Origin of the sequence: Roseateles toxinivorans, from assembly GCF_004362525.1 — a bacterium.
Taxonomy (GTDB): Bacteria; Pseudomonadota; Gammaproteobacteria; order Burkholderiales; family Burkholderiaceae_C; genus Paucibacter; species Paucibacter toxinivorans.
Map to the genome: position 1 here is coordinate 620073 of NZ_SNXS01000004.1, position 56867 is coordinate 676939.

Consider the following 56867-nt stretch of genomic DNA (forward strand, 5'->3'; position numbering starts at 1 on the left):
ACCAGATTGGCGCGCACCATGGCCTTCAGATCGGTGGAGTCGTCGTAGTCGGCGTGGCTGCGGGCCAGCAGACCCTCGGGCGAGAAGTCCGGCGAGCCGCCGAGCTGCACGATGCGTTCGGCCAGACGGTCGGCATGACCCGATTCGGCGATGGCGTGGACCATGAACTCCTCGGCAATGCGGGGTGCTGACATGCCATGGGCGGTGAAGTGGTGGCGCTTGTAGCGCAGCACGCAGACCAACTCGGTGGCCAGCGCGCCATTGAGCAGCTTGACGATGGGCTGGGCCCACTGCCCTGAGCTCGGGGTCACCGCGCCGTCGCTCAGGTCCGATCGGGCCTGCTTCAGGGCGCCCTCGTCAAGTTCCATCCGCTGATCTTGAGCAGCGTCTGTGGGGAAGGGCACGGCTGACACCGGTGAGTGGCTTTGTTTGTGGCTCATGGGGACCTCGGAATGTTCAGGAAGGCAGGCACGGCTGTCGCCGCACGGAGAAGAAACTGCGCGGCGTCACTTTCGGGCGGCGGCAATACCCAGCAGGGCCAGGGACAGCAGCACGATGACGACGGCCACGCAGATGAAGAACAGCAGCTTGGCCACGCTGGCCGCGCCAGCGGCAATGCCGGTGAAGCCCAGCAGGCCGGCAAACACGGAAACGATGGCAAGAATCAGGGCCCACTTCAGCATGGTGTCGTCGCTCCGGGGTGATGGGCAAGTCCTGACCCTTTTGGTCCGCGGTGCCAGCCCTTGGTGATTGATTCCAGTCTAGACAGGGGCTCCATCGGCAGCCATCGGCGCAACCCGCCTGGGCGTGTAGGACGGCGCCGCATGCCGGGCCTGGCTTGCGGTCGCCCCCCGGGGCGGCACACCGATTGCCCGCTAAGGGCAGCTGTGACTTCAATTCCGAAGCCCAAGCCGGGCTGGCGCCTTGCCGGCCATCAGGAGAAACACATGAAGTCCCTCAGAACTGTCTCCACCGCCGCTTTGATGCTGCTGCTGGCCTCCGGGCTCGGCGCTTGCTCAAACATGTCTGCGCGCGAACGCGCCACCGCCACCGGCGCGGCGGTCGGCGGTGTTGCGGGTGCCGTTGTCACCGGCGGCAGCACGGCCGGCGTCGTGGGCGGTGCGGTGGTGGGTGGAGTGATCGCCAATGAGCTGGACAAGAAGAACAAGTGACCTGGGCGCGGGCACACCGCTTGCCACAACCCAGCGCGGCGCCTTGCCGCAAGCAAGACCGCGTTCCCACCCGCTCTTGTCCAGAAATGATTGAAGAAAACCCGGAGTTCACTATGAACCTGAAGAAACTAGCCCTGGTCGCTGCCCTGACCATCGCTTCCACCGCGTCGTTTGCCGAAAACATCAACCTGAATCTGCCGGTGGTGCCGAATGCGGCGATCCCGGGCGCGTTCTCGGGCGGCTTCGGTATCACCCACATCGAAGCAGGCGCATTCACCGATGTTCTGACCTTCACCGGCGGCATCGACGGCATGTTCTCGTCGGCACTGATCACCACCGGCTTCTTCACCAACTCCAACATCGATCTGTCGAGCGTCTGGGTCAACGGCCTGCCCTATGCGCTGTCGCCCACCGGCACCCTCGAATGGGCCTCGATCGGCCCGGTCAGTCTCAATCAGCCCTTCGTGATCACGATCATGGGCATGGCCGCTCCCGACCTGGCGCCGGGTTCTGCCATCTCGGCCAGCTATGCCGGCACTGTCAACATCACCCCGGTGCCGGAACCCGAATCGTATGCACTGATGCTGGCCGGACTGGCCGCTCTGGGCTTCATGGTCAAGCGCCGCACCAACAGCTGAATCGTCCCCTCCCTGCGCTGAGTCGAGCCTCAGCCGGGATTTGCGCCGCAGGTCTTCACGACTGCGGCGTTTTTTCGTCGGGCGCGGCGGTGCTGCCGTAGTCCTTGAGCCGGTTGTACAGGGTCTTCAGGCTGATGCCCAGGGCAGCGGCCGTGCGCTCGCGCTGATGCTCGAAATGGGCCAGGGTGGCCAGTATCAGCAGGCGCTCAGCCTCGGCCAGCGAACTGCCCAGCGGTATCACCAATGACGCGGCCTGCGGTTTCTCCAATCGGGATGTAGACGAGGCCTGGCCGGTCTGCGGCAGCCATTCGTCGCTGATGGTCGGGCCGTCGGCCATCACATAGGCACGCTGCACCACATTGCGCAGCTCGCGCACATTGCCGGGCCAGCGGTAGCCGCTCAGCAGCGCCAGCGCCGCCGGAGAAAAGGCCTTCAGCGAACCCTCGCGCTGGCAGACCTCGGCCAGAAAGTGCTCGGCCAGCAGAGGCACATCCTCGCTGCGCTCGCGCAGCGGTGGCAGTTCGATCGGGAACACATTCAAGCGGTAGAGCAGATCCTCGCGCAAACGGCCCGAGGCCACGGCCTGGTCGGGCGAGCGGTTGGTGGCGGCTATCACCCGCACATCGGTGGCCTGGGGCTGGGTCGAGCCCACCCGCATGAAGGTGCCGGTGCCCAGCACGCGCAGCAGCTTGACCTGCAGCTCCATCGGCATCTCGGTGATCTCGTCGAGGAACAGGGTGCCGCCATGGGCGCGCTCGAAAAAGCCCTGATGCTGGCGATCGGCGCCGGTAAAGCTGCCCTTCTCGTGACCGAAGATCTCGCTCTCGATCAGATTGGGCGAGATCGCGCCGCAATTGACCGCCAGGAAGGGCTGCTTGCGGCGCCGGCTGAGGTCGTGCACGGCCTGCGCCACCACCTCCTTGCCGGTACCGCTTTCGCCGGTGATGAACACCGTCACCGCCGTGCCGGCCACCCGAGAAATCTGCTCGTAGATGCGCTTCATGGCCGGTGCGCGGCCCCATAGCGGGCCGAAGTGGCCGCTTTGCTGCCACTTCGTGTTCAGCGAGGCCAGCTCGGCCTGCAGGGTCGAGGGCTGCATCACCCGCGACAGAATGCCCTGCAGCTGCTTCAGATTGACCGGCTTGATCAGGTAGTCGGCCGCACCCATGCGCAGCGCCTGGATCGAGGTGTCGAGGCTGGCGTGGCCGGTGATCAACACGATCTCGGACTGCGCGGTCAGCTGAGGGTCGGCGAACAGGTCCATGCCGCTGCCGTCCGGCAGCTGCAGGTCCAGCAGCACAATGTCGGGGGTCTGCAGCGCCATCTGGCGGCGCGCATCGCGCAGGCTGTGCGCGGTGGCGACGCTGAAATTCTGTGTGGCGATCAAGGCGGCCATCAGCTCGGCCGAGTCGGCGTCGTCTTCGACGATCAGTGCGTGGCCCATATCGAGTTCTCCGTGGACAGCGGGCTTGCCGCGCCGACAGGCGCGGTCAAGGGTGCAGAACTCTGCGGCGGTGTCGTCGCACTGAGGCTTCGGTCGTGCGCATCGGTAATGTTTACGCAGCATACCTGAGTGCCTTGCCGGTGCCGGCAAAGGGCCCATCGGGCAGGTAAGCGCCTGTTGCCGAATCGGCGTGCCCGCTGCGGCGGGCATGCCGATTGCCAACTACGGTGTTCCGGGGCCATACGGCCTTGTCAACCCACTCAGGAGCGCCACATGGCCATCGTCAATGCCAACACCTCATCCAACAACGCCACCGGCACCGCCGATGCCGCTGCCGGCCTGGACCGCCTGCTCGACGGCGCGCATACCGACGAGTTGATCAACCGCGTCGCCAAGGGCGCCCACGAGGCCGTGGACCGCCTTGCCGCCACCGCCGGCCCGGCGGTGGACCGCATCCGCCGCGGCGTCGATCAGGCCTCGGACTCGGTGCATGCCGGTGCCGATCGACTCAGCGAGACCCAGCAAGAGTGGACGGAAAGCCTGCGCTGCACCGTGCGCGAACATCCGCTGGCGGCCCTGGCCACCGCGGTGGCCCTGGGGGTGCTCGTGAGCCGTCTGGCGCGCTGAGCCGATGTCGGCGCCCAACACCACCGCTGCGCCGCCAGCGGCCGAGCCCACGCTGCCTCAGCTGTTGAGCGGTGTGCTCCAGCAGCTGCCCGGCCTGGTCAGCGACCGGGTCCATCTGCTGGCGCTTGAGTTGCGGCGGGCCGGTATCGCGCTGAGCCGCCTGCTGATGCTGGGCGCGGCCGCGCTGGTGCTGGCGGCCACCGCCTGGCTGGCGCTGTGGGTCGGGCTCACGGCTGCGATGCTGGCCGCCGGGCTGGGCTGGGGCTGGGCCCTGCTGGTCGTGCTCGGGCTCAACAGTCTCGCCGCGGCGCTGGCCTTCGGCAAGGCCTGCGCCTGGGCCAGGCAACTGGGCGTGCCCGCCACGTTGCGCCACCTCACCGCCGCGCCTTCAACCGCAACAGGTACTTCTCATGAGCCGCACTGAATCACCGGCCAGTGGCCTGCAGGCGCTGGACGCACAGATCCGGCTGGCCGAGGCCCGGCTGATCGCGCGCGAGCTGCAGCTGCGCAAGCAAGGCCGGGTGCTGGTGACACGCGTCAACGACAGCCTGCTGCGCCGACTGGGCCAGGGTGCGCTGACCGTTGCCGGTGCATGGCTGCTGGGCCGCGTCTTCAGGCCTCGTGCTGCGGCGCCCCCGGTGTCCACGGCCGCCGTGCCCGGCGCCCTCGGGCTCGGGGCGCTGCTGCTGCAGACCCTGTGGCCCCTCGTGCCGAAGCTGCTGCGCACCCATATCAGTCCGGCGCTGGCGCTGAGCCTGCTGGGCCGGCTGTCCAGCCTCTGGACGCGTCGGCGCCGAGCGTCCAACCACCCAACCCAGGATCCCATATGAAACCCGAAAAGCTTGTTTTTGTCGTCGCACTGTCAGCGCTGGTCACCAGCAGCCTGATGGCCTGCCGCCGCGTCCACCGCCATCGCCTGCAAGCCGTCGTGCCAAGGCCGAAGTCCGAGGCCATGCAGACCTGGGAGGGCGAGGGCGGCAATCTGAGGCCGGCGCCGCAGCAGCCGTGATCACCCCGGCGGGGTCTTCCCCGCCCTCCGGCTCCGATGCTTCTGATAGTGCCCCATCAGCGGCGTCGCCGACACACCGTGCAGCACGATGGAGCCGGCGATGCTGAGCAGGCAGACCGAGGTCAGCACGCTGGCCTGCTGGCCCTTCAGGCCATGCTCCAGCGCAAATGCCAGGTAGAACAGCGAGCCGACGCCGCGTATGCCGAACCAGGCCAGCAGGCGGCGCTGGGTGGCGGGCAGGCCGCTGCCCAGCAGCGAGGCATAGACGCTGACCGGCCGAACGATGAAGATCAGCAGCAGGGCGAAGCCGACCTGCGGCCAGCTCCAGTCCACCCAGGGCATGGCCACGCCCAGGCACAGCACCATGCTGACCTCGACCAGGCGCTCGCAGCGCTGCCCGAAGGCCAGCAGGCGGCGTGACAGATGGGTGCTGTCGGCCTTGGCCTCAGCCATGGCGGCGGCGGCCCGGGTACCCTCGTGGAACAGCGCGACGCCGGCCACGAACACGACCAGAAAGGCCGAGGTGGCCGTGGCGCGGGCCAGCCCATAGCTGAGGGCGATGGCGCCCAGATACAGCAGCTCGTCCCAGCCCAGCTCGTGCTGGCGGCGCAGGCGCATGCGTATCGCCCAGCCCAGGCCATGGCCGCAGGCCCAGCCCAGCAGCGCGCCGCCGACGATGGGCCATAAGAGGTCGGCCCACACCCACTTCAGCCAGGGCAGGTCACCGGTGCCGAGGCTGTGCAGACCCAGCAGGCCGAGGGCCAGCATCACCGCCGGCAGCGCCGTGCCATCGTTGAGCCCGCCCTCGGCGGTGAGCGACAGGCGCACCGCGTCGCGGTCATTTTCGGAGCGTATCTGCACCTCCGAGGCCAGCACCGGGTCGGTAGGCGCGAGCACGGCGCCCAGCAGCAGGGCCAGCGGCCAGCCCATGCCCAGCAGCCAATGGGCGGCGGCGGCCGACAGCGCAATCGTGATCACCATGCCCACCGTGGCCAGCAGGGCGGCCACGCGCCAGGCCCGCCAGAGCGGCGGCACGCGCAGGCGCAGGCCGACGGCAAACAGCGAGATCAGCACCGCCACCTCGGTGACCACCACCATCACCGGCGCGTAGCCCTGAGCCGTGGCCTCGTGCCAGGGCTTGACCAGGGCACCGACACCCCAGCCGACCATCAGATAGACGACCGCCGGTGACAGCGGCAGGCGCCGCATCGGGTGCTCGGCCAGGCCCATGGCGATCAGTACGACGCCCAGCAGCAGCAGCGAGGCGGTCAGCATTGCGGGGCGGTCAGGGAGTTTGAGTGCATGGGCTTGTGGCGTGGGTTGATTGGAGCCAGGGTACTCCGCTTACCTCGGGATACGTTTGCAGCCGGCGGAGTGTCTGTCTGCAAACCTTGCCGCAAGCCGCGACGGCATATCGGTAAGCGGCAGCCACCCACGGTGCGGCCACCCTGGGTGGCAATCGGGCACGGCACTTGCGTCATTCGGCTGACACGACACCGGAGGACTTTCCCAAGATGAGTTCCATGGCCCTGCACGCGGATCACAGACAGCAGCAGACGCTGTCGCCCAGGCTGCAGCATGCGGTGAAGCTGCTGCAGCTGTCGTCCCTGGAATTTGCCCAGGAGCTGAACCAGCTGATGGGCAGCAATCCCTTTCTCGAAAGCGAGGAGGCGGAGGCTGAGGTGGAGGCGCAGGCCGACAGCGACTCGGAGGTCGAGCCGCAGGATGAGACCGAAGACGAACGCGACCTCTGGCAGGCCGAGGGTGTGGCCTCCGGCCAGTCGGGTGCCGGCGGCGAGGGCGGGGACACCAGGGCGCTGGACCTGATCGCGATGCCCGGCTCGCTGGCTCAGCATCTGCATGGCCAGCTGGGCGTGCTGTCGCTGCCGCAGCGCGATGGCCTGCTGGCCAGCGCCCTGGTGGACTCGCTCGATGACGACGGCTATCTGCGTTGCGAATTGAGTGAACTGGTGGCCGTCACCGCGCTGTCGCCGCCGGCCCTGCCTGAGGAGTTGCAGATCGCGCTGTGCCGCGTGCAGTCGCTGGACCCTGCCGGCGTGGCCGCGCGCAGCCTGGCGGAGTGCCTGCTGCTGCAGCTCCAGGTCGTGAGTGATCCGGCTCAGCGTGCGCTGGCACGCCGCATCCTCAACGAGCAGCTGTCGGCCCTGGCCGCGCGTGACGTGGCCGGCATGGCACGCAGCCTGGGCAGCAGCGTGGCCGGGATCGATGCCGTGTGCGCCTTGATCCGCCGCCTTGATCCGCGGCCGGGGGCTGCCTTCGGTCATCAGCAGATCCACTACCTGGTGCCGGATCTGATTGCGCGCAAGCTGCGCGGCAGCTGGACGGTGCAGCTCAATCCCACTGTCGTGCCGCGCCTGCGCCTGAACCAGGGCTATGCCGAGCTGTTCCAGCGCCACCGGAGTGCTCAAGACCATGCCATGGCCGCCCATCTGCAGGATGCCCGCTGGACCCTGAAGAACGTGGCACAGCGCTTCTCGACCATTCTCAGCGTCGGCGAGGCCATCGTGCGCCGCCAGCAGCGCTTTCTGGACTATGGCGTGATGGCCATGAAGCCGATGGGGCTGCGCGAGATTGCCGAGGAGCTGGGGCTGCACGAGTCCACCGTCTCGCGGGTCACCAACAACAAGTACATCGCCACTCCGCTGGGCGTGTTCGAGCTGAAGTATTTCTTCTCCCGGGCGATGACCATGGCCAGCGGCAACAGCTGCTCGGGCACGGCGCTGCGTGGCCTGGTCCAGGACATCATCGAGGCCGAGAAGCCCGGCGCGCCGCTGTCCGATGCCGCCATCACCCGCCAGCTGGCCCGCCAGGGCCTGGTGGTGGCGCGGCGCACCGTCACCAAGTACCGCCAACTGCTGCACATTCCCGCAGTTGGGCGCCAGGGCCGACCGGCCTGAGGGGCGGTGCTGAGTCGGCGCGTCGTCGCCGCTCAGCCCAGCGCGCATCCGGCCGCCAACCCCGGGAAGGCGCGCTCGACGGTGCTGCCGTCGGCCCGAGGTGCGTGCAGCAGCGGCCAGTCGCCGCCCTTGAGCACCAGCACGGCCAGATATCTGAAATGCTGGCTCCGGGTCTCTTCGAAGCCCTGGCCGTCGGTCACCAGCAGGGCGGCAGGGTGCGGCTGTGAAGGCGGCAGCTCGATATGCAGACCAACACCGGGCCTGATGAGCCCACGGATGGCCGCAATCAGCGCCTGCGGGCTTGGGGTCGGGGACATCTCTTCGCGGCGCTCCTGGTTGATGATGACGATCTGCGCACCGGGGTGGGCGATCGCCGCCCAGAGCGCGGCGACCTCGGTATCGTCGAGCTGCTCCGGCAACTGGTCCACCATCGAGCCGGATGCGTCGATCACGACCATCGGCCGCATTGGCAGCGGCCGGGCCTCAAGGCTGGCGCGGATGTCGGCGCTCAGCCGGGCGACATCGTCACGGCGGCTGGGTTCGACATGGCCGAAGGGTCGGCAGCGCAGGACCAGCTCATCCGCGGCGCCGACCCGGCTCGTGGCGATCAGCTCGCGAAGGCTCGCCTCCAGGTCGGGGGTCATCGGCCCGTAGTTGGCCAAGGCGACGACAGCAGCAGGGTGCACCGCTGCATAGTCGTGCAGTGCGGCGGCGAAGTTGCTCCGACTGGGCTTGCGGTACTGCTTGGCTTCGAGCACGTAAAACACCTGCTCCTCGACGCCGGTCTGTGTCAGCACATAGTCGGGCTGTATGCCTTCCTGACGGCTCTTGCCCTGCAGACTCACGCCGTTGCGGCCGGTGTACAGCTCCGCGACCAGCTGGATCGGCGCGGCGGCGCCATCAATGTCGGCGACATGGGTGGCCTTGAAGGCGAACTCCAGTCGGCCATCGACCGGGTGCAGGCTGAAGCGCAGCGGCGGCGGCACGGCTGCCTCCACGACGGTGACCAACCAGACGCTGTACAGCTGGTGGCGCTGCTGCCACCAGGGCAGGTCCAGCAGGTCCTCGAGCTGCCGAACGGGATCGCGGTGAATGCTCTGCTCAGAATGCTGGGCGATGGCCGCTTCGATCTGCCAGGCCAGTTGGGCTCGCAGCGGCGAGGGAGCCCGATGACGCTCGAACAGCTTCCAGCAAAGGCGCAGCAGCTGCCAGGCCAGCAAGTCCGACTGGGCGTAGCCGAAGGTCTGCTCGCCCCACTCCAAGATGCTGCTGCGCAGTGTGCCGCCGGGTTCGGGCGAATCTCCGTCACCAGCCGCCGCGAGCATGCGCTCCCGGTCGGCATACCGTGCCATGCGCGAGAAGGACAGGCCGGCGGCCATCAACACAGGCGCCATGGCCTGGCGCAACTCGTTGCCGGCGTCCGCCGGCGGCAGCGGCGCCGGCCGGGTGTAGGGCCAGCCATTCGGGGCCAGGGCCTCGACGAGCCAGGCCCGCGCCGGCGCATCGACTGGCAGGGCGTGGAAGTCTTGGTCCTGCGGGGGCAGACAACTCAGCAACACCTCACGCAGCTGCCACAAATCCCGCTTGTCGAACAGGTGCACGGCCACCGCTTGTTGCAGGGCCTGATGGCTGGCCATCGCGCACCGGAAGTGATGGGCGTCGAAACCCAGCTTGCCCTCGGCCTGCCCGAAGTCGAACTGCACCAGCATGCCGTCATTGCTGCCCTTGACGCCGTGGCGCTCGAACATCGCTAAGGTTTCGCTGAGCATCAGACCGAAGGGCTCCAGGGCCGTCAGCACCGCAATCAGAAAGCTGCTGACATCGATCGGCCGGCTGGCCAGAAAGGTCCCGATGTCACTGCCGGCAGGAACGCCCAGCGAGTGGCACAGGCTGGCGACCAAGCTGGCGTCATGGCTGGCCGGGGCTAGGCCGCCCTTGCGGTTCAAGAGCTCCCAGAGGGTCAGGGCATCGGTGACGGGCGTCGATGAGGTGTTGTCCATATCTCGGGGTTTGATGTGACGGTGCCTACGGCGGCAACAGTGTGCCTGCGCTATGCCCGGTTGTCCTCCTTCGCCCTGGGGATACACCCCGCGTTGGGCGGCAGGCGCAGCAGCGCCTCATGCGTGAGCCCGTCGTCGCGCAGGGGCAGGCTGATCGTTGCTTGCGGCTGGCCATCCATCGTCAGGGCGGCCTTCGTGCCGGTCTCCACTTGCTCCACCATCACCTGGTAGTGGCTGCTCCGGTAGCGGTAGCTGAACTTGAAGCCCGGCCAGTGCGCCGGCAGACGCGGCGCCAGCCGCAGCCAGGCCTGACCGTCACGGTGCTCCAGGTGAATGCCCAGCAACTGCTCGATGATCAGCCGGTACATCCAGCCGGCCGAGCCGGTGTACCAGCTCCAGCCGCCGCGCCCGACGTGGGGGGCGACGCTGTAGACGTCGGCGGCCATCACATAGGGCTCGACCTTGTAGACGTTCAGCTCGGCCGGCGTGCGGCCATGGTTGACCGGGTTGATGATGTCCAGCAGCTGCCAGGCGCGTTGCACGTCGCCAAGCTCGGCAAAGGCCATGGCCGCCCAGATGGCGCCATGGGTGTACTGGCCGCCGTTCTCGCGCACGCCGGGCACATAGCCGCGGATATAGCCGGGGTCGGGGCCGGCACCGTTGAACGGCGGATCCAGCAGCTTGACCAGGCCCTGAACGGGGCTGACCAGCCGCACGGCCAGCGCGTCCATCGCCTGGCGCGCGTGGGCAGGCGGCGCGACGCCGGACAGCACGGCCCAGCTCTGCGCGATCGAGTCGATCTGGCACTCCGGGCTTTCGCTGGAGCCCAGCGGCGCGCCGTTGTCGAAAAAGGCGCGGCGGTACCAGGCGCCGTCCCAGCCATGCAGCTCCAGCTGCTGCGCCAGGGCCTTGCGCTCGGCCTCGCAGCGCACGGCCAGTGCATCGTCGTCCAGGCTCTGAGCCAGCGGGGCGAACTGGCGCAGAACCTCGCACAGGAAGAAGCCCAGCCAGACGCTCTCGCCCCGGCCCTCGTGGCCGACGCGGTTCATGCCGTCGTTCCAGTCGCCGCCATCCATCAGCGGCAGGCCGTGCTCGCCCAGGCGCAGGCCATGCAGCAGCGCGCGCCTGGCGTGCTGGTACAGCGTGCCCGACTCGCTGGAGCGCATCGGCAGCTCGAAGTTGGATTCGTCTTGCGGCGCCACCGCGCGGCCGTCCAGGAAGGACACGGACTCGTCCAGGATGCTGCGGTCGCCGGTGCATTCGAGGTAGCGGCTCAGCCCGAGCGGCAGCCACAGATAGTCGTCCGAGATATGGGTGCGCACGCCGCGGCCCACCGGCGGATGCCACCAGTGCTGAACATCGCCCTCGACGAACTGGTGTGCCGCGCACAGCAGCAGCTGCTCGCGCAGCAGGTCGGGGCGGGTGTGCACCAGGGCCATGGCGTCCTGCAGCTGATCCCTGAAACCATAGGCTCCGCCTGACTGGTAGTAGCCGCTGCGCGCCCACATCCTGCAGGCCAGGGTTTGATAGACCAGCCAGCCATTGGTCAACTGGTTCAGCGCCGCATCGGGCGTGTGCACCTGCACGGCACCCAGCGCCTCGTCCCAATGCCGCTGCACGGCCTGCAAAGCCATCGCCGCCGCGCCCGGCAGCCGCATCCTGTGTACCAGCTGCTGGGCTTCATCGACATTGCGCGCCGCACCGAGGCGGAACACGATCTCGCGCGTTTCGCCGGGGTCCAGGTCCAGCGGCGCCTGGATCGCTGCGCAGGGGTCCAGCGCCGCGCCGACGCGGCCCAGCAGCCGTTGGCTACGCAGGGCCATCGGGTCGACCAGGCTTCCATTGCGGCCGATGAACTCGCTGCGGTCGCAGGTCATGCTGCCGGCGCGGTGGTGATGGGCATCGACATCGAAGAAGGCCACCCACTCCGGGTAGTCATTGCTGTAGGGGTTGCGCACCATCAGGGGGCCGGCCTCGCCCGACATCGAGGTGACCAGGTGGGGCGCAGTGGCCTCGCGCACGGCGCCCAGCACCCATTCGACATAGCCGGTGGCCGAGAGGCGACGTGGCCGATCGGAGCGATTGGTGAGACGCAGTACGCTGAACTTGACGGCCGCGTCCACCGCAACAAACACCTCCAGCTCGCTGGCGATGCCGTCCACCGTCCGCTCGAAGCGGCTGCAGCCGAAGCCGTGGCGGGTGGTGCAGGTGGCCGTCGTGTCAGCGCGGCTCGGCGACCAGACGTGGCCGGTTTCCTCGTCGCGCAGATAGAAGACCTCGCCGCAGGCGTCGGTGACCGGGTCGTTGTGCCAGGGCGTGAGGCGGAACTCGTGGGCGTTCTCGAACCAGGTGTAGGCCGAACCGGCCTCGGAGATGACGCTGCCGAAGCCCGGGTTGGCGATCACGTTCGACCAGGGCGCAGGCGTGGTCTGGCCCGGTGCCGGCGCAATAACGTACTCACGGCCATCGGCACTGAAGCCGCCCAGGCCGTTGAACAGGGCCAGATCGTCGCCGCGTGAGGCCGAAAGCTGGCCAGGCAGCGGGCCCGGCTGTGGGCGGTAAGCGCGGCTGGCCACCAGAGGCTGCTGGCGTCGCTCATGGCCGGCACGCGCCGTCGCGGCATTGTTGCTGCGCCGCTCCATACGCGGGCCGCGCTCCAGCTGCTCGGCCAGGCTGCCGCGCTGGTCGCTGAACACGGCGCGCGCCACCGACTGCAGCAGCACCCGGTCTTCGTACGAGATTTGCTCGGCATGGCGCACGAAGATGCCGCCCGGCCGGTCAATCACATGGGCCTCGACGCCGGCCGACACCAGGCCCAGGATCTGCTCATGCAGCTGCTGGCGGTAAATGTCGCGCTCCTCGTTCCAGACCACCAGATCAACGGCCAGGCCCTTCAGTCGCCACCAGGCATGGGCCTGCACCAGCTGGCGCACCAGCTCTATATGGGCGATGTCGCCGATCTGCACCAGCACGATGGGCAGATCGCCCGAGATCGTGTAGCCCCACAGGCCCGACTGGCCGCGGCGGTTCTGCTTGATGATGGCCGGGTCGGCGCGCAGGGTGCTCTGGTTGAAGATCACCGCGCTGGCCAGGCGGGCATACAGCTGCACCTCGGCCTCGCTGCTGTTGAGCTGGCGCTGCACCACCTGGCTGTGCGTCCAGGCCAGCTCGAACACCCGCTCGGCCAGGCGCCGGTCGCGGTATTTCTCGACCAGGGCCAGGCAGCCGTCGCGGCTGTCGGCCACGCCGATGACGATGTCCACGATGATGCTCTGGTCCGGCCCTAGGGTGACCACGCAGCGGCTGGCCGCCACCGGGTCCAGCACCGAGCCGGCGGTGTTCGACAGCGGCCCGCGCTGGCGCAGCGCCAGCGGCTCCTGCAGGCTGCCGCCACGGCCGATGAAGCGGGCGCGGTCGGTCTCATGCGATACCGTGCCGCCCTTGCTGCCGCGCATGCCGTGCACGGCCAGCAGCTGCAGCATCCAGGGTGAGGCGTCATTGGAAGCGCGCGGGCGGCGGTTGCACAGCAGGGCGCCGGTCTCGGCCAGGATCTCGGTCTGCACGAACAGCTTGCTGAAGGCCGGGTGCTGCATATCGCTGGCCGCCGTGGCCAGCACCACCTCGGCATAGCTGGTGATCTCGATCTGGCGCGTGCTGCGGCTGGTGTTCTTGATGCGCACACGCTTGAGCTCGATCGCATCCTCGGGGGACACGGCGATCTCGGTATGCGTCTCGATGCCATGGTCGCGGCGCCGGAACTCGGCCCGGCCCTCCGAGAAGATGGCCTGGTAGTGGCCGCCGGTGCTGCGGGTCGGCTGGTGGGCGGTGGACCACACCGCGCCGCTGTCAACGTCGCGCAGGTAGCAGAAGCTGCCCGAGGCATCGCAGGTGCTGTCTTCGCGCCAGCGGGTCACGGCCATGTCCCTGTGTCGGCTGTAGCCGCCGCCGGCCTGGGTCACCATCACGTGGTAGCTGCCATTGGACAGCAGATGCACCTCGGGCGCCGGTGTGTTGGGGTCGGTGAAACAGCGCACCGGCACCTCGCTGCCGGAGGTGGGGCTGCGCAGCGCCGCCCGCTCGGCCGCAGCCGCATGGGGCACCACGCCCTTGGGCACCCGCTCGTGCAGCAGGGGCAGGGTGGCCAGCAGGCGCGGGTCGGCCGCGAAGAACTGCTGCATGCGCGGGCCGCGCAGCACCTGGGCCATGGCCAGCAGGCCCATGCCCTGGTGATGGGCCATATAGGAACGCACCACTGCCTGGCTCTGGCCGCGAGGCAGGCGCAGCGGCGTGAAGTCAACCGCCTCGTGAAAGCCATAGATGCCGCTGGCGCCCAAGGCTTGCAGCCGCTGCAGGTTCTCGCAGGCCGCCACCGGCTCCAGCAGCAGGGCCATCTGGCTGGCGTAGGGCGCCACCACCAGGTCCTCGGCCAGGCCCCGCTTCAGGCCCAGGCCGGGCACGCCAAAGGCGCGGTACTGGTAGTTCAGCGCCGCATCGGTGGCGTTGTAGCCCGACTCCGAGATGCCCCAGGGCACGCCGCGCTCGCGGCCATACTCGATCTGCCGGCCCACCGCCGCCATGCAGCTTTGGTCCAGCAGGGTATGGGCGTCGCTGGGCATCAAGAGCATGGGCATCAGGTACTCGAACATCGAGCCGCTCCAGGACATCAGCACCGGCTCGCCATTGACGGTGCTGAGCTGGCGGCCCAGGGCAAACCAGCTCTCCTGCGGCAATTGGCCCAGGGCGATGGCCGCGAACACGCCCAGCCGCGCCTCGGAGGCGAGCAGATCGTAGTAGCCGGTGTCGGCGCTGTGCTCGTCCACGTTGTAGCCAATCACCATCTGGTGACGGAAGCTGTCGTACAGAAAGCCCTGCTCCATCTCGCATAGTGCGCCGGCGCGGGCGGCGAGCGCCTCGAGCCGGGCCAGGCAGGCCTGCGCGGCCTCGCTGGCATCGACCCGCCCGGCGAGTTCGCGCAGGGTCGCATCACCCGCCAGATGCGGGTGCTCGAGCGGCGTATCGGCATCTGGCAACAGATCGGCCAGCTCGTCCAGCGCCGCCAGGCATTGCAGGGTCAGGCGTTGCGCCCAGCGCTTGGCCTCGCCGGTCAGTGCCTGCAGGGCCACGGCCGCCAGCAGCTCGGTGCAGGCGGCATGCAGGCTTTCCAGCGCCTGGCGCAGGCCGCCCAGGGTGACGATGGGCGTGTCGCACCAGCGCTGCAGCAACTGCTCGAAGGCCGCCAGCGGCAGGGTGGATTCGCTCTCGGTCAGGGCCTCGCGCAGCAGCGCATAGGTGTCGGCCAGGCCGGCGCACCAGGTCGGCGTCAGCAGCGACTCGTCGGCCATCGTCAGCAGGCCACCGCGCAGCGTCAGCAGCTGGGCCATCAGATTGCCGCTGTCCACGGTGGACACATAGCGGGGCCGCAGCGGCTCCAGGGTCTGGGTGTCGTACCAATTGAGAAAGTGGCCGCGGTGGCGCTCCAGGCGCTCCAGCGTGTCGAGTGTGGCGCCGATGCGCGCCAGCATCTGGCTCAAGGTGATGTAGCCCAGGTCATGGGCCGTAAGATTGGCCAGCAGCGCAAAGCCGATATTCGTCGGCGAGGTGCGGTGGGCGATGCGGGGCACCGGGTGCTCCTGCAGATTGTCGGGCGGCAGATGGTTGTCTTCGGCGCCGACGCAGGTGTCGAAAAAGGCCCAGGTGCGGCGCGCCATGGCGCGCAGATAGCGCTGCTGCGCCTGGCTCAGCGCCGGGCGGCGGGCGCGCAGCGGACGGTCCAGCCACCACATCAGCAGTGGCGAGGCCAGCCACAACAGCAGCATCGGTGCGGCCTGCGGCAGCGCCTCGGGGCGCAGCCGCAGCAACGCGGCAGCCGCGAGTGCCGCAACCAGCGGCCCCAGCCACATGCGTGCGGCTGTCTGGCCCAGGGCCCTCAGGCTGCCGGCCGGCGCACCCTGGCGCACATCGGCCGAGGCCGTCCATTCGAGCAGATTGCGCTTGGTGGCGACGCTGCGCCACAGCGTCACCGCGATCGCATGCAGTGTGTAACCGGCCTCGTGCGGCAGGCAGGCCAGCGTCTGCACGAGCTGCAGCAACTGCTGGCCGAACGGCTGCACGCCGACATGGCGGGGATTGAGTCCGGTCAGATTGAGCGGGCGCTTCAGCAGGTCCAGCAGCTGCGCGGTCAGCGGCACCAGGCCGATGATGAGCAGCACGCGCACCGTCCACATGCCCGGTTCGGGCAGGGCCAACCAGCCGATCAGCAACAGGCTCAGCAGCACGGCGGGGCCGAGGCTGCGGCGAAGGTTGTCAAACAGCTTCCAGCGCGACAGGGCGGACAGAGGATTTAGGGGCCGGTCTGGCAGCAGGTACAGGCGCGCACGCAGCCAGCCCAGCAACTGCCAGTCGCCGCGTATCCAGCGGTGGCGGCGGGCCACGTCGGCGCCGTAGCGCAGCGGCGCCTCTTCCATCAGCTGCACATCGCTGAGCAGGCCGGCGCGGGCATAGCACCCTTCGAGCAGGTCGTGGCTGAGGATGCGGTTGTCGGGCAGCTGTTCGCCCAGCGCGTACTCGAACGCATCGACGTCGTAAATGCCCTTGCCGATGAAGGAGCCCTCGTCGAACAGGTCTTGATAGACGTCCGAGACGGCGCGGGTGTAGGGGTCGATGCCGGGCTCGCCGCCATGCAGGCGGGCATAGCCCGAACGGGCGGTGCTGGGCAGGCTCAGGCCGACGCGGGGCTGCAGGATGGCATGGCCCTCGACCACGCGACGCGCCTGCACGCCGCTGCCGAAGCGCGGGCGGTTCAGCGGGTGCGCCATGCTGGCCGCCAGCTGCAGGGCGCTGCCGCGCGGCAACTGGGTGTCGGTGTCCAGGGTGATCACATAGCGCACCGCGGCCAGGGCGCTGCGGTCGCCCACCAGGTGCGAAAAGGCCTCGTCCGGGCCGGCATTGGCGCGGCCGCGCAGCAATGCGTTCAGATCGGCCAGCTTGCCGCGCTTGCGCTCGCGGCCCATCCAGTGCCCCTGACCCGGGTTCCAGCGCCGCGGCCGGTGCAGCAGCAGAAAGGGCGCGCTGCCGCCGCTACCGGCATAGCGGACATTCAACGCAGCGATACCGGCGCTGGCCAGGGCGATCAGCCCGGCGTCCTCGGGCCGGTGCTCCTCGCGGGCATCGGCCAGATCGGTCAGCAGGGCGAACTGCAACTGGGCATCGCGGTTGGCGAGGAAGCGCAGCTCCAGGCCTTCAAGCAGGGACTCGATGCCGGCCGGGCTGCTCAGCATCGTCGGCACCACCACCAGTGTGCGGGCACTGGCCGGCAGGCCCAGCGCATAGTCCATGCGCGGCAGCACCTGCGGCCGCACGAACAGGGTGACGACCCAGTTCAGCAGTGCCAGCGACAGCTGCCAGGTGGCCAGCAGCAACAGCAGACCCAGGCCCACCAGGGCCCAGGGTGGCAGTTGCGCACCCAAGGCCACTTTCAGGAAGGGCCCGGCCGCCAGCAGAAGGGCCCCAGCCAGGCCGGCACCGACATAGGCGCGCAGCGGCATGGCCCAAGCCGGATGCCGCGCCCGCCAGCGGCTGACGCGCAGGCCCAGCAACTGCTCCAGTGCCGAGCGGCCGTTGCCCAGCAGGTAGTAGCCGACATGGCCCTGGCGCTCCAGCCCCTGCGCATCGCTGAGCCGCTGAGTCGCCAGCTCGGCCAGCTCGACCGCATGGCTGGCCACCTCCAGCTCGCTGCGGCCGCTGCGCCGCGCCAGGCGCTCCACCGCCAGGCGGTAGGCGTCGCGGGTGATGAAGTCCATCTGCTCGTAGACCGCACTGGGGTCACGGCGCAGGGTCTGCTCGACATTACTCAGGTTCTCGACGAACTCGGGCCAGTTGATGGCGCCCAGCAGGCGCAGGCTGCCTATGCTGTTGGCCACCGAAACCTGGCTGGCCGCCTGCGACTGGCTTTGCAGATGCACCATCTGCTCGATGCTCTGGCCCTGGTCGGCCAGCCGCTGCTCGACCCAGGTCAGTGGCAGCGCCAGCTGCGCCCCCTGGCCCTGCAGTCGGCGCGCAAAGGCCGCCACAAAGGCGCTGCTGAGCGTGGGCGCGGCGCGCGCCATGTCGGCAATCACCAGTATCAGGTCGCTGGAGCGCAGCTCCAGCGCCTCCAGCATGGACTGGGCCCAGCCGTCGGCGGCGTCGCGGTCCTGCCGGCCCAGCGAAACGCTGACGCCGACACGGCGCAGGTTTTCGATCAGCGCCAGTCGCAGCATGATGGGAAAGGCCCACAGCTCGCCCAGGGTCAGCGGCTGCACGCTTTGGTAGGCGGCGACGAAGCGGCTCAGCGTGCCGCGGCTCAGGCTGCCGTCGGCATGGGCTATCGCCTGCAGCGCCAGCTCATAGACGCGCGGCCGGCCCACACCCTGGGCGTCGCCGCTGCGTGCGGCCAGCCGCGGCAGCTCGCGGCTGTAGCCCTTGGGCAGGTGGCGGCGGGCGGTGCGTATCTCTTCCTCGATCAGATAGAGGTTGTCGAGCAGCCACTCGGCCGCCGGGGTGATGGGCAGCTCGGCCGCCACGGCCTCGGCCAGCAGCTTGCCCACGCCGGTGAGCACCTCTTCATTGGCGCGCAGCCGGGCCAGCAACTGGTCGGGGCGGCGCTGCGGGTCCAGCACATGCTGGTGGGCCAGGGCCAGGCCATGGGCGGCCATCTGGTCGGCGCTGAACAGCGCCTCACGCAGCGGCGCCTCCTCGCGGCCCAGGTCCAGCCGGCCCAGGCTCAGGCGTCCCCATTGCCGCCACTGACCCGCTGTCGCGGTATGCCAGACCCGTGCCGCCAAATTGCCAACCGCCATCAAACCATCCTCCGACCCTTGCGGGCACCATTCATGCGGGTGAGACGTTCACCCATGACCCGACAGGGCAATTGGCGTGCCCGCTCTCGGCGCGCGCAGGGCAAGGCGCGCTCCTGGCTCCAAATGCCGAGGTGTCGGCTCAAGTGGCGAGCGGCAGGGTGACGACGAACTCGCTGCCCTGGTCCTGGCCGCCACTGCGGGCCAGCACGCTGCCGTGATGGGCTTCCACCAGATTGCGCACCACCGCCAGGCCTATGCCCAGGCCCCGGTTCGGATGGGGCCAGGCCTGCGGTCCCTGCACGAACAGGTCGAAGATGTGCGGCATCGCCTCGGCCGAAATACCGATGCCGGTATCGGCGATACCGATGCAGGCCACCCCACCCAGCGACTGCACGGTCAACGTGATGGTTGCGCCCTCGGGCGAGTATTTGGAGGCGTTCTCGAGCAGATTGCTGAACACCTGGGCCAGCCGCACCGGGTCGGCCAGCACCGGCAGCGGGCCGGGCAGCGGCGGCATCGCCAGGGTCTGGCGGCGAGTCAGCATCGCCGGGCGGCAGCTGTCGATGGCGGCGCCAAAGACCTCAGCCAGATCGATGCGGCTGCGCTCGAGCCGGAACTTGCCCACGCCGACGCGCGAGCCATCCAGCAAATCGTCCACCAGCCGGGCCATATGGGCCACCTGGCGCTCGATGATGATCTTCAGCCGCGTCATCAGCGCGGCGTCGTGGCGGCCCTTGTCCAGCAGTTCGGCGGCGGTGCGTATCGGCGCCAGCGGGTTGCGCAACTCATGGGCGACGATGGCCAGGAACTGGATCTGGCGCCGGTGGGCGACTGCGGCCTGCGCCTCCAGATCGCGTGCCAGCATGGCCGAGAGCACCAGCTGCTCGTTGGCCTCGCGCAGGTCACGCATGCGCGGTTCGTGATCGACCGCTGGCGTGGCGAGCAGGCGCTGCACCCGGGGCAGCAGATCGGCGCCGTAGCGGCCGGCACTGGCGCTGTCGGCCGCCAGTTCGGCGTGCATCTGGAAGCCCCCCGGCTCGCGTTTCTTCGCGTGGTACATGGCCTCGTCAGCGCTCTTGATCAGGGCTGCGGCGTCCAGCCCGTCCTCCGGATAGACGCTGATGCCGACGCTGGCCGAGATGCGAAACAGCAAGTCCTCGATGTGGCAGGGCATGGACAGCGAGCGCAGCATCTTGCCGGCGATCAGTGCCGCATCGGAGGCGTGGGCCACCTCGGCCAGCAGCACCAGGAACTCGTCGCCGCCGTGGCGGCTGACGGTGTCCGAGTCGCGCACCACCGACTCCAGGCGCCGCGCCGCGAGCTGCAGCACCTCGTCGCCTACGGCATGGCCCAACGTGTCGTTGATCTGCTTGAACTGGTCGAGGTCGACGAACAGCACCGCCATGCGGGTCGCCCGCCGCCGCGCCAGGCCGATGGCCTTGTCCAGCCGGTCCAGCATCAGGCCTCGGGTGGGCAGCCCGGTCAGCGGGTCGCGCTGGCTGGTGCGGGCCAGGTCATCAAGGTTGCTGACCGCGGTCTCGGCGATGCTCTCGGCATGCAGGGCCGCCAGCACCAGTTGTTCATTGGCCTCCAGCAACTGCGCGCCGCGCTGGTTGTTGTACTCCTGCTGCAGCTCCTGCAGATCTCCGCGCAGTCGGGCAAGTTGCGCACGCACGTCGTCCGCCTGACTTTGCAGCAACTTGAGCGTGCGTTGCGCCTCGGCCGCCTTGCGTGAGTCAGACAGGTCGGTCACGGACAGGCGCCTGCCGCGCCGGGGTCAGTCATCATTGGCCCCGTTGACATGGGCCGGTGGCCGCGGCCGCCGGGTCGGCTTGCCGCCCAGCAGGCCCTCGTAGTTGGGCAGCATCTCGCCCACCTGGATGCCCTGGTCGTCGATGTTGAACAGGTGCAGGGCCTTCGAATGGGCACTGGCGCGCAGCTTGACGACTGCCATCACCCGTTCCAGGCTGCTGCCCACCTCGACATAGCGCTGCACGATGATGGCATCGGTCAGGAAGGCCGTGCCGTAGGGGCTGAAGCGCAGGTCACTGAAACGGTCTTCCAGCTCGGATGTCATCATCACCGTGACGCCGGTGGAGGCCAGCGCCGCCACCAGACGCGCCATCGCTTCGCGATAGTCGGAGCGGAAGGTCGGCGCCAGCGCCAGCTCGAAGCCCGACAGCGAGTCGATCACCACACGCGTGGCCTTGAGCCTACCGATCTCGGTGATCAGAAGCCCTGCAATCTCATCGACTGACAGCCCCGGTGCACGGGTATCCACCACGCCGACCTTGCCGTCGCGTATCAACTCGGCCATTTCACGACCGCGCGATTGGGTGGGGCGCTGTTCAAAGGCGGCGATGACGCCGGTCTCGCCTTGGCGCGCCCCCTCGGCCAGGAAGGCTGCCGCCATGATGCTCTTGCCCGAGCCCGACGGCCCTGCCACCAGCAACGAGTAGCCGCAGGGCAGGCCGCCCCCCAGCATTTCATCCAGACCCGTCACGCCCATCGACAGGCGCGCTGGCGCCGGCGCGTCCACGGCCACCTCGGCGGGGAGCGGCAGCTGCGGCGGCGCGAACACATGGATGCCGCTGGAGGTGATGCGGAAGGTGTGCAGCCCCGGCAGGGTGGGCTGGCCGCGCATCTTCATGATTTCCATCTTGCGCACCATCGAATTGCCCTGAACGCTCTGGCGCAGCCAGATCAGTCCGTCGGACACGGTGAAGACCGGATTCGGCTCGGTATCGTTGAAGTATTCGCCGATCAGAAAGGTGGTGGCCTGCCAGCTGGTCATCAGCACGCCCAGGTTCTGGATGAAGCGCTGCAGACTCAGGTAGTTATGGCCCTCGCCTTCGCTGGCCAGGATGACCGAGCGGAACGAGTCAACGAACACCAGGCCCGGGCCGCGCGCCTCGACCTCCTCGACGATGCGCGACAACACCTTGTCGAGATCACCGCTGACCATGTCATCGGCCAGGTTGATGAAGCGGATCGATTTGTTCAGCTTGTCGAGGTCGAAGAAGTCGAACTGCTGCTGGTAGCGCAACATCTTCAGTGGAGGCTCGCCGAGCACGGTGAAGTACAGCGCCGGCCGCTCTGGCGTGGCCAGCGCAAACATGATCTGGTGCGCGAGGGTGGTCTTGCCACAGCCCGGTGTGCCCGCGATCAGATTGAACGAAAACTCAGGCAAACCGCCGCCAAGGATTTCGTCCAGGCCGGGTACGCCCGTTGCTAGGCGTTGAATGTTTGCTTTGGCAGTGGTCATTGCGGGGTGTCCTGCACGGCTTGGCCGCTCAAAGGGTTGTGCCAAACGAAACCGATCATTCTCTCGGTCAGCGATGCGCCGATCAACTGGCTCAAAAGGTCGTGGAAAGCGGAGAGCAGGGCGGTAGCAGCTGCCGTTGCTTCGGTGCTGGCTATGGCCGCCAGCGCCCGGTGCAATGCGTTGAAGTCACCCGGCTGCAGCGCGCCCTCGTAGGCGGCCGACAGGCACGGATGGGCGGCGCGGGTCAGGTACAGACTGCGCTTGTAGAGCGCGGCCACACCTCGCTGGCCGACAATGGGCGACAGCGCCGCATCGATTTGCTGCCACAGGGCCAACACCACTGCGGCCACCTGCGGTGCATCGACGGCCTGGTCGTTCAGATGACCGAGCGCCGCTGGGGGGGTAAGCGCCTCACTGGGCATCGGGATTCCGGTGTTTGTCCGCACATGCGGCTGGCGCCATAGTACGCCCACGCTCGGGGGCGATTCGGACGGATTGTTGTATTGCAGCACGTCGGCTCACGATCAGGCTTGACATGGGTTGGACCTGGCTCTTCGCTGCATCGTCAGGCCAGCGAGCGTAGCGAAGGCTCCCGGTCCCAATGTCGGGTCATGGCCGCAGCGATGAAGGCCGGTACCGCGTGGGCGGCGATCACGCCTGCATCGGGGTTCACGCCGGCAGCGGTCAGCAACTCGCGGCCTCCAGTGTCAACGGCAATGGTTTTCAGATGGGCGAAGGCCTGGCACACGAAATCCTGCGCAGCGGCCTGCTTGGACAGTTGCGCGGCAGCGGCCTCGGACAACACGACGGCGACCGCGTCGAACAACACCGAGGGGGTGCCGGCCAACTGGCCATCGACCGCCAGCCGGGTGCCGTCGGCCAATTGCACGCCGCCTATCGAGGGAGCGACGATCTTGACGGTGGCCCCGGCCTTGCCGATGGCGGCGACCAGCTTGCTGATCGCTGCGCCGTCCGAGCCATCGGCCACCAGGATGGCCAGCGCACGGCCTGTCAAGGTGGGCGGCGTCTTGCCGATGATGCGCAGGGCCGGTGATGGGGGCAGGTCTTGCACCGGGGCAGCCGCGAGCGGCACTTCGGGCAGCTCGGCCAGGCCCAGGCCGGCGCTGACGCGCCGGGCCAGATCGTCATCGATATGGCGCAGATGGCCCACCATCGCCTCGCGGATGTGCAGGTGTGCGACCTTGGACAGCTCGAACACCAGGGCCGAGGCCAGGTGGGCCTGCTCATGTACGCCCTGGCTCAGGTAGAACTGGCGCGCCTGGCTGTAGTGGTCGGCAAAGCTGGTCTGGCGCAGGCGGCCCTTGATGCCGAGCACCTGTTCGGGAGCGTTGGCGCTGCGAAAGCCGGTGGCCGGAGACTCGCGCGCCGGGTCTGGCGTCAGGGAGCTGGGCTCGTAGGCGACGCGACCACGCGGGATGCCCATCTGCATGTGGCCGTCTCGCTGCTGGTTGGCAAACGGGCATTTCGGGGCGTTGATGGGCAGCTGATGAAAATTGCTGGAGCCCAGCCGCGACAGCTGTGTGTCCAGGTACGAGAACAGGCGCCCCTGCAACAGCGGGTCATTCGAAAAATCCATGCCCGGCACCAGGTGCGAGGGGCAGAAGGCGACCTGCTCGGTCTCGGCAAAGAAGTTGTCGGGCCAGCGATCCAGCACCAGCCGACCTATCACCTGCAGGGGCACCAGCTCCTCGGGTATCAGCTTGGTCGCGTCCAGGTGGTCGAACGGGAAGGCATCGGCCTCGGCCTGCGAGAACAGCTGCACGGCGAACTCCCACTCGACCGGCGGGCCCTCGGTCAGGGCCTCGAACAGGTCGCGGCGGTGGAAGTCGGGGTCGGCCCCGGCGATCGCACAGGCCTCGTCCCAAAGGGTGGATTGCAGGCCCAGCTTCGGCCGCCAGTGGTATTTGACGAAGGTGGACTCACCCTGGGAATTGATGAGCCGAAAGCTGTGCACGCCAAAGCCCTCGATCATGCGCAGCGAGCGCGGCAGGGTGCGGTCCGACATGATCCACATCACCATGTGCATCGCTTCGGGCGTCAGCGAGATGAAGTCCCAGAAGGTGTCATGCGCGCTGGCGGCTTGGGGGAAGCCTCGATCGGGCTCCATCTTGACCGCGTGCACCAGGTCGGGAAACTTGATCGCGTCCTGGATGAAAAACACCGGCACGTTGTTGCCGACCAGATCCCAGTTGCCCTGAGGTGTGTAGAACTTCAAGGCAAAGCCACGCACGTCGCGCGGCGTGTCGGACGAACCGGAGCCTCCGGCCACCGTGGAAATGCGTGCGAACAGCGGTGTCTTAGCGCCGACTTCGGTCAGCACCCGGGCCGTTGTGAAGGCGGCGAGCGACTGCGTCAGCTCGAAATAGCCATGGGCGCCACTGCCGCGCGCATGAACGATGCGCTCGGGAATGCGCTCGTGGTCGAAATGGGTGATCTTCTCCCGCAGGATGAAGTCCTCCAGCAGGGTCGGGCCACCGGGACTGGCGCGCAGCGAGTTCTGGTTGTCGGAGACCGGCAGGCCCTGATTGGTTGTCAGCACGGACTGGTCGCCCTGCGCAGCCTGATGCAACTCACCGCCGGCACGCCGCGTTGTCTGCGCGACGGGATCGGGAGAGGCGTGCTTGCCAGTGGGTTGCTTCATTGCTGCCTCGCTCAGTTGCTCAGCGAGTCGGCGTAGGGCTTGGTGCCGTAATAGGAGTGGATGCTCTTGGCCCAGGCCGGGTCGGCCATATTGGGCCATTGGTCCTGGTCGAAGCCGGGAGCTTCTTCGAGGCGGGACTTGTCCACATTCAGGGTGAAGCGCTTGTTGACGGTGTCAAGCGTCAGTGCGCTCCAGGGCACGGCAAAGAGCTTGTCGCCCATGCCCATGAAGCCACCGAAGCTCAGCACCGCATAGGCGACCTGGCCGCTGTGCATGTCGAGCATGATTTCCTTGATATCGCCCAGGTCATCGCCGGCCGCGTTGTAGACGTCATTGCCGGTCAGGGTGTTGGCGCCCATCAGTTCCGGGCCCGGGCCGGTGCCCGCTTCGCCCTTGTACATGCCGTAGGGGTCGCGTTCTGTGTAGTTCATGGGGTGCTCCGATTGCAGGTGAGGTGTTGTGGGTGGCGCGGCAATTTGCTGCGCTGGCCCGAAGTTAGGCCCATGTGTGCCGGCCGTCTGTTCGCCAGCGCACCCAGCTCAGTTCAGGCGGATCTCGCCGCTGTCGCTGTTGTTGTCGGGCGCCGTGCCGCTCAGCGCCGCCTTGGTCAGCTCGTAGAGCTGGGTGATGCGGCTGTCCTTCACGTTCCAGTAGTGGGCGTGGCTGATCTTGACCTGGACGAGGCCCAGGTCGGGGTCGTTGATGCCGTCAGCGAACCACAGCTCGGCCAGCGGCGACCACAGCGCGGCGGTTTTCGCAGGGTCCTCGACCAGGCGGGCCAGACCCGACACCGACACGTACAGGTCTTTGCCGGTGTGCACATAGGCCAGATTGACGTTGCTGTCATGGCTCAGGTCAATCAGGGGGGAGCGGTGGCGGGACATGAAGAACCACAGGCTGCCATCCTCGTCGATCTGCTGGTTCTGCGTCGTCATCGGGCGCGAATGCAGATGGCCGTTGGTATGGCGGGTGGTGAACATCGTCAGCTTGATGCCCTTGATCAGCTCCCATAGCTGCTCTCGCGGTTGTAGGGTGGTTTGCATGGGCGACTTTCGTTGGTGGTGCTTGCGTTGCACAAGGGATTCGTGCCACGGGCCATGGCTCAAGCTTGCACCTGGGGCTCTGGTGCCGACGTAGGACGAGGGGCCGTCTGGCCGCAGGGCCATGACTTGCGCGCACCCGCCCTGTAGGTGCAGAGGCCGCCCGGGTGTCGGTGGATGCTCATTTGCTGCGATGCAGCATCCACAACCCTGCAAACGCCGTTAGCCTGAGGTCATGCCCAGAAAACGCAAGACCTCGCTATGGCCCATGGCGCTCTTCAAGGCCGCAAAGTCGATGACGCGGGCCTTGCGCAGGGTGCGCCCTGTGGTCAGGGCCCCGCGCGGCACCGGTCTGTGGAGTTCAGGCGCGGCCCTCGGGCCGGCCGGTATGCGGCGCTACCACTTGCTGCTGCCTCCCGGCTTGAGGGTAGGCGAGCGCCTGCCGCTGCTGGTGATGCTGCATGGCTGTGCCCAGGACGCCAACGGCTTTGCCTTGAGCACCCGGATGAACCGCCTGGCGGTGCAGCAGCGCTTTGCCCTGCTCTATCCCGAGCAGGACCGCCATGCCAATATGCAGGGCTGCTGGAACTGGTTTGACACCGACAGCGGCCTTGCCTTTCGCGAGGCGGCCACGGTGCTGGCAATGATCGATCAGGTCTGCCTGCTGCCTGCGCTCGATCGCACCCGTGTCGCCGTGGCCGGTCTGTCGGCCGGCGCCAGCCTGGCGGCGCTGCTGGCCAGCCGCTACCCTGCGCGTTTCGCCGCCGTGGCCATGCACTCGGGCGTGCCGCCTGGGGCGGCCCATTCCACCGCGTCGGCCCTGCGCGCGATGCGCGGCCATGCGCCTGAGCCTGCGTCCATGACCCTGAGCGCTCTGCCGCCTCTGCTGGTGATACATGGCACGGCCGACAACGTGGTGGCCACGGGCAATGCCCTGGCCGCCGCGCAGCTGTGGGCCGGGGCGGCCGGCGCGCAGCCATCGGCCAGCCGCGTGGTACGCCGCGGCCAACGCAAGCCGATGACGGTGACCGACTTCAAGCAGCGGGGCCGCCTTGCAGTGACGCTGTGCGAGATCCAGGGCCTGGGCCATGCCTGGAGCGGCGGCGCGGCCGGTCAGCCCTTCAGCGACGCCAGCGGCCCCGACGCCTCGCGGATGATCTGGTCCTTTGCGCAGCGCCAGTTCGGCATGGTGCGAACAGCGGACAAGACCGTCGCCGTGGGTTTGCAGGCTTGACTTCAATCAATCAAGCTCGACCCCTCTCTCACTCAGGAGCCTCGACATGACCCGTTTGACCGCCAAGGACTTTTCCCCCGACGTGCTGCGACTGTTCGACCGCTATGTGCATGGCGACCTGAGCCGGCGTGGCTTCATCGATCAGGCCGCACGCGCCGCCGGTGGCACGGCCGCCGCGGCGGGGCTGCTGGCCGCGCTGAGCCCGCAGTTTGCGCAGGCCCAACGCGTGGTGCCCACCGATCCGAGAATAGCCACGCGCACGCTCAGCTTCGATTCACCGATGGGCAATGGCCAGGTCAAGGGCTATCTGGCCAAGCCGGCAAGGGCCACGGGCAAGCTGCCGGTGGTGATCGTCGTGCACGAGAACCGCGGTCTGAACCCGCATATCGAGGACATCACCCGCCGTCTGGCCCTGGACGGCTTCCTGGCCTATGCCCCGGATGCGCTGGCGCCCTTGGGCGGCTACCCGGGCGACGAAGACAAGGCGCGCGAGCTGTTCGGCAAGCTCGACGGTGCCAAGACCCGCGCCGACTTCGTGGCCGCCACCCGTGCGATGCTGGGTTTTGCCGAGGGCAATGGCAAAGTCGGCACGGTCGGTTTCTGCTTCGGCGGCGGCATGGCCAACTATCTGGCCACCCAGGTGCCGGAGCTGGCGGCGGCCGTGCCCTTCTACGGCGGCCAGCCGGCGGCCGCCGAGGTGCCCAGGATCAAGGCGCCACTGCTGATCCACTACGCCGGTGTCGATGAGCGCATCAACGCCGGCTGGCCCGCCTATGAAGAGGCGCTGAAGGCCGCCGGGGTCAAGTATGAAGCCCATATCTATGCCGGCACCCAGCACGGCTTCAACAACGACACCACGCCCCGCTTCGACGCCGCCGCCGCCGATCTGGCCTGGAAGCGCACGGTAGGCTTCCTAAAGGCGAATCTGGCGGCTTGATCAGTTCTTGCGGAACAGCGCCAAGGTGCCCAGCACCGCCTCGCCGCGGTTCTCGCGCAGCTTCGCTCCCTCCAGCAGCCGGGTCTCGAAGCCCTGGGCGGCGGCCAGTCGTTCCAGGTAGTGGCGGGCATGGGCGAAGCGGCGGGTCGGGGGCAGAACGAAGTCTTCGCTGCCCTCATGGGCCTCGACCGAGAAGGCGAAGTGCCCACCCGGGCGCAGCGCTCGGTGGGTGGCGGCGAACACCGGGGCCAGGTCTCCGATGTAGACGAACACATCGGCCGCCAGCACCAGATCCTGGCAGGCCTGCTGGGGCTGCAGGTGCTCGATCAGCTCGGCGCAGACCAGCTCGTCGTAGAGATCCAGATCGCGCGCCTTGGCCAGCATATTGCTCGACAGATCGACGCCCACCAGCCGGCGCGACATCGGCTTGAGCAGGGGGCCGCAGAGGCCGGTGCCACAGCCGAGGTCGAGCACGTCGGCGTTGCGGGGAGAGGCCAGGCGCTCGATCATGTCGCACAGCAGCTTCGGCGTCTGGTACTTCAGCAACTGGGTCAGGTGCTCGTCGAAGCGGTCGGCATAGTCGTCGAACAGGGTCGCCACATACTGGCGCGGTGAGGCCGCCGGGGCTTCCTCCGTGCCCAGCGCGCCGAGTGCGGCCAGGTGGTAGCGCAGCTCCTCGGCGTTGCCGCCCAGCGCAATGGCCTTGCGGAAGTTGTCGGCCGCCGCCGCTCGGTATTCTTCCTTGCGCTCCGGGTGCTGCTCGGACAGCATGGCCAGCAGCTCGCTGACGTTGAGCCGCGCCTCCAGCAGATCCGGGTCGATCTCCAGCGCACGCTCCAGGCTGGCCAGCGCGTCCTGCGGGCGCTTGAGCTTGCGCAACAGCTTGCCGCGATTGGCCCAGGCCTTTGCGTTGAGCGGCTTCAGCGCCAGCGAGCGCTCGTAGCTGGCCAGTGCCTCGTCAAAATGCTTCGCCAGGCTGAGCGCAATGCCCAGGCTGTTGTGGGCGGCGGCGCTGTCGGGCCGTACCTCGGCGGCCTTTTGCAGCAGGGTGATGCCCTCGGCCAGCCGGTTGCTGCGCGCCAGCAGGCCGCCGAACAGGTGCAGGGCGTCGAAGTGCCTTGGCGCCCGCTTCAGCAGCTTGCGGTACAGCGCCTCGGCCTGCGACAGCTGCTGGCGCTGCTGCAGGGCCAGCGCGCGCTGGCATTCTTCGTCAAGGGCTCTGAGCGCGTGGTGTTGCGGTGCGGGCATAGATGGGTGGGGGCCGGGCGACGGAGCTATTGTGGGCCCAGCGGGCGTGGCTTTGTGGCGAGGATGCGCTGGTACTCCGCGCTGCCGCGCGCGCTGGCAATGGCCGCCCAAAGCTGAGTCACCAGGGCCGGATGACGGGCCCGGAACTCACGGGTGACGATCAGGTAGAGGTTCTGCTGCATAAAGGGTTGGGGCAGAACCTCGATCTTGCCGGCGAAGCGTGTCTGAACCAAGGCCTGGCCCTGTTCCTCCTGCAAAACGGCCAGCGGAATGCGCCCGCGCTCAAGCTTGCGCAGCACCTGCTCGGCGGATGGTGCCTTGTCGTCCAGTGGCACGCCCAGGCGTTCCAGCTCCAGGCCATAGCTGAAGCCGAACTGCACGCCGATGGCGCCATGGTCTAGATGGTAGAAGCGTTTGCCGTCCCAGTCGGCGGTCGAACCGCTGCGCCGATAGACCATGAAGCGCAGCTGGGCCAGGCTAGAGCCGGCATCGGGTTCGCCACCCTTCATCGGGTAGCTCAGCCATTGCAGGCGCTCGGTCGAGAACACGCCCACCAGCGCGTCGGCCTGGCCGCTGCGGCTGTCCTGCAGGCAGCGCGCCCGCGGCGCCATATGGTTTTTCAGCTGCACAGGCAGGCCGCGCAGCGCCAGCCGTATCAGCTGCTGCGAATAGCCGCTGCCGTCGGGCATGGTGTAGGGGTAGAAGGGAACGTCAGCCGTGCACAGGCGCAGGGTCGGGGCGGCCTGCAGGCTCGCGGCGACGAGGCTCATCAGGGCAGCCAGCAGGGCATGCCGGATCGACTCCGGCGTCCGCAAGTGGCTTGCGCCGCGTACAGCTGAGGGTCTAGGCAACGGCGCTCCTTGGGTAATTGCGCGATTGTGGATCGGAATCCGGGCCGCTGGTATTCTTGGCCGATGACAGCATTTGACAAGCAAGGCCCGCGTACCGGCCCCAGTACCGACAACGTTCATGCCGACCGTCGCTTCGGTGTAGAGCATGGCGCCATCCACAAGCCGATACACACCTCGGTGCAATACGGCTTCGAGCGCGTCGAGGACCTGATAGGCGTGTTCCAGGGCACGGTCAAGGGTGGCTACAACTATGCGCGTCAAGGAACGCCGACGACAGCCGCACTCGAAGCCAAGCTCACCCAGCTGGAGCAGGGCCTGGGCACGATCAGCTTTGCCACCGGCATGGCGGCGATCTCGGCCGTCTTCCTGACCCTGCTGCGCAAGGGCGACCACATCATTTCCAGCCGCTATGTGTTCGGCAACACCAACAGCCTGCTGGGCACCCTGGAGGACCTGGGCGTCGAGGTGAGCAAGGTCGATGCGGGTTCGGCCTCGGCCGTGGAGGCGGCGCTGCGGCCCAACACCCGCATGGTATTCGTCGAGACCGTGGCCAACCCCGGCACCCAGGTGCCGGACCTGGTGGGCATAGGCGCGCTGTGCCAGGCGCGCGGCCTGGTCTATGTGGTGGACAACACCATCACCTCACCGGCGCTGTTCCTGCCGCGCTCGGTCGGTGCCAGCCTGGTCATCAATTCGCTGACGAAGACCATTGCCGGCCATGGCGATGCGCTGGGCGGCGCCGTCACCGACACCGGCCTGTTCGACTGGCAGGCTTTTCCGAACATCTTCGCCGCCTACCGCAAGGGCGACGCCAGGCAATGGGGCCTGCAGCAGATCCGCAAGAAGGGCCTGCGCGATATGGGCGGCACGCTATCGTCCGACGCGGCACACCGCATCAGCGTCGGTGCCGAGACGCTGCCGCTGCGCGTCCGCCAAGCCAGTGCCACAGCACTGGCCCTGGCCGGTTGGCTGCAGGCCCATCCCAAGGTCGCCGCCGTGCACTACCCCGGACTGGAATCACACCCTCACCATGCCCGCGCCGCCGAGCTGTTCAAGGCCGGTTCCTGGCTGCTGAGCTTCGAGCTGCGCGACCCGGCGGACCTGGTACAGGTGCTCAACCGTCTGCAGCTGCCGATCAAGGCCACCGGCCTGGGTGATACCCGCACCCTGATCATCCCGGTTGCGCCGACGATCTTCTGGGAAGCCGGGCCCGCGGTGCGCGCCGAGATGGGCATCGCCGACGGCCTGATACGGCTGTCGGTCGGGCTGGAAGACGAGGCCGACCTGATCGCTGATTTCGCGCAGGCGCTGGGCTGAAGAGGCTGGCAGAGGGGGCCGCGCCTGTGCGTCAGCGCACAGACGCGGGGCCAAGACCCGGCGATAAGTGGGCATTACCGCAACCCAAGGAGCCCCTCCATGTCCAGCAACGTGACCATCGTCGGCGAAGTCAGCTACCGCGAGGGTGACGGACCGATGATGCTGATACGCCCCGGCCTGTGCGAGCTGGACTTGACAACCAGCGACGCCACCCTGGGTTGGCAGGAGGGCGACAACCGCCTGTCTGCCGTGATGCCGCGCGGGGATTTCGAGCGCTTTGTCAAGAGTGGGGCGGTTCGAATGGAGGCGGCTCGGGCTTGAGGCGGGCCGCGCCGCCGCCGGCATCAGGCGCGTAGGGCAAGCAACTCCGCCTTGCGCGCGCTGATTTGTACCCCCAGCGCGACCATGTTCAGTGAGGTCGCTTTCGCTTTGGGGAACATTTCGTTTTGCTCCTCCTTCACATGGTGCTTGACGTACTCGGACAGCACCTTGATCTTGGCGTCGAACATCTCGCCATCGGGCTCGACGCCTTCGACCTGAGCGATCAGGTCTTTCAGCGTTGCATGTTCCACCGTCGCTTCGGGCACCAGCAGTTTATCTTTCAAAGCCCGCTTGACGGCCGGGTAGAAGATCTCCTCCTCGACCTGGGCGTGCACGCTCAACTCGGTGCAGATCTGCGCCACCAGCCTCTTCTTCTTGGCCACGGAACGGGTCTTCTCGTAGTCGGCGAACAGGCCGCTGACGAGTTTGTGGTCGGCGCGCAGCAGCTCTGTGGCGGCTTGCGGTCCGGCTTTCTTCTTTGGCGAGGTCGCCTTCTTTGCAGCAGTTGCCATGTCTATTCCGATCCTGGTGTTGAGGGTGGGCAGGGCACTTGTTGCGCCGAGTCCCTAGCTCCGTAATCTGAGGCTTTGCGCCCGGACGGTCTGTGCGTTGGCGTACTTCGCTCGCAAAAGGCCCATGCGTCGGAAGTTCTGCGAAAAACATCTGTATGCCATCCATATGGATGGTGCTAGGATGTCGCATGAACCGCAAACCCCTTTCCCCGGCGCCCAAGGCCAAGCCCGCAGACTCGGAGAAGATCACCATCAACCTCGGCTTCGTCGATCTGGGCCAGATCGACCTGCTGGTGGCCGAGGGCTTCTACGGCAACCGCAGCGACTTCATCCGCACGGCCATCCGCAACCAGGCGGCCAGCCATGCCGAGGTCGTCAAGCAGGCGGTGGCCCGCAAGATGCTGGTGCTCGGGCTGCAGCACTTCAGCGCCGCCGATCTGCGTGCGCTGCAGGCCGCCCATCAGACGCTGCAGGTGCGGGTGCTGGGCCTGGTCACGATTGCCGACGACGTCAGCCCCGAGCTGGCGCGGGCCACCATCGACTCACTGGACGTGCTGGGTGCGCTGCATGCCAGCCCCGCCGTCAGGGCTGCACTGGCCGATCGCCAGCGCTGAAGCGCAAGACTCCACTCACACAAGGATTGAATGAACCACACACTGCAGGATCTGATGCGCGATGCCGCCCGACTGACACAGGCGGGGCGCCTGAGCGAGGCCACCGCGGCCATCCAGCGCGCCCTGGGCGGCGGCCCTCGGCTCGCAATGCCCGTGGCCACGCTTGCTGCCGCCGGCGAGGTGCTGGAGGGCTGCGTGTTCGAGAGTGCGCCCCAGCGGACCGCAGGCAAGCCTGCCCCGGCCAAAGCGGATGACGGTGAGTTCCGCGCCGGCTCGTACACCCATTCGTCCTTGACCCGCCAGTACAAACTCTATGTGCCACCGGAACGGGCAGGGCAGGCGCTGCCGCTGGTGGTGATGCTGCATGGCTGCACGCAAAACCCCGATGACTTTGCCGCCGGCACCGACATGAACAACCGTGCCCGAGAGCAGGGCTTTTGCGTGCTCTACCCGGCCCAGGGGCAGGAGGCCAATCCGTCACGCTGCTGGAACTGGTTCAAGCACAGCCATCAGACCCGCGAGCGCGGTGAGGCAGCACTGATAGCCGCGCTGACCCGGGCCGTGATGCAGGAGCAGGGCACGGACCCGCAGCGGGTCTTCATCGCCGGCCTGTCCGCCGGTGGGGCCATGGCCGGCCTCGTGGCCGCTGCCCACCCCGAGTTGTTCGCAGCGGTCGGCGTCCACTCCGGCCTGGCGCCCGGCGCCGCGCGCACCTTGCCCGAGGCGATGGCGGCGATGAAGGGCGGGGCCGCCCCGGGCCATGCCCCCGTGTCGCTGTCCATTCCGTTGATCGTCTTCCATGGTGATCAGGACTCGACAGTGCATCCCCTGAACGGCGAGCAACTGATCGCCGCCGCAACCGTTCAGGGAGGCACTGCCTCGCGCATCGAGCCAGGCCAGTCGGCCCAGGGACGCCGTCATACCCGCACCCTCCACATGGGGACGGATGGCAGCGTCGCGGCCGAACACTGGCTGCTGCACGGAGCCGGCCATGCCTGGGCGGGAGGGCAGGCGACGGGCTCATACACCGACCCCAAAGGCCCCGACGCGACCCGGGAGATGCTGCGCTTCTTCTTCGAGCATCCGCGCCAAGCTGGTCATTGATGGATCGCGCCTCGTCTGTGCGAAGGCGCACAGACGAGGCGCGCTTCGCCGGCGTACAAGCATCACATGCCATCCGATGCAAACCCGTCACCGCCACCGCCCGGAAGCCTGGCGGCGCTTGAGCTTGCGCTGGAGCAAAGCCAGCAGGTCAAGGCCAAGGTCGAGGCCTGCGTGGAGGACCTGTCCAGCAGCAATGACGCCACCAAGACCGCCATCGCCGAGGGCACGCAGTTGCTGTCCGCCCATGCCGTGCTGGTCGAGAGCGAGGCGGTCGAAGGCCGTGTGCAGGAGGTTGCCGACGATCTGCACGACGCGACCGAGGCGCTGAGCCAGGGCATAGACGACCAGAAGCTGACGGCCGCAGTCCTGAACCAGACCGAGCAGGAACTGGCGCAGACGCAGGTCGCCCTGGCGATCTCGCAGGCGGCCGAGCATCAGGCGAATCTGCGGGCCATGCACGACTCAGCCACCGGCCTGCCCAACCGCGAACTGTTCGATGACCGGCTGGAGCAGGCCATCGCGCTGGCCGCGCGCCATCGCTGGACCCTGGCCGTGATGTTTCTCGACCTCGACGGCTTCAAGGCGGTCAACGACACCTACGGTCACGCGGCAGGCGACGCGGTGTTGAAAGAGGTCGCCGCACGGCTGCTGAACCAATCCCGGGAGGAGGACACCGCCTGCCGCCACGGCGGCGACGAATTCCTTTTTCTGTTGCTGAACCCTGGTGACGCCGCCAACATCGAACGCCTGGCCGGGCTCGTGATCGCCGAAGTCGAGCAACCCATTCCATTCGGCGACCTGCAACTCAGCATCAAGCTGAGCGTGGGCATCTCCATGTATCCCCAGCAGGGCACGACCAGCGAGCAACTGGTCAGGTGCGCCGACGGCGCGATGTACAAGGCGAAGGCCAAGGGCGGTGGCATCGTGGTCTGCTGACCCGGCCCGTCAGCTGACCGCGGAAACAAAAAAGCCGTTGCTTCACAACGGCTTCTTGCTGGTTGGTGGAGAGGAGGAGGATCGAACTCCCGACCTCCGCATTGCGAACGCGGCGCTCTCCCAGCTGAGCTACCCCCCCGAACCGTAGAAAAGTATAGCGTGGGTTTTTCGCGTCGCGACACCGGTTCAACCCGAGGTTTGACGGGCGTCATGCCAGGCGGCCAGCAGCGCCTGCTCGCGCTCCGGTTTGAGCTGGCGGGCAAGGCTGGCCTGGCCGGCCGGCGTATTGACCCAGGCCAGGGTGCTGCGCAGGGTGTCGGCGATAGTGCGGCAGTGCAGGCCGTGTGCGCGAGCCTTGCTGCAGTCGACGCGCAGCATGCCGGCAAGGCTGACGTCGGCGCTGGGTATCCACAGCGGCAGCTCGACCCAGGCGCCCACGCCCTGCTGCTCCAGAAAGGCCTCGCTGACCCAGGTCACGCGGGCCTCGCTGTCAGAAACCGATCGCGCGGTGTCCAGCACCTCGCCGAGGGTCAGGTCTGAGGGTCCGCTGGCGTTGAAGTCGTCACGGGCGCCTTGCTCCACCAGGGTCAGCATGAAGGCGGCAAGGTCGTGCACGTCTATGCACTGAGCGGGCAGGTCGGGGGCTACCGGCGCCAGCACCTCGCCGCCGCGGGCGATGCGGTCGGCCCAGTAGCCGAAGCGGCCGGAGGGGTCCTGCTCGCCGACGATCAGTCCGGGGCGGACGATGATGGGGTGGGCGGCATGGGCCATCAGTTCGCGCTCGCAGGCAGCCTTAAGCGGGCCGTAGGTCTCGCCGGTTACCGCCTCGACGCCGCTCATGTCCTGCTGATGGAGCTGCGCGCTCTCGGTCATGCCGGGCTCGGGGAGGGCCGCGAAGGCCGAGATGCTGGAGACCAGCAGATAGGGGCAGCTCGGTCGCAGTGCCTCGATCGCGCCGCGCACATCGGCGGGCAGGTAGGCGCAGGTGTCGATGATGGCGTCCCAGTCGCCGGTAGCGCGGGCCAGGTCGGTCTTGCGGTCGCCGAGGATGCGTTCGACGCCAACCGGTGGGACGGCGCTGCTCTTGCCGCGCTGGAACACGGTGATCTGGTGGCCGCGGGCGAGGGCGGCGCTGACGAAGGCCGAGCCGAGGAAGACACCACCGCCGATGACAAGCAATTTCATGGTTGTGAGGGGCCGGCACCGGCCTGACCCCGAGGGTGACTCTGGGCGGTCAGTGTAGGGGCCCAGACCCGATCGGCGCCACTTTTGCGACACTGCTTGTCATTCCACCCAACCCGTGAGTGCCCATGCCCCGTTACGCCGATCCCGAGCCCGATCCCGCCTGGCTCGACGTGCAATACAACAACCGCGCGCGCATTGCCGACAGTGCCGACATCTTCCAGCGCTGGCAGCGCGCCTCGGCGCTGTCGCGCGAGCGCTCCTCCTGCAGGCTGGGCCTGGCCTATGGCGACGGGCCTGATGAACGCCTGGACCTGTTCACCACGACCAGCGCGGCCGCGCCGGTGCTGGTGTTTCTGCACGGCGGCTATTGGCGCTCGCTTGACAAGGCCGACCACTCCTTCGTCGCGCCGTCCTTCGTGGAGGATGGCGCGCTGGTCGTGGTGCCCAATTACAGCCTGTGCCCGGCGACGAGCATGGACCGCATCCTGCTGCAGACGGCGCAGGCGCTTGCCTGGACCTACCGCAACGCAGCTTTGCATGGCGGTGACCCTCAACGCATCGTCGTCATCGGGCATTCGGCCGGCGGGCAGCTGGCGGCGATGCTGCTGTGCTGCCGGTGGCCGCTGCTGGGCAGCGATCTGCCTGCCGATCTGGTGAAGGGGGCGATGGCTATCTCGGGCCTGCTTGATCTGGAGCCGGTGCGGCGTTCGCCCTACCTGCAGCGGGATCTGCATCTGACCCCGGCCCTGGTTCGCAAACTCAGCCCGGCCTATCTGCCGGCGCCCAGCGCCCCGCTGTATGCCGTGGTCGGCGGCCTGGAGAGCGAGGAGTTTCTGCGCCAGAACCGGCTGATACGCAAGGCCTGGGGCGCCAAGACGGTGCCGGTATGCGAGCCGATAGCGGACTGCAACCACCTGACCATCCTGCATGACCTTGCCGACCCCCTGGGCCGCTGCCATTTGCTGGTCAACGAGTTGCTGGGCCTTGAGGCCGCCGGGAGCAGCCTGCCATTGGCCCGCATAGCGGCCACCTATGGCAAGGATTGACGCTTTGTATTGCGGCAAGGCACGGCCTGGGTTACCGTCTGCGGGTGCTGCTGAGGCACCACGTTGAGTCGGCAGCCGCTTTGGAACACCACCACGAACTTCAACTGGAGAGCGATCATGGGCTTGAAAGGATCGAAGACCGAGCAGCACCTGAAGGACGCCTTCGCGGGCGAATCGCAGGCGAACCGCCGGTATCTGTATTTCGCCAACAAGGCTGATATTGAAGGGCAGAACGATGTGGCGGCGCTGTTCCGCTCCACCGCCGAGGGTGAGACCGGCCATGCGCACGGGCACCTGGAATTTCTGGAAGCGGTAGGCGACCCCGCCACCGGCCTGCCGATAGGCTCCAGCCGCCAGAACCTCGCCGCCGCCGTGGCCGGCGAGACGCATGAGTACACCGATATGTACCCCGGCATGGCCAAGACCGCCCGGGACGAGGGCTTCGACGAGATCGCCGACTGGTTCGAGACCCTGGCCAAGGCCGAGCGCTCGCATGCCAACCGCTATCAAAAGGCACTGGACGCCCTGGTCGACTGACATGCCGATGTAAGCACTTCAACGGTTATGCGGCGCTCTCGGGCGCCGCAATCGCTTGGCAGCCTGGAGCCACCCATGAGCATGCGCGAAGGCAATCTCGAAGCCCCGACCCGGCATCCGCTGGACTGGAAGAATCCCGAGTTCTACGACGAGGACAAGTGCCTGCACGAACTGGAGCGCATCTTCGACATCTGCCACGGCTGCAGGCGTTGCGTGAGCCTGTGCCACTCGTTCCCGACGCTGTTCGACCTGGTCGACGAGAGCAAGACGGGCGAGGTGGACGGCGTGGCCAAGGCCGACTACTGGAAGGTGGTGGACCAGTGCTATCTGTGCGACCTCTGCTACATGACCAAGTGCCCTTACGTGCCGCCGCACCAGTGGAATCTGGACTTCCCGCACACGATGCTGCGCGCCAAGGCGATCAAGTTCAAGAAGGGTGAGGTCAAGGCGGGGGAGCGCTTCCTGGCCTCGACCGATGTGCACGGCCAGTTCGCCGGCATACCGGTGGTGGTGCAGGCCGTCAACGCCGTCAACAAGACCGGGCTGGCGCGCAGGCTGCTGGACAAGACGCTGGGCGTGCATCCCGAGGCCTGGATGCCCGAGCTGGCCGGCCAGCGCTTTCGCTGGGGCGCCAAGTCGGCCGGCACGGCCACGGTGGTGACCAACGGTGAGCGCACGCCGGGCAAGGTGGCGATTTTTGCCACCTGCTACGTCAATTACAACGAGCCGGGCATCGGCCATGACCTGATCAAGCTGCTGGAGCACAACGAGATTCCGTACGTGATCGTCGAGAAGGAAAGCTGCTGCGGCATGCCCAAGCTGGAGCTGGGCGATCTGGAGTCGGTGGCACGGCACAAGGAGGCGAATATGCCGGTGCTCGCCCGCTATGCTGCGAAGGGCTATGCCATCGTCAGCGCCATTCCCAGCTGCACGCTGATGTTCAAGCAGGAACTGCCGCTGATGTATCCGGACTGCGCCGACACCCAGGCGGTGATGGAGGCCATGTTCGACCCCTTCGAGTACCTGATCGCCCGGCACAAGGATGGTCTGCTGAAGCTCGATTTCAAGACCGCCCTGCGGCGTGTCAGTTACCACATTCCCTGCCACGGCAGGGTGCAGAAGATAGGGAAGAAGACCGAGGAGATGTTCAAGCTGATTGGGGCCACGGTGCAGGTGCAGCTCAATACGGTGGAGCGATGTTCCGGACACGCCGGCACCTACGGCGTGAAGACGCTCTATCACCCGATCGCGATGAAGATCGGCAAGCCGGTGTTCAAGGCCATGGCCAAGGACGAGCCCGACTACATCAGCAGCGACTGCGCCTTGGCCGGCCACCATATCGCGCAGGGCATGGCGCAGGCGGGCACGCCGGCGAAGAACCTGCAGCACCCTTTGAGTTTGATGCGTTTGGCCTACGGCCTGAGCTGAGGAGTCTTGCCATGACCATCACCATAGACAGCCTGATGAGCCTCGAGGCCTACACCCGCCAGCGCAAGGAGTCCAAGCCCCGGGTGATCGCCCACCGCCGCCTGCGCAGCGTGCGCTTAGGCGAGCACCTGAACCTGCAGTTCGAGGACGAACAGACGGTGCGCTACCAGATCCAGGAGATGCTGCGCATCGAGAAGATATTCGAGGAGGAGGGCATACGCAGCGAGATCGAGGCCTATGCGCCGCTGGTGCCCAATGGCTCGAACTGGAAGGCGACGATGCTGATCGAGTACCCCGACCCGCATGAGCGCAAGCGCGAACTGGCCCGGCTGATCGGTGTGGAGGACCGGATGTTTGTAGAGGTCGAGGGCCACCCGCGGGTCTATGCCATCGCCGACGAGGATCTGGACCGCGAGAACGACGAGAAGACTTCGGCCGTGCACTTCGTGCGCTTCGAGTTCCCCAAGGCAGCGAGAGATGCGCTGCTGGCCGGTGCGGGAGCCAAGCTGGGCTGCGACCACACCCATTACCCGGCCCATGTGCAGATTGCGCCGGAAACGCTGGCCAGTCTGGCCGGCGATCTGCGGCCCTAGCTAGGCCCGCTCGTTCAGCACATTGCCCTTGGTGTGGACCACATTCGTCTGGTTGTCCAGATTGCGCTGCAGGGTGCTGAGCAGGTCCTGCGTCGTGGGCAGGCTGGCGGCGCTCCCGGTCTGGGAGCTTTGCAGGTCCTGCAACACCCGGCCCAGGGCGGCTTCGAGCGAGCTGACCGAGTCGCCGCTGGACAGCTGCGAGGTCAGCGAGGCCAAGGCGGCGGCAAAACTGGATGACTCGCCGGTGGTCAGCGGCGGTGAATGGGCGTGCACGGCCTGGAACAACGCCTGCATCAGCCGGCCCAGATCGGTCTTGCGCTGGCTGCTGGCGGCTTCATCGGCCTGGCTGGTGGCTTCTGCCGTGCCGGCGCTCAGCCCCAGTTGCTGGAAGGTCAGCTCCATCGCGTCGGCCAGGCCGCCGCTGCCGCGGCTGGCGCTCTTGGCCGCAGCGGCATAGCTGTCGGCCTGTCGTTCGATGCGTACCGGGGTGGTGCTGGCCTGCGTTGCCGAGGGCACGGCGTCCGTACGGCTGGGCGGTGCGATGCCGGGTAATCCATTCAAGCTCATGATGAACTCCGATGCAGGAAGCAAACGTGTTGCGTTCTGTGCCGGGGGCCGGGAACCGGCCTGGATGCTTGAGAACGCGCCAATGGGGGTTGTATCGGCCGATTTCTCCAAACCTTCAATTTGCCAGGGTTTTTGGCCGCATTTCCCGCGATCTGATGCCGGCCTGATGCTCCGCCGAGCTTGAAAATCGACGCTTGACCGACGTCAAACGCTGTGCAGCAAGGCCTGGGCGGCGCGGACCAGGCTGGCCGAGCCACCGTCTTCCAGTGCGAGCACCGGGGCATGATCGAGCTGACGATAGCTGTTGCGCAGCGAGCGCTCGTAGCCGGGGTCGTAGTGCAGGCGCATCAGCTCGGCGAACAGGCCGGCCCAATCGCCATCGCGCGCGGCCTGCTGCCAACGTGCAACGGTTTCCTTGCCCCGCAACTCGGTCAGGGCCTGCAGCTTGGCGCAAAAACCGTCCACGTCGTCGGCAAAGTGACCGTAGTCCTCCAGCAGCAGCCGGACCCGTGCAGGTTCGGGCATGTCCACCCACCAGCACTGGCCCTGCTCGCGCATCGCCTGATGCAATTGCTCGGGCACGCGCAATTGGCCAATCTTGCGGCTTTCGCTTTCCAGGTACAGGGGCTTGCTGGCATCCAGGCCGCGCAGTGCCTGCCAGATCAGCGTCTCAAAGCGCTTCTGGCCGGGCTGGGGCTGGTCGGGCAGGCCGCCCAGCACCGATCCGCGGTGGCAGGCCAGGCCCTCCAAGTCCAGGATCTGGCCGCCCTGTTGGCCCAAGGCCTGCAACAGCCGGGTCTTGCCCGAGCCGGTGCGGCCGCAGAGCACGCGCAGCCGGGCGGTGATGGGCAGCGTCTCCAGATCGTGGCGCACCTGGGCGCGGAAGGCTTTGTAGCCACCGGTCAGCTGGCGGCTGTTGAAGCCGATCTGGCCCAGGAACCAGGCCATGGCGCCTGAGCGCTGGCCACCGCGCCAGCAATAGACCAGGGGCTTCCAGCCCTTGGGCATATTGGCGACCTCGCGGTCGATGTGGGCGGCGATATTGCGTGCCACCATGGCCGCGCCGACCTTGCGGGCCTCGAAGGCCGAGATCTGCTTGTACATGGTGCCGACAATGCGCCGCTGTTCATCGTCCAGTACCGGCCAGTTGACGGCACCGGGCAGATGGTCTTCGGCGAACTCGGACGGGGAACGCACGTCGATGATCGCGTCGAACGGCTGCGCCAGTGCCTCGGCAATGCCGATCGGGGTGCTGCTCATAGGGTTGGCGAGACCGCGTCAAGCAGCTCGCTCTCGATCTGCAACTGCGCCCGGTTCTGCTGCAGGGCCGCGCCATCGACGAGAAAGGTGTCCTCGACCCGCTCGCCCAGGGTGGTGATCTTGGCCAGTTGCAGATTGATCTGGTGCTGCGCCAGCACGCGGGCGATCGCGTAGAGCAGGCCGGTGCGGTCGCTGGTGCTGATGCTCAGCAGCCAGCGCTGGGCGCGCTCGTCGGGCCGCAGCGAGATGCGCGGCGTGAACGGGAAGGACTTGACCCGCCGTGACAGACGCCCCTTGCGCGGCTCGGGCAGCGGCCCCTGGGCCTTCAGCGCCAGGCTCAGCTGCGACTCGACCAGGGACACCAGGTCGCGGTACTGCAGGTCCAGGTCGGGGCTGATGACCTGGAAGGTGTCCAGCGCAAAGCCGGTGCGGGTGGTGTGCACCTTGGCGTCAAGAATGTTGAAACCGGCGCCGTCGAAATAGCCGCAGATGCGGGCGAACAGATCGGGCCGGTCGGGCGCATAGACCAGCACCTGCAGGCCTTCACCGACCGGCGAGGGCCGGGCGCGCACCACTGGCACCTCGCTCTGCACATGGCGCCACAGCGCCCGCGCATGCCAGGCCAGGTCGGCCGCGTCATGGCGTGCGAAGTAGCTCAGCTCCAGCGTCTGCCACAGCGGCGTCTCTGTGTCGGGCAGCATCGAATGCAGGGCCAGCATATGGCGGGCGTCCTGCTTGCGGGCCTCGATCTCGGCGTCGGCATTGGGCTTGGCCCCGCCCAGGGCGCGCAAGGTCGAGCGGTACAGCTCCTCCAGCAGCTTGCCCTTCCAGGCATTCCAGACCTTGGGGCTGGTGCCGCGGATGTCGGCCACCGTCAGCAGGTAGAGCGCCGTCAGCCAGCGGGCGTTGCCGACGGTGGCGGCAAAGCCCTCGATCACCTCGCTGTCCGACAGATCTTCCTTTTGCGCGATGCGCGACATCGTCAGATGGCCCTTGACGAGGAAGGCGATCAGCTCGGTGTCTTCCTTGGCGATGCCGTGCTCGCGGCAGAAACGCCGCACCTCGACGGCGCCCAATTCGCTGTGGTCACCGCCGCGGCCCTTGGCCACGTCGTGGAACAGCGCCGCGATATAGAGCACCCAGGGCCGGTCGAACTGGGCCGCCAGCTGCGAGCAGAACGGGTACTCGTGTGTGTGCTCGGGGATGAAGAAGCGCCGCACATTGCGCAGCACCATCAGGATGTGCTGGTCCACCGTGTAGACGTGGAACAGGTCGTGCTGCATCTGGCCGACGATGCGCCGGAACACCCACAGATAGCGTCCCAGCACCGAGGTCTGGTTCATCAGCCGGAAGGCATGGGTCTGGCCCTCGGGTTCCTGCAGCATCTGCATGAACAGCGCGCGGTTCTGCGGGTCGCGGCGGAAGTCAGCCCCCATCAGCGCGCGGGCGTTGTAGAGCGCGCGCAGCGTGCGGGCCGACAGGCCCTTGATGCCCGGCGTCTGCTGGTACAGCAGAAAGGTTTCCAGGATCGCGTGCGGGTGCTCGGTGTAGAGCTCGTCGCGGTCCACCTCCAGCATGCCGGCCCGGTCGAGGAAGTGCGCGTTGATGCGGCGCATCGGCGCGTCCTGCGAGCCGTTGATGCGCTCCTCGATGTTCAGCATCAGGATCTGGTTCAGCTGCGTCACCGCCTTGGCCGCCCAGTAGTAGCGGCGCATCAGCATCTCGGAGGCGCGCAGCGTCTTGGTCGACTGGTAGCCGAAGCTCTCGGCCACCGCCGTCTGCAGGTCGAACACCAGCCGGTCCTCGCGGCGGCCGGCGACCATGTGCAGGCGGGCCCGTATCAGCTTGATCAGGCCCTCGTTGCGCTGCAGCTGCTTGACCTCGAACGGCGTGATCAGCCCGCGCCCGCACAGCTCGCCCCAGCTCTTGCCCAGGCCCGCGCCACGGGCCAGCCACATCACCACCTGCAGATCACGCAGGCCGCCGGGGCTTTCCTTGCAATTGGGTTCCAGCGAGTAGGGCGTGTCCTCGAACTTGGTGTGGCGCTGGCGCATTTCCAGCGTCTTGCCGCGCAAGAAAGCCTTGGCGTCCAGCGCCTGGGCATGCTGGCCGCGAAACTCGCGGAACAGGCTGCGCGAGCCGCACAGAAAGCGCGACTCCAGCAGCGAGGTCTGCACCGTCAGGTCGCGTTCGCCCTCCTGCAGGCATTCGTCGATGGTGCGCACCGAGGAGCCGATCTCCAGGCCGATGTCCCAGCAGGCGGTGATGAAGCCCTCTATCGAGGCCCGTGTCGCGGCATTGGTCAGCGCCTTGCCCGAGGGCAGCAGCACCAGCACGTCGACGTCGGAGTAGGGGTAGAGCTCGCCGCGACCATAGCCGCCGACTGCGATCAGGGTGGCGTGGGGCGGCATCACCGCGTGCTGCCACAGCTCGAACAACGTGCCGTCGACATGGCGGCTCAGCGCGCGCAGCAAGCGCAGCGCGGCCGGCGCGGTGGCCCGCGAGGCGCGGAAGTGCTGGATCAGCGCCTGCTTGCCCTGGCGGAAGCTCTGCCGCAGCGCGGCCACGCCGTGCTGGGCCCGGGCGGGATCAGTGCCGGTGGTCACCACGGGCTCGGCCATGGGCCGCCTCAGGTCGCGGCGGCGGTGATGAAGGCGGGCGGGGGCGGACTGCCGGCCGAGAGTGTCAGCACCTCGTAACCGGTCTCGGTCACCAGCACCGTGTGTTCCCACTGGGCGGAGAGGGACCGGTCCTTGGTGACAATGGTCCAGCCATCGCCCATCTCGCGGATCTCGCGCCTGCCGGCATTGACCATGGGCTCGATCGTGAACACCATGCCGGGCACCAGCTCTTCCATCGTGCCGGGGCGGCCATAGTGCATGACCTGGGGCTCTTCATGGAACTTGCGGCCTATGCCATGGCCACAGAACTCGCGCACGATCGAGAAGCCGAGATTCTCTGCAAAGGTCTGGATGGTGTGGCCGATATCGCCCAGGCGCATGCCCGGCTTGACCTTGGCAATGCCCTTCCACATCGACTCGTAGGTCATCTGGCACAGGCGCCTGGCGGCGATCGAACCCTCGCCGACGACGAACATGCGGCTGGTGTCGCCATGCCAGCCGTCCTTGATCACGGTCACGTCGATATTGACGATGTCGCCATTCTTCAGCGGCCTGTCATTCGGGATGCCGTGGCAGACCTGGTGGTTGATCGAGGTGCAGATCGACTTGGGGTAGGGCGTGTAGCCCGGCGGCGCATAGTTCAGCGGGGCCGGAATGGCCTGCTGAACGTTGAAGATGTAGTCGTGGGCCAGTTTGTCGAGCGCCTCGGTGCTGATGCCGGGCACGACATGGGGCGTCAGCATGTCCAGGACTTCGGAGGCCAGGCGTCCGGCCACGCGCATGCCGTCAATGTCGGCGCCGGTTTTGATCGTGATCGTCATGGGGCGGATTATCTCTCATGGCGCCTGCCGGGCAGGTTTGCGGGCTTGCCGCGCCGCTACCCCGTAAAATCCCGCACTTCTCCAGGCCCACCCACATCGGGACCCCATGGCTCACAAGCATCTGAATCACTTCGAAGGCGGTAACGCCCTGTCCGCCTTTCGCGCCCAGGCGCTGCTGCCCCGGCTGCAGACCGTCAATGAGCGCATCACCGCCATCGATGCCCGCCATGTGCACTGGGTCTGGAGCGACGAGGCGCTGGAGCGCCCGGAACTCGACAAGCTGGCCGCTCTGCTGAGCTATGGCGACGCCTATGCCGGCAGCACCGAGGGCACGCTGGTGGTGGTGGCGCCGCGCCTGGGCACGGTCTCGCCCTGGGCGTCGAAGGCCACGGACATCGCCCACAACTGCGGGCTGAATGTGCACCGCGTCGAGCGCGTCACCGAGTTCCGCCTGACACTGAAGACCGGCCTGCTGGGTGGCGTCAAGACCTTGACCGAGCAGGAACTGCTGGACTGTGCCGCGCTGCTGCACGACCGCATGACCGAGAGCGTGCTGCTGGCCCGCGACGACGCTCAGCACCTGTTCGACGACAAGGTCGGCCAGGCGATGGAATGGGTGGACGTGCTGGGCCTGGGCCGCGCGGCGCTCGAAAAAGCCAACAGCGATTTCGGCCTGGCCCTGTCGGCCGACGAGATCGACTACCTGGAAGCCGCCTTCATCAAGCTCAAGCGCAATCCCAGCGATGTCGAGCTGATGATGTTCGCCCAGGCCAACTCCGAGCACTGCCGGCACAAGATCTTCAACGCCAGTTTCACCATCGATGGCGTGGCGCAGGAGCGCTCGATGTTCGGCATGATACGCAACACCCATGCGCTGGCACCCCAGCACACGGTGGTGGCCTATTCGGACAATGCCTCGGTGATGGAGGGCGGGCCGATCGAACGCTGGGCGCCCATGGGCTATACCAACGCGCCGCAGTACGGGGCGCGCAACGAGGTGGCCCATGTGCTGATGAAGGTCGAGACGCACAACCACCCGACCGCCATCTCGCCGTTCCCGGGCGCCTCGACCGGCGCCGGCGGCGAAATCCGTGACGAGGGCGCGACCGGCCGCGGCTCCAAGCCCAAGGCGGGCCTGACCGGCTTCTCGGTCTCCAACCTCTATCTGCCGGGCACCAACGAGCCCTGGGAGCAGCAGCCCTACGGCAAGCCCGGCCATATCGCCAGCGCGCTGCAGATCATGATCGACGGCCCGCTGGGTGGCGCCGCCTTCAACAACGAATTCGGCCGCCCGAACCTGGCCGGCTACTTCCGCGTCTACGAGCAGAACGTGGCCGGCGTGATGCGCGGCTATCACAAGCCCATCATGATTGCCGGCGGTCTCGGCCAGATCAGCGCCGGCCAGACGCACAAGATCGAGTTCCCTGCAGGCACGCTGCTGATTCAGCTGGGCGGCCCGGGCATGCGCATAGGCATGGGTGGCGGTGCGGCCAGCTCGATGGCGGCCGGCGTCAATGCCGCCGAGCTGGACTTCGACTCGGTGCAGCGCGGCAACCCGGAGATCGAACGCCGTGCGCAGGAGGTCATCAACCATTGCTGGGGCCTCGGCGAGGCGAACCCCATTCTGGCCATCCACGACGTCGGTGCCGGCGGCATCAGCAATGCCTTTCCGGAGTTGGTGGACGGCGCCGGCATGGGCGCACGCTTCGATCTGAGCAAGGTGCCGCTGGAAGAAACCGGCCTGGCGCCCAAGGAAATCTGGTGCAACGAGAGCCAGGAGCGCTATGTCATCGCCATCGCGCCCGAGAGCTTGGCCGTGTTCCAGGCCATGGCCGAGCGCGAGCGCTGCCCGTTCGGCGTGGTCGGCGTGGCCACCGAGGCCAAGGGCCTGATTCTGGAAGACGGCGAGGGCGGCGAACGCGCCATCGACATGCCCATGGACGTGCTGCTGGGCAAGCCGCCCAAGGTGCACCGCGACGTCAAGCGGGTCGAGCGCACCGCGCCGGCCCTGGATCTGACCGGGCTCAAGCTGGACCAGCTCGCGTTCGACGTGCTGCGCCACCCGACCGTGGCCAGCAAGCGCTTCCTGATCACCATCGGCGACCGCACGGTGGGCGGAATGAACCACCGCGACCAGATGGTCGGCCCCTGGCAGGTGCCGGTGGCCGATTGCGCGGTCACGCTGGCCGACTATGCGGGCCTGCGCGGCGAGGCGATGAGCCTGGGCGAGCGCACGCCGCTGGCAGCACTTGATGCACCGGCCTCGGGCCGCATGGCGGTGGCCGAGGCCCTCACCAATCTGCTGGCTGCGCCGTTCCAGCTGGAGCGGGTCAAGCTCAGCTGCAACTGGATGGCCGCCTGCGGCGAACCGGGTGAAGACGCGGCGCTGTACGACACCGTCAAGGCCGTCGGCATGGAGCTGTGCCCGCTACTCGGCATCAGCGTGCCGGTGGGCAAGGACAGCCTGTCGATGCGCACGCGCTGGACCGACGCCGGCATCGAGAAGCAGGTCACCGCGCCGGTGTCCCTGATCGTCACCGCCTTTGCCTCGCTGGACAGCATCGAAGGCACCTTGACGCCGCAGCTGAAGGTTGGCGACACGACCCTGCTGCTGGTGGACCTGGGCGCGGGCAAGCACCGCATGGCCGGCTCCATCCTGTCCCAGGTGCTGAACCAGAGCGGCGATGTGGTGCCCGATCTGGACGATGCCGATGCCTTGAAGCGCCTGATCGGCGCCGTCAATCAGCTGCGCGAGCGCGGCCAGATCCTGGCGTACCACGACCGCAGCGACGGCGGCCTGTGGGCGGCGGTCTGTGAAATGAGCTTTGCCGGCCATCGCGGCGTCAGCCTGAACGTGGACATGCTGGTGACCGAGAGCGATGGCATCGCCGACAGCCGCGCCGACCATGGCGACTCGAAGAACTGGGCCGCCCAGGTCAGTGCGCGTCGTGAAGAACTGACCCTGAAGGCCCTGTTCAACGAGGAGCTGGGCGTGGTGCTGCAGGTGGCGACTTCGCATCGCGACACCGTGCTGCAGACCTTGCGCGAGCACGGCCTGTCCAAGCACAGCCATGTCATCGGCAAGCCCAATGACACCGGCATTGTCGAGGTCTGGCGCGACGCCAAGCAGATCTTCCAGGCGCCGCTGGAGACGTTGCACAAGAGCTGGGACCAGGTGTCATGGCAGATCGCCCGCCTGCGCGACAACCCGAGCTGTGCCGATGCCGAGCACGCCGCCGCCGGCGCCGCCAACGATCCCGGCCTGCATCAGCATCTGAGCTTCGACGAGGCCGTCAACCCGGCCGCGCCCTTCATCGGCAAGGCCCGCCCCAAGCTGGCCATCCTGCGCGAACAGGGCGTCAACTCGCATGTCGAGATGAGCTATGCGATGGACCAGGCCGGCTTCGACACCTTCGACGTGCACATGAGCGATCTGCAGACCGGCCGCGCGCGGTTGGACCAGTTCCAGGGCTTCGTCGCCTGCGGTGGCTTCAGCTATGGCGACACCCTGGGTGCCGGCGAGGGTTGGGCACGCTCGGTGATGTTCAACCCGGTGCTGACCGAGCAGTTCGCCGCCTTCTTCGCCCGCCAGGACACGCTGGCGCTGGGTGTCTGCAACGGCTGCCAGATGATGGCGGCACTCGCCCCCATCATCCCTGGCGCCGAGGCCTGGCCCCGCTTCACCCGCAACAAGAGCGAGCAGTACGAGGCCCGCCTGGCCATGGTCGAGGTGCTGGACAGCCCGTCCGCCTTCTTCCAGGGCATGACAGGCAGCCGGCTGCCTATCGCCGTGGCCCACGGCGAGGGTTATGCCGACTTCTCGCAGCGCGGTGATGCCGACAAGGTGATCAAGGCGCTGCGCTTCGTTGACAACTTCGGTGCCGCCACCGAGGCCTATCCGTTCAACCCGAACGGCAGTCCCGGCGGCCTGACCTCGGTGACCACCGCCGACGGCCGTTTCACCGTGCTGATGCCGCATCCGGAGCGGGTGTTCCGCAACGCGCTGATGAGCTGGACGCCCGGCGACATCAACGAGCAAAGCCCGTGGATGCGGATGTTCCGCAATGCGCGGGCGTTCCTCGGCTAGTTCGTCAGTTCCGGCGCCACTCGCGGCATCCGGAACACAAACCGGCAGCCCTGGCCCGGGGCGCTGTGCAGCTCGACCTGGCCGCCGAGCACGCCGGTGACGATGTTGTAGACGATGTTCAGGCCGAGACCGGTGCCGCCACGGCCCATCTTGGTGGTGAAGAAGGGGTCGAAGGCGCGGCGGCGGACTTCTTCGCTCATGCCCACGCCGTCGTCCTCGACGACCAGCTCGTAGTCCTGCTCTGACAGGGCGCGGGCGCTGATGCGCAGCAGGCCCTGCTCGCGGCCCTCGAAGCCGTGCAGCAGCGCGTTGAGCATCAGGTTGCTGAGCACCTGACCCAGCGGGCCAGGGAAGCCGTCAAGGGGATCTTCCAGCTCGATCGCAGTTTCGATGCGGTAGGGCGTTGACTTCCAGCGCGCCCGCATCAGGCTCAGCACGTCATCGACCACCGACTGCAGCGTGAAGCGGCGGCGCTGCACGCTGGTCTGATCGACCGACAGCTGCTTGAAGTGCGCCACCAGCTCGTTGGCCGTGCCCAGGCCATGGAGCATGATCTTGGCGGCCGTGCCGGCGTCCTCCAGATAGGCCTCCAGTACCGAGCGCCGCAGGCTGTTGTCGGCAAAATGGCGGCGCACCTCCCGGGTGCGCTCGTCCATCGTCGATGCGGTGGTCAGGCAATTGCCCAGCGGCGTGTTGAGCTCATGGGCCACGCCTGCCACCAGCGAGCCCAGCGCGGCCATCTTCTCGGAGCGCAGCAGCTCGTCCTGGGCCTGGCGCAGATGGGCGAGCGCCTCGCTGAGTTCGGCCGTGCGGGCCTGCACCCTTGACTCCAGCTCGGCATTGAGCTGGCGCAATTGCTGCTCGGCCTGGCGCTGCGCGCTGATGTCGCGGGCCACGCCCAGAAAACCCAGCGGGCTGCCGTCGGGTGCGCGCACATGGGACACGCTCAGCGACACGGCCAGCGGGTGCCCATCCTTGTGGCGGTAGGTCCACTCGCGGGTTTCGCTGCCTTGCTCGGTGGCCCTCAGCACAAAGGTCTCGAAATCCTCCACCTTGCGACCCACCTCGATGCTGAGCTCGGCGGCACGGGCCGTGACCTCATGCTGCAGATGCAGCAGGGCCGGATTACGGCCCAGCATCTCATGCTCGGCATAGCCCAGCATGCGCTCGGCGCCGCGGTTGAACAGAATCATGCGGCCTTCCATGTCGGTGGCGATGATGGCGACCTCGACCGCAGCATCCAGCACCGCCTGCAGCCGGTCACGGGCCTGCAGCAGGGCTGTCTGCGATTCACGCAAGGCGGCCTCGGCCCGCTTGGCCGCGGTGATGTTGCGGCCGGTGCCACGATAGCCCTGGAAACGGCCCTGGGCGTCGAACACCGGCGCACCCGACACACTCACGTAGCGCAGCTCGCCGTTGCCGGTGTGCTGGGCATATTCGAAGTCGCGGAACGGTTGACGCCGCAGCAACAGCGCGCGGTGCTCCTCCCAGTCGGTGCCGGGCATCAGATTGGGCGAGTCCCAGCGCAAATGGCCCAGCACATTCTGCGAGGGCACCTCGGTGGACTCCTCTGCGGCACGTGACACAAAGGTGAAGCGCAGATCGGCATCCTGCTCCCAGACCCAGTCGCTGGCCAGCGCCGCCATGCTGCGAAATCTGGCCTGCGACTCTTCGAGCTGCTCCCGCGCCACGCGCCCCTGCTCGATCTCGTCAAACAGGGCCGCGTTGCGCTGGCGCAGCGCGAGCTGCTGGCGCATCAGCAGGGCCAGCAGGGCGCTGACCAGGGCGCCACCCAGCAAGGCGGCCAACACATCGGGGGCCAGCCAGTTCGATGCGGTCTGCCAGCCGCCCTGGGGCACCGCCAGCAGGGCCCAGTTGGCGCCGGGCAGCTGCGCCATCTGTATCACCGGCGCACCATCCCGCATCGCGACCGGACCCCATAGGTGTTTGCCGGGGCGGCCCGGCGTATCGGCCTCGAACAGGGCCAGCTCCAGCGGGCCCCTGTCGCTCAGGCCGCTGCTGGCCACGAATTGCTGCAGATCGGCCACCACCGACACCACGCCCCAGTAGCGCCGGCCCTCGGGAAGCGTGGCGTCGCGCAGAAACACCGGCGTGCGCTGGATGATGCCCTGGCCACCCTGGATCAGCTTCAGCGGCGCCGCAATCACCGGCCGCCCCAGCCGGCGGGCCTCGCGCACCTGCTGCCATTGCTCGGGCAGGCGGCGATAGTCCAGGTTCAGCACCTGCTCATTGCCCTGCAGCGGGAAGACATGGCGCACCACGTCATCAGGTGCGGCGCTGACGCTGCGGATATGGGGCAGGTGCTTGATGGCCCGGGCGATCAGGTCGGCGAAACGCTGGGCCGAAAGATCGCCATCGAGCTGGATCATGGCCTCCAGGCTCTGGGTCGGGCTGAACGTGGCCTGGGCGGTGGCCTCCAGCTTCAGTCGCAGCAGGGCCAGCTCGGCCTCGACCCGGCTGCGCGCCTGCGCCACATCGTTCTGCTGGTGCAGGCGCAGCAGCACGATCACGATCAGCACGGTCAGGGCAGCGCTCAGCAGCACCGGCCAGTATGCCCATGGCCTTCCTGGCCAGAGGGCCGGAACGGGCTGGGGCGGCGGTGGGCGGGTCATCCTCGGCGCATGTCGGGGGGCTTGGGTTCAAGGTATCACAGGCTGCGGCTAGACTGCCCCGGTGTTGACCCCTGCCCGCCACATATATCAGCCCCTGACACCGAACCACGCGCAGCCGCGCCACGCACGGCTGGACGTTTTGCGTGGCCTGGCCATGCTGTGGATGACGCTGTTCCACTTCGGCTTTGACCTGAATCACTTCGGCTGGATTCGCGCAGACTTCTACCGAGACCCGTTCTGGACCTGGCAACGCACCTGCATCGTCAGCCTGTTCCTGCTCTGTGCCGGCATCGGCCAGGCGGTGGCGGTGGGCCAGGGCCAGTCCTGGCCCCGCTTCTGGCGCCGCTGGGGGCAGGTGGCCGTATGCGCGCTGCTGGTCTCGCTGGGCTCGTGGCTGATGTTCCCGCGCAGCTTCATCAGCTTTGGCGTCTTGCATGGCATGGCGGTGATGCTGTTGCTGCTGCGCTGGGCCGCGCCGCGGTTGCCGACGGTCCTGCTGGTGGCTCTGGCGCTGCTGGCCCTGGCCGCTCCGAGTCTGTGGCAGCACCCCTGGTTCGACACCCGCTGGACCAACTGGCTGGGCCTGATCACCCACAAGCCGGTGACCGAGGACTATGTGCCGGTGCTGCCCTGGCTGGGTGTGATGCTGCTGGGGTTTGTGCTGGGCCGCTGGCTGACCGCCCGCGCGGCCTGGCTGGAAGGCCCTGTGCCGCGCGGGCTCTCACCGCTGGCCCGGCTGGGCCGCTGGTCGCTGAGCTACTACATGCTGCATCAGCCGGTGCTGATAGCTGCACTGTCGCTGCTGCAGTGGCTGCGGCTACCATAGCGCATGAGTGCTCAAAAAATCCTGTTCGGCTTCCATGCCGTGACCGTGCGGTTGAAGACCGCCCCCCAGTCGATCGTCGAAGTCCATGTCGACGCCACGCGGCGCGACCAGCGCATGCGTCAGTTCGTCGAGCGCGTCAAGGAGTCCGGCGTCAAGCTGTTCGACAGCGACGATGACCGCCTCAACAAGATCTGCGGCAGCAGCCGCCACCAGGGCGTGGTGGCCCGGGTGCAGGCCCTGGCCCAACAGCATTCGCTCGACGATGTGCTGGACGCCGTCGAGGGACCGCCGCTGCTGCTGGTGCTGGACGGCGTGACCGATCCGCACAATCTGGGCGCCTGCCTGCGGGTGGCCGATGGTGCCGGAGCGCATGCGGTGATTGCGCCCAAGGACAATGCGGCCGGCATCAATGCCACGGTGGCCAAGGTGGCCAGCGGCGCGGCCGAGACCGTGCCCTACTTCATGGTCACCAACCTGGCCCGGACCTTGAACGAGCTGAAGGAGCGCGACATCTGGGTCATAGGCACCTCGGACACCGCCACCAAATCGCTGTACGAACTGGACCTGAAGGGTCCGGTGGCCCTGGTGCTGGGCGCTGAAGGGCATGGCATGCGTCAGCTGACCGGCAAGACCTGCGACGAACTGGTGCGCGTGCCGATGAAGGGGGCGGTCGAGAGCCTGAATGTCTCTGTGGCCGCGGGCGTGTGTCTGTACGAGGCGCTGCGCCAGCGGGAATCGCGCGAGGCCTGATCCATGCCGATGCGCGAGCAGGCCCGGCTGGCCATTCAAGCGGCCCACGAGGCAGTTGCCGCGGCCGGACGCATCGTCGTGCTCAGCGGCGCCGGCATGTCCAGCGAGAGCGGCATCCCGACCTTTCGCGATGCGCAGACCGGCCTCTGGGCTCGCTTCGACCCGATGCAGCTGGCCAGTACCGAGGGTTTTCGCTCCGATCCGCGCCTGGTGTGGGATTGGTACGCGGAACGCCGCGCCGGCGTGCGCGCCGCCGTGCCCAATGCCGGCCATCTGGCGCTGGCCCGCTTTGCCGCCGCGCGCCCGGGCCGTTTGCAGATCATCACGCAGAATGTCGACGACCTGCATCAGCGCGCTGGAAGCCCCGATGTGATACGCCTGCATGGTGACATCCTGCAAAGCCGCTGGCTGGACCCCTGCCGGGCCCCAGAACCCTGCGATCCGGCCACCGCCGAACCCGAGCGGCCGCCGCATTGCACGCAATGCGGCAATCTGCTGCGGCCGGCGGTGGTCTGGTTTGGCGAGCAGCTGCCGCCCGATGCACTGACCCGCGCCGAGAGCCTGGCCCGGCAGTGCGATCTGATGCTGGTGGTCGGCACCTCGGGCACCGTCTATCCGGCTGCGGGCCTTGCCAGCCTGGCGCGTGACGCCGGGGCCATGGTCCTCATCGTCAACCCCCATGCCAGCGATCTGGACGCGGTGGCCCATCAGTGCCTGCGCGGCACGGCCGCGGCGGTGCTGCCGCTGTTGTTCGGGGACTAAACTCGGCCCATCGCAGACCCATCAAAGACACCACCATGTCCGTCATCGAAGTCCACCACCCGCTCGTCAAGCACAAGATCGGCCTGCTGCGCGAGGACAATATCTCGACCAAGAAGTTCCGCGAGCTGACCGGCGAGATCGCCCGCCTGCTGGCCTACGAGGCCACTGCCGACTTCCCGCTGGAGAAGACCACGCTGCAGTGCTGGAGCGGCCCCACCGAGGTGGACCAGATCTCCGGCCGCAAGGTCACCGTGGTGCCGATACTGCGGGCCGGCCTGGGCATGCTGGACGGCGTGCTGGACATGATCCCGAATGCCAAGGTCAGCGTCGTCGGCCTGTCGCGCAACCATGAGACCCTGCAGCCCGAGCACTATTTCGAGAAGTTCGTCGGCCATCTGGACGAGCGCACCGCGCTGATCGTCGACCCGATGCTGGCCACCGCCGGGTCGATGATAGTGACCATAGATCTGCTGAAGAGCCGTGGCTGCAAGGACATCCGGGCCCTGGTGCTGGTGGCTGCGCCCGAGGGGGTCAAGGCCCTGCAGGCCGCCCATCCCGATGTGCGCTGCTGGACGGCGGCCATCGACAGCCATCTGAACGAGATCGGCTACATCATCCCGGGCCTGGGGGACGCCGGCGACAAGATTTTCGGAACCAAAGAGGGTTGAACTTGTAGCCCGGCTGCAATCCGGGGCCCCGGATTGCATCCGGGCTACACGAGTCCCAATGCCCCGACCACCCCACCAAGCAGCACCAGCCACACCGGGCTGATCCGCGTCTTCAGCATCATCCCCACCGTCACCGCCAGTAGCACCAGCACCGCCGCCGGCCGCGAGCTGTCGCGCAGATAGGGCGTGGCCAGCACCCAGCCGGTGGCGATCAGCAGACCCAGTATCAAGGGCGCCAACCCTTGCGTGAAGGCACGCACGCCGCGGGTCTCGCGCCGCGCGCGGCCCCAGCGGGTGGCGACCAGGGCCAGGGTGGTGGAGGGCAGCAGGATGCCGGCCATTGTCGCCAGCGCGCCCAGCGGGCCGGCCACATTCCAGCCGAGCACGGCAACGAACAGGATGTTGGGCCCGGGCGCGGCCTGGGCCAGCGCGATCGAGCTGCTGAACTGGGTGTCGCCTATCCATTGGTGCTCAACGACCAGGTAGCGGTGCATCTCGGCCGTGGTGGTGATGGCGCCACCGACGGCCAGCATCGACAGCAGCAGGAAGTGCCCGAACAGCTGCAGCAGGTCGGCCGGGCTCAGCACTGCGATCGGCGTCATGGCCTGAGCCTCGTCCAGGCGGCGAACATCGCCAGACTGCCCAGGCCCAGGATGACCCAGATCAGCGGCAAGCGCAGCAGCGCAATGGCGGCAAAGGTCAGCACCGCCAGGCCCAGGCACAGGGTCAGGCCCAGCACATTGAGCTTCAGTGAGGGCAGCAGCTTGATGCCGGTGGCCAGCACCAGGCCGGCCGCCACCACGCCCATGCCGCGCAGGGCGCCGGCCACCACCGGCCGGCTCGACAGCTCGCCATACAGGGCGGCCAGGCCCAGCACGATGAAGGAGGGGAACAGCAGCATGCCCGCGCAGGCGGCAAAGGCGCCGCGCCAGCCGAAGAAGCGGTCGCCGACCATCAGCGACATATTGACGATGTTCGGCCCGGGCAAGACCTGGCCCACAGCCAGCAGCTCGACGAATTCGGCCTGGCTCAACCAGCCCAAGCGCTCGACCAGCTCGCGCTGGGCCACCGGCAGCACACCTCCAAACCCCTGCAGCGCCAGCCGGTTGAAGGCCCAAAACAGGACCCAGGTAGATGCCGGGCCCGGATGCGCCGGTTCAATCAACGCAGAACCTTCAGTGCGTCCGGATTGACGATATTGCTGGGCGTGCCATTGACGAAGTTGACGACGTTGTCAAAGGCGGCGTTGAAGTAGAGCTCGTAGCTGTCCTGCTCGACGTAGCCGATATGCGGCGTGCAGACGGCGTTTTCCAGGCGCAGCAGCGGGTGACCCTGCAGTATCGGTTCGCTCTCGAACACATCGACGGCGGCCATGCCGGGGCGGCCGCGGTTCAGCGCCGAGACCAGGGCGTTCTCCTGCAGCAGCTCGGCGCGCGAGGTGTTGACGAACAGCGCCGCAGGTTTCATCCGCGACAGGTCTTCGAGGCTGATCATGCCGCGCGTGTCCTCGTTCAGGCGCAGATGCAGGCTCAGCACGTCGCAGGTCTCGAAAAAGGCCTCGCGGGTGTCGGCGCCCTGGTAGCCGTCGGCCACCGCCTTGGCCCTTGAGGCCTCGCTGCCCCAGACCAGCACCTGCATGCCGAAGGCGCGGCCGAAGCCGGCCACCATCTGGCCGATCTTGCCGTAGCCCCAGATGCCCAGGGTCTTGCCGCGCAGCACCATGCCGACGCCAAAATTGGGCGGCATGCCGGCGGCCTTGAGCCCCGACTGCTGCCAGGCACCGTGCTTGAGGTTGCCGATGTACTGCGGCAGGCGCCGCATCGACGCCATGATCAGCGCCCAGGTCAGTTCGGCCGGCGCCACCGGCGAGCCGACGCCCTCGGCCACCGCGATGCCCTGGCGCGTGCAGGCGTCCAGATCGATGTGCGAGCCGATGCGACCGGTTTGCGAGATCAGCTTGAGTTTGGGCAGCTTTTCGAGCAGTTGGCGCGGGAACTGGGTGCGTTCGCGTATCAGCACCAGCACGTCGGCGTCGCGCAGGCGCACCGACAACTGGCCTATGCCCTTGACCGTGTTGGTGAAGACCTTGGCGTTCAAGGGCTCCAGCTTGCTGGCGCAGTGCAGCTTGCGCACCGCGTCCTGGTAGTCGTCGAGGATGATGATATTCATGGTGTGTAGGCTGCATTCTGCCCGCACCTTGAGGCCTTCTCGACGCGCGCTGCACAAAAGGCGACGACTCGTTACCATCTCGCGCACCTCAAACCCACGGAGACTTCCATGACCATTTCCATGTACTCAGCCAGCGTACCGGTATTCGTCAAACTGCTGAGCAATACCTTGAAGTGGCTGGACAAGGCCGAACAACACGCCGAGGCGAAGAAGTTCGACACCAGCGTC

At 67.6% G+C, this 56867-nt stretch carries 48 protein-coding genes and 1 tRNA gene (2 of these 49 cut by a window edge); 24 read left to right on the forward strand and 25 right to left on the reverse strand.

The features are described from left to right. Positions 1-368, reverse strand: partial view of a ferritin-like domain-containing protein gene (locus tag DES47_RS17940; RefSeq protein WP_243748361.1) — the 5' portion only. Its footprint begins 145 nt before the window's first position; 368 of the gene's 513 nt are visible here — the first part of the coding sequence; its start codon is at positions 366-368; the stop codon falls past the left edge of the window. A 138-nt stretch (positions 369-506) separates the two neighbouring features. Further along, positions 507-683 carry a DUF1328 domain-containing protein gene (locus tag DES47_RS17945; RefSeq protein ID WP_133702084.1) on the reverse strand — a complete coding sequence of 59 codons (177 nt, stop codon included), beginning with the start codon at positions 681-683 and terminating at the stop codon, positions 507-509. A 264-nt stretch (positions 684-947) separates the two neighbouring features. Between DES47_RS17945 and DES47_RS28780 the strand changes: the two genes are divergently transcribed. Both DES47_RS28780 and DES47_RS17955 read left to right on the forward strand, forming a co-directional pair. Continuing rightward, the gene (locus DES47_RS28780; RefSeq protein WP_166652057.1) at positions 948-1172 is read left to right on the forward strand and encodes a glycine zipper 2TM domain-containing protein; all 225 of its coding nucleotides are present in this window, start codon (positions 948-950) and stop codon (positions 1170-1172) included. A gap of 20 nt (positions 1173-1192) precedes the next feature. Further along, positions 1193-1810: an FxDxF family PEP-CTERM protein gene (locus DES47_RS17955; protein ID WP_133702086.1), complete on the forward strand. Its 618-nt coding sequence runs from the start codon at positions 1193-1195 to the stop codon at positions 1808-1810. Between the two features lie 55 nt (positions 1811-1865). Here the strand turns inward: DES47_RS17955 and DES47_RS17960 are convergent, their stop codons facing one another. Next, on the reverse strand, positions 1866-3254 hold the full coding sequence (locus tag DES47_RS17960) for a sigma-54-dependent transcriptional regulator (RefSeq protein ID WP_133702087.1): 1389 nt from the start codon (positions 3252-3254) through the stop codon (positions 1866-1868). A 273-nt stretch (positions 3255-3527) separates the two neighbouring features. On the opposite strand from DES47_RS17960, the gene DES47_RS17965 reads away from it, so the two are divergent. The 4 genes from DES47_RS17965 to DES47_RS17980 are packed head-to-tail and all read left to right on the forward strand — an operon-like array spanning position 3528 to position 4890. Further along, positions 3528-3881, forward strand: a complete 354-nt coding sequence (locus DES47_RS17965; protein WP_133702088.1) for a hypothetical protein — start codon at positions 3528-3530, stop codon at positions 3879-3881. A 4-nt stretch (positions 3882-3885) separates the two neighbouring features. Beyond that, complete coding sequence (locus DES47_RS17970) at positions 3886-4305, forward strand: phage holin family protein (protein ID WP_133702089.1); 420 nt, start codon at positions 3886-3888, stop codon at positions 4303-4305. Next, the gene (locus DES47_RS17975) at positions 4292-4711 is read left to right on the forward strand and encodes a hypothetical protein (protein ID WP_133702090.1); all 420 of its coding nucleotides are present in this window, start codon (positions 4292-4294) and stop codon (positions 4709-4711) included. Before DES47_RS17970 ends, DES47_RS17975 begins: the two co-directional genes overlap by 14 nt. Beyond that, complete coding sequence (locus DES47_RS17980) at positions 4708-4890, forward strand: hypothetical protein (RefSeq protein ID WP_133702091.1); 183 nt, start codon at positions 4708-4710, stop codon at positions 4888-4890. The genes DES47_RS17975 and DES47_RS17980 overlap by 4 nt, the downstream gene beginning before the upstream one ends. On the opposite strand, the gene DES47_RS17985 is transcribed toward DES47_RS17980, so the two are convergent. Next, entirely contained in the window at positions 4891-6165 is a 1275-nt protein-coding gene (locus tag DES47_RS17985; protein WP_133702092.1) for a cation:proton antiporter, read from the reverse strand. Between the two features lie 239 nt (positions 6166-6404). Between DES47_RS17985 and rpoN the strand changes: the two genes are divergently transcribed. Then, the gene (gene rpoN / locus DES47_RS17990; RefSeq protein ID WP_133702093.1) at positions 6405-7808 is read left to right on the forward strand and encodes an RNA polymerase factor sigma-54; all 1404 of its coding nucleotides are present in this window, start codon (positions 6405-6407) and stop codon (positions 7806-7808) included. A gap of 32 nt (positions 7809-7840) precedes the next feature. On the opposite strand, the gene DES47_RS17995 is transcribed toward rpoN, so the two are convergent. From DES47_RS17995 to DES47_RS18030, 8 genes are all read right to left on the reverse strand, one after another. Continuing rightward, complete coding sequence (locus tag DES47_RS17995; RefSeq protein ID WP_133702094.1) at positions 7841-9808, reverse strand: hypothetical protein; 1968 nt, start codon at positions 9806-9808, stop codon at positions 7841-7843. A 50-nt stretch (positions 9809-9858) separates the two neighbouring features. Continuing rightward, the gene (locus tag DES47_RS18000; RefSeq protein ID WP_133702095.1) at positions 9859-18645 is read right to left on the reverse strand and encodes a glycoside hydrolase family 94 protein; all 8787 of its coding nucleotides are present in this window, start codon (positions 18643-18645) and stop codon (positions 9859-9861) included. Positions 18646-18784: 139 nt separating this feature from the next. Beyond that, the gene (locus tag DES47_RS18005; protein ID WP_133702096.1) at positions 18785-20398 is read right to left on the reverse strand and encodes a diguanylate cyclase domain-containing protein; all 1614 of its coding nucleotides are present in this window, start codon (positions 20396-20398) and stop codon (positions 18785-18787) included. 24 nt (positions 20399-20422) lie between these two features. Continuing rightward, entirely contained in the window at positions 20423-21910 is a 1488-nt protein-coding gene (locus DES47_RS18010) for an ATPase domain-containing protein (protein ID WP_133702097.1), read from the reverse strand. After that, positions 21907-22422 carry a hypothetical protein gene (locus tag DES47_RS18015; RefSeq protein WP_133702098.1) on the reverse strand — a complete coding sequence of 172 codons (516 nt, stop codon included), beginning with the start codon at positions 22420-22422 and terminating at the stop codon, positions 21907-21909. Before DES47_RS18015 ends, DES47_RS18010 begins: the two co-directional genes overlap by 4 nt. Positions 22423-22475: 53 nt before the next feature. Continuing rightward, positions 22476-24572: a catalase gene (locus tag DES47_RS18020; RefSeq protein ID WP_133702099.1), complete on the reverse strand. Its 2097-nt coding sequence runs from the start codon at positions 24570-24572 to the stop codon at positions 22476-22478. An 11-nt stretch (positions 24573-24583) separates the two neighbouring features. After that, entirely contained in the window at positions 24584-25003 is a 420-nt protein-coding gene (locus tag DES47_RS18025; protein ID WP_133702100.1) for a PRC-barrel domain-containing protein, read from the reverse strand. Between the two features lie 108 nt (positions 25004-25111). Then, the gene (locus tag DES47_RS18030; protein ID WP_133702101.1) at positions 25112-25615 is read right to left on the reverse strand and encodes a pyridoxamine 5'-phosphate oxidase family protein; all 504 of its coding nucleotides are present in this window, start codon (positions 25613-25615) and stop codon (positions 25112-25114) included. Positions 25616-25847: 232 nt separating this feature from the next. On the opposite strand from DES47_RS18030, the gene DES47_RS18035 reads away from it, so the two are divergent. Then, entirely contained in the window at positions 25848-26846 is a 999-nt protein-coding gene (locus DES47_RS18035) for an extracellular catalytic domain type 1 short-chain-length polyhydroxyalkanoate depolymerase (RefSeq protein WP_133702102.1), read from the forward strand. Positions 26847-26892: 46 nt separating this feature from the next. Beyond that, entirely contained in the window at positions 26893-27783 is an 891-nt protein-coding gene (locus tag DES47_RS18040) for a dienelactone hydrolase family protein (RefSeq protein ID WP_133702103.1), read from the forward strand. Here DES47_RS18040 and DES47_RS18045 read toward each other — a convergent pair whose 3' ends face one another. Both DES47_RS18045 and DES47_RS18050 read right to left on the reverse strand, forming a co-directional pair. Continuing rightward, complete coding sequence (locus DES47_RS18045; RefSeq protein ID WP_133702104.1) at positions 27784-29031, reverse strand: tetratricopeptide repeat protein; 1248 nt, start codon at positions 29029-29031, stop codon at positions 27784-27786. It abuts the gene before it with no gap. A 26-nt stretch (positions 29032-29057) separates the two neighbouring features. After that, positions 29058-29801, reverse strand: coding sequence for a substrate-binding periplasmic protein (locus DES47_RS18050; RefSeq protein WP_133702105.1), 744 nt, complete (start codon positions 29799-29801; stop codon positions 29058-29060). 144 nt (positions 29802-29945) lie between these two features. Here DES47_RS18050 and DES47_RS18055 point away from each other — a divergent pair, with 144 nt between their 5' ends. After that, positions 29946-31199, forward strand: a complete 1254-nt coding sequence (locus DES47_RS18055) for a cystathionine gamma-synthase family protein (RefSeq protein ID WP_133702106.1) — start codon at positions 29946-29948, stop codon at positions 31197-31199. A gap of 99 nt (positions 31200-31298) precedes the next feature. Continuing rightward, positions 31299-31520 carry a hypothetical protein gene (locus DES47_RS18060; protein ID WP_133702107.1) on the forward strand — a complete coding sequence of 74 codons (222 nt, stop codon included), beginning with the start codon at positions 31299-31301 and terminating at the stop codon, positions 31518-31520. Between the two features lie 23 nt (positions 31521-31543). Here the strand turns inward: DES47_RS18060 and DES47_RS18065 are convergent, their stop codons facing one another. After that, entirely contained in the window at positions 31544-32032 is a 489-nt protein-coding gene (locus tag DES47_RS18065) for a hemerythrin domain-containing protein (RefSeq protein WP_133702108.1), read from the reverse strand. A 188-nt stretch (positions 32033-32220) separates the two neighbouring features. Between DES47_RS18065 and DES47_RS18070 the strand changes: the two genes are divergently transcribed. The 3 genes from DES47_RS18070 (at position 32221) to DES47_RS18080 (ending at position 34686) form a co-directional block, all read left to right on the forward strand. Then, positions 32221-32646 (forward strand): CopG family transcriptional regulator, encoded by a 426-nt coding sequence (locus tag DES47_RS18070; RefSeq protein WP_133702109.1) that lies wholly within the window; start codon positions 32221-32223, stop codon positions 32644-32646. A 30-nt stretch (positions 32647-32676) separates the two neighbouring features. Then, positions 32677-33750 (forward strand): extracellular catalytic domain type 1 short-chain-length polyhydroxyalkanoate depolymerase, encoded by a 1074-nt coding sequence (locus tag DES47_RS18075; protein WP_133702110.1) that lies wholly within the window; start codon positions 32677-32679, stop codon positions 33748-33750. Between the two features lie 66 nt (positions 33751-33816). Next, positions 33817-34686, forward strand: a complete 870-nt coding sequence (locus tag DES47_RS18080) for a GGDEF domain-containing protein (protein WP_133702111.1) — start codon at positions 33817-33819, stop codon at positions 34684-34686. A gap of 63 nt (positions 34687-34749) precedes the next feature. Here the strand turns inward: DES47_RS18080 and DES47_RS18085 are convergent. Next, positions 34750-34825, reverse strand: a tRNA-Ala gene (locus tag DES47_RS18085). A 47-nt stretch (positions 34826-34872) separates the two neighbouring features. Beyond that, complete coding sequence (locus tag DES47_RS18090; RefSeq protein WP_133702112.1) at positions 34873-35871, reverse strand: Rossmann-fold NAD(P)-binding domain-containing protein; 999 nt, start codon at positions 35869-35871, stop codon at positions 34873-34875. Positions 35872-35996: 125 nt separating this feature from the next. Between DES47_RS18090 and DES47_RS18095 the strand changes: the two genes are divergently transcribed. From DES47_RS18095 to DES47_RS18110, 4 genes are all read left to right on the forward strand, one after another. Next, positions 35997-36917: an alpha/beta hydrolase gene (locus tag DES47_RS18095; RefSeq protein WP_133702113.1), complete on the forward strand. Its 921-nt coding sequence runs from the start codon at positions 35997-35999 to the stop codon at positions 36915-36917. A gap of 114 nt (positions 36918-37031) precedes the next feature. Beyond that, complete coding sequence (locus tag DES47_RS18100; protein ID WP_133702199.1) at positions 37032-37454, forward strand: rubrerythrin family protein; 423 nt, start codon at positions 37032-37034, stop codon at positions 37452-37454. A 75-nt stretch (positions 37455-37529) separates the two neighbouring features. After that, positions 37530-38882, forward strand: a complete 1353-nt coding sequence (locus DES47_RS18105) for a (Fe-S)-binding protein (RefSeq protein WP_133702114.1) — start codon at positions 37530-37532, stop codon at positions 38880-38882. A gap of 11 nt (positions 38883-38893) precedes the next feature. Further along, a complete protein-coding gene (locus tag DES47_RS18110; RefSeq protein ID WP_133702115.1) occupies positions 38894-39475 on the forward strand; it encodes a DUF3501 family protein in 582 nt (193 codons plus the stop codon). Here the strand turns inward: DES47_RS18110 and DES47_RS18115 are convergent, their stop codons facing one another. The 4 genes from DES47_RS18115 to map all read right to left on the reverse strand — a co-directional run bounded on the left by DES47_RS18115 (position 39476) and on the right by map (position 44744). Continuing rightward, positions 39476-40042, reverse strand: a complete 567-nt coding sequence (locus DES47_RS18115; RefSeq protein WP_133702116.1) for a hypothetical protein — start codon at positions 40040-40042, stop codon at positions 39476-39478. A gap of 204 nt (positions 40043-40246) precedes the next feature. Continuing rightward, a complete protein-coding gene (mnmH, locus tag DES47_RS18120; RefSeq protein ID WP_133702117.1) occupies positions 40247-41302 on the reverse strand; it encodes a tRNA 2-selenouridine(34) synthase MnmH in 1056 nt (351 codons plus the stop codon). Continuing rightward, on the reverse strand, positions 41299-43923 hold the full coding sequence (locus DES47_RS18125) for a [protein-PII] uridylyltransferase (protein ID WP_133702118.1): 2625 nt from the start codon (positions 43921-43923) through the stop codon (positions 41299-41301). The genes mnmH and DES47_RS18125 overlap by 4 nt, the downstream gene beginning before the upstream one ends. 8 nt (positions 43924-43931) lie before the next feature. Beyond that, positions 43932-44744 (reverse strand): type I methionyl aminopeptidase, encoded by an 813-nt coding sequence (gene map, locus DES47_RS18130; protein WP_133702119.1) that lies wholly within the window; start codon positions 44742-44744, stop codon positions 43932-43934. Between the two features lie 106 nt (positions 44745-44850). On the opposite strand from map, the gene purL reads away from it, so the two are divergent. Beyond that, entirely contained in the window at positions 44851-48831 is a 3981-nt protein-coding gene (gene purL, locus DES47_RS18135) for a phosphoribosylformylglycinamidine synthase (RefSeq protein WP_133702120.1), read from the forward strand. Here the strand turns inward: purL and DES47_RS18140 are convergent. Continuing rightward, on the reverse strand, positions 48828-51395 hold the full coding sequence (locus tag DES47_RS18140) for a PAS domain S-box protein (protein WP_166652058.1): 2568 nt from the start codon (positions 51393-51395) through the stop codon (positions 48828-48830). The genes purL and DES47_RS18140 overlap by 4 nt on opposite strands. Positions 51396-51525: 130 nt before the next feature. On the opposite strand from DES47_RS18140, the gene DES47_RS18145 reads away from it, so the two are divergent. The 4 genes from DES47_RS18145 to upp are packed head-to-tail and all read left to right on the forward strand — an operon-like array spanning position 51526 to position 54470. Further along, entirely contained in the window at positions 51526-52290 is a 765-nt protein-coding gene (locus DES47_RS18145; RefSeq protein WP_425057451.1) for an acetyltransferase domain-containing protein, read from the forward strand. A gap of 3 nt (positions 52291-52293) precedes the next feature. Next, entirely contained in the window at positions 52294-53040 is a 747-nt protein-coding gene (gene rlmB, locus DES47_RS18150; protein WP_133702122.1) for a 23S rRNA (guanosine(2251)-2'-O)-methyltransferase RlmB, read from the forward strand. A 3-nt stretch (positions 53041-53043) separates the two neighbouring features. Further along, positions 53044-53802, forward strand: a complete 759-nt coding sequence (locus DES47_RS18155; protein ID WP_425057452.1) for an SIR2 family NAD-dependent protein deacylase — start codon at positions 53044-53046, stop codon at positions 53800-53802. Between the two features lie 35 nt (positions 53803-53837). Beyond that, positions 53838-54470 (forward strand): uracil phosphoribosyltransferase, encoded by a 633-nt coding sequence (upp, locus tag DES47_RS18160; RefSeq protein ID WP_133702123.1) that lies wholly within the window; start codon positions 53838-53840, stop codon positions 54468-54470. 44 nt (positions 54471-54514) lie between these two features. Here the strand turns inward: upp and DES47_RS18165 are convergent, their stop codons facing one another. From DES47_RS18165 to DES47_RS18175, 3 genes are read right to left on the reverse strand one after another with little or no spacing between them, the layout of a single operon-like run. Beyond that, positions 54515-55072: a chromate transporter gene (locus DES47_RS18165; RefSeq protein WP_133702124.1), complete on the reverse strand. Its 558-nt coding sequence runs from the start codon at positions 55070-55072 to the stop codon at positions 54515-54517. Beyond that, on the reverse strand, positions 55069-55635 hold the full coding sequence (locus DES47_RS18170) for a chromate transporter (RefSeq protein ID WP_133702125.1): 567 nt from the start codon (positions 55633-55635) through the stop codon (positions 55069-55071). The genes DES47_RS18165 and DES47_RS18170 overlap by 4 nt, the downstream gene beginning before the upstream one ends. After that, positions 55632-56639, reverse strand: coding sequence for a D-2-hydroxyacid dehydrogenase family protein (locus DES47_RS18175; protein ID WP_133702126.1), 1008 nt, complete (start codon positions 56637-56639; stop codon positions 55632-55634). The genes DES47_RS18170 and DES47_RS18175 overlap by 4 nt, the downstream gene beginning before the upstream one ends. Positions 56640-56747: 108 nt before the next feature. On the opposite strand from DES47_RS18175, the gene DES47_RS18180 reads away from it, so the two are divergent. Further along, a protein-coding gene (locus DES47_RS18180) for a DUF1993 domain-containing protein (protein WP_133702127.1) crosses the window boundary here: on the forward strand, positions 56748-56867 show its beginning. Its footprint extends 387 nt past the window's final position; only the first 120 of its 507 coding nucleotides appear in the window; its start codon is at positions 56748-56750; the stop codon falls past the right edge of the window.

Coding starts and splice junctions, on each gene's coding strand:
- DES47_RS18060 (WP_133702107.1), top strand. CDS start 31,299: ATGTCCAGCAACGTGACCATCGTCGGCGAAGTCAGCTACCGCGAGGGT.
- DES47_RS18050 (WP_133702105.1), bottom strand. CDS start 29,801: ATGAGCCTCGTCGCCGCGAGCCTGCAGGCCGCCCCGACCCTGCGCCTG.
- DES47_RS18125 (WP_133702118.1), bottom strand. CDS start 43,923: ATGGCCGAGCCCGTGGTGACCACCGGCACTGATCCCGCCCGGGCCCAG.
- DES47_RS18080 (WP_133702111.1), top strand. CDS start 33,817: ATGCCATCCGATGCAAACCCGTCACCGCCACCGCCCGGAAGCCTGGCG.
- DES47_RS18090 (WP_133702112.1), bottom strand. CDS start 35,871: ATGAAATTGCTTGTCATCGGCGGTGGTGTCTTCCTCGGCTCGGCCTTC.
- DES47_RS17960 (WP_133702087.1), bottom strand. CDS start 3,254: ATGGGCCACGCACTGATCGTCGAAGACGACGCCGACTCGGCCGAGCTG.
- mnmH (WP_133702117.1), bottom strand. CDS start 41,302: ATGAGCAGCACCCCGATCGGCATTGCCGAGGCACTGGCGCAGCCGTTC.
- DES47_RS18010 (WP_133702097.1), bottom strand. CDS start 21,910: ATGACCACTGCCAAAGCAAACATTCAACGCCTAGCAACGGGCGTACCC.
- DES47_RS17945 (WP_133702084.1), bottom strand. CDS start 683: ATGCTGAAGTGGGCCCTGATTCTTGCCATCGTTTCCGTGTTTGCCGGC.
- DES47_RS17995 (WP_133702094.1), bottom strand. CDS start 9,808: ATGGACAACACCTCATCGACGCCCGTCACCGATGCCCTGACCCTCTGG.
- DES47_RS18000 (WP_133702095.1), bottom strand. CDS start 18,645: ATGGCGGTTGGCAATTTGGCGGCACGGGTCTGGCATACCGCGACAGCG.
- rlmB (WP_133702122.1), top strand. CDS start 52,294: ATGAGTGCTCAAAAAATCCTGTTCGGCTTCCATGCCGTGACCGTGCGG.
- DES47_RS18175 (WP_133702126.1), bottom strand. CDS start 56,639: ATGAATATCATCATCCTCGACGACTACCAGGACGCGGTGCGCAAGCTG.
- DES47_RS17975 (WP_133702090.1), top strand. CDS start 4,292: ATGAGCCGCACTGAATCACCGGCCAGTGGCCTGCAGGCGCTGGACGCA.
- DES47_RS18025 (WP_133702100.1), bottom strand. CDS start 25,003: ATGAACTACACAGAACGCGACCCCTACGGCATGTACAAGGGCGAAGCG.
- DES47_RS17970 (WP_133702089.1), top strand. CDS start 3,886: ATGTCGGCGCCCAACACCACCGCTGCGCCGCCAGCGGCCGAGCCCACG.
- DES47_RS18070 (WP_133702109.1), top strand. CDS start 32,221: ATGAACCGCAAACCCCTTTCCCCGGCGCCCAAGGCCAAGCCCGCAGAC.
- rpoN (WP_133702093.1), top strand. CDS start 6,405: ATGAGTTCCATGGCCCTGCACGCGGATCACAGACAGCAGCAGACGCTG.
- DES47_RS17965 (WP_133702088.1), top strand. CDS start 3,528: ATGGCCATCGTCAATGCCAACACCTCATCCAACAACGCCACCGGCACC.
- DES47_RS18045 (WP_133702104.1), bottom strand. CDS start 29,031: ATGCCCGCACCGCAACACCACGCGCTCAGAGCCCTTGACGAAGAATGC.
- DES47_RS18035 (WP_133702102.1), top strand. CDS start 25,848: ATGCCCAGAAAACGCAAGACCTCGCTATGGCCCATGGCGCTCTTCAAG.
- purL (WP_133702120.1), top strand. CDS start 44,851: ATGGCTCACAAGCATCTGAATCACTTCGAAGGCGGTAACGCCCTGTCC.
- upp (WP_133702123.1), top strand. CDS start 53,838: ATGTCCGTCATCGAAGTCCACCACCCGCTCGTCAAGCACAAGATCGGC.
- map (WP_133702119.1), bottom strand. CDS start 44,744: ATGACGATCACGATCAAAACCGGCGCCGACATTGACGGCATGCGCGTG.
- DES47_RS18065 (WP_133702108.1), bottom strand. CDS start 32,032: ATGGCAACTGCTGCAAAGAAGGCGACCTCGCCAAAGAAGAAAGCCGGA.
- DES47_RS18075 (WP_133702110.1), top strand. CDS start 32,677: ATGAACCACACACTGCAGGATCTGATGCGCGATGCCGCCCGACTGACA.
- DES47_RS18030 (WP_133702101.1), bottom strand. CDS start 25,615: ATGCAAACCACCCTACAACCGCGAGAGCAGCTATGGGAGCTGATCAAG.
- DES47_RS18040 (WP_133702103.1), top strand. CDS start 26,893: ATGACCCGTTTGACCGCCAAGGACTTTTCCCCCGACGTGCTGCGACTG.
- DES47_RS18095 (WP_133702113.1), top strand. CDS start 35,997: ATGCCCCGTTACGCCGATCCCGAGCCCGATCCCGCCTGGCTCGACGTG.
- DES47_RS18020 (WP_133702099.1), bottom strand. CDS start 24,572: ATGAAGCAACCCACTGGCAAGCACGCCTCTCCCGATCCCGTCGCGCAG.
- DES47_RS17985 (WP_133702092.1), bottom strand. CDS start 6,165: ATGCTGACCGCCTCGCTGCTGCTGCTGGGCGTCGTACTGATCGCCATG.
- DES47_RS18110 (WP_133702115.1), top strand. CDS start 38,894: ATGACCATCACCATAGACAGCCTGATGAGCCTCGAGGCCTACACCCGC.
- DES47_RS18165 (WP_133702124.1), bottom strand. CDS start 55,072: ATGACGCCGATCGCAGTGCTGAGCCCGGCCGACCTGCTGCAGCTGTTC.
- DES47_RS18115 (WP_133702116.1), bottom strand. CDS start 40,042: ATGAGCTTGAATGGATTACCCGGCATCGCACCGCCCAGCCGTACGGAC.
- DES47_RS28780 (WP_166652057.1), top strand. CDS start 948: ATGAAGTCCCTCAGAACTGTCTCCACCGCCGCTTTGATGCTGCTGCTG.
- DES47_RS17980 (WP_133702091.1), top strand. CDS start 4,708: ATGAAACCCGAAAAGCTTGTTTTTGTCGTCGCACTGTCAGCGCTGGTC.
- DES47_RS18155 (WP_425057452.1), top strand. CDS start 53,044: ATGCCGATGCGCGAGCAGGCCCGGCTGGCCATTCAAGCGGCCCACGAG.
- DES47_RS18055 (WP_133702106.1), top strand. CDS start 29,946: ATGACAGCATTTGACAAGCAAGGCCCGCGTACCGGCCCCAGTACCGAC.
- DES47_RS18105 (WP_133702114.1), top strand. CDS start 37,530: ATGAGCATGCGCGAAGGCAATCTCGAAGCCCCGACCCGGCATCCGCTG.